General features: G+C 66.8%; 51 protein-coding genes and 1 riboswitch (1 of these 52 cut by a window edge). Of the genes, 24 read left to right on the top strand and 27 right to left on the bottom strand.

From position 1 onward, the window contains the following. Positions 1-1441: the 5' portion of a 6-hydroxynicotinate reductase gene (locus tag AC07VS_RS24090; protein WP_494655929.1), read on the bottom strand. 203 nt of this gene lie to the left of the window's left edge; only the first 1441 of its 1644 coding nucleotides appear in the window; its start codon is at positions 1439-1441; its stop codon lies off the left edge, out of view. Positions 1442-1847: 406 nt separating this feature from the next. Here AC07VS_RS24090 and AC07VS_RS24085 point away from each other — a divergent pair, with 406 nt between their 5' ends. The 4 genes from AC07VS_RS24085 to AC07VS_RS24070 all read left to right on the top strand — a co-directional run bounded on the left by AC07VS_RS24085 (position 1848) and on the right by AC07VS_RS24070 (position 5875). Beyond that, positions 1848-2621, top strand: coding sequence for a ferredoxin--NADP reductase (locus AC07VS_RS24085; protein ID WP_492349570.1), 774 nt, complete (start codon positions 1848-1850; stop codon positions 2619-2621). A 56-nt stretch (positions 2622-2677) separates the two neighbouring features. Next, a complete protein-coding gene (locus tag AC07VS_RS24080) occupies positions 2678-3388 on the top strand; it encodes a TetR/AcrR family transcriptional regulator (RefSeq protein ID WP_492349569.1) in 711 nt (236 codons plus the stop codon). Between the two features lie 76 nt (positions 3389-3464). Then, positions 3465-4664, top strand: a complete 1200-nt coding sequence (locus AC07VS_RS24075) for an amidohydrolase family protein (protein WP_492349568.1) — start codon at positions 3465-3467, stop codon at positions 4662-4664. Positions 4665-4750: 86 nt separating this feature from the next. Further along, positions 4751-5875 (top strand): serine hydrolase domain-containing protein, encoded by a 1125-nt coding sequence (locus AC07VS_RS24070; RefSeq protein WP_492349567.1) that lies wholly within the window; start codon positions 4751-4753, stop codon positions 5873-5875. Positions 5876-5899: 24 nt separating this feature from the next. Here AC07VS_RS24070 and AC07VS_RS24065 read toward each other — a convergent pair whose 3' ends face one another. Both AC07VS_RS24065 and metH read right to left on the bottom strand, forming a co-directional pair. After that, entirely contained in the window at positions 5900-6739 is an 840-nt protein-coding gene (locus AC07VS_RS24065) for a hypothetical protein (RefSeq protein WP_494752224.1), read from the bottom strand. A gap of 134 nt (positions 6740-6873) precedes the next feature. Further along, positions 6874-9636, bottom strand: a complete 2763-nt coding sequence (gene metH, locus AC07VS_RS24060) for a methionine synthase (protein WP_494752223.1) — start codon at positions 9634-9636, stop codon at positions 6874-6876. Between the two features lie 26 nt (positions 9637-9662). Beyond that, a riboswitch (S-adenosyl-L-homocysteine riboswitch) is annotated at positions 9663-9742 on the bottom strand. A gap of 86 nt (positions 9743-9828) precedes the next feature. On the opposite strand from metH, the gene AC07VS_RS24055 reads away from it, so the two are divergent. Further along, positions 9829-10401, top strand: coding sequence for a cyclic nucleotide-binding domain-containing protein (locus AC07VS_RS24055; RefSeq protein WP_494752222.1), 573 nt, complete (start codon positions 9829-9831; stop codon positions 10399-10401). Between the two features lie 27 nt (positions 10402-10428). On the opposite strand, the gene AC07VS_RS24050 is transcribed toward AC07VS_RS24055, so the two are convergent. Then, a complete protein-coding gene (locus AC07VS_RS24050; RefSeq protein WP_494752250.1) occupies positions 10429-10848 on the bottom strand; it encodes a PACE efflux transporter in 420 nt (139 codons plus the stop codon). A 149-nt stretch (positions 10849-10997) separates the two neighbouring features. Between AC07VS_RS24050 and AC07VS_RS24045 the strand changes: the two genes are divergently transcribed. Next, complete coding sequence (locus tag AC07VS_RS24045) at positions 10998-11909, top strand: LysR family transcriptional regulator (RefSeq protein WP_492349563.1); 912 nt, start codon at positions 10998-11000, stop codon at positions 11907-11909. Positions 11910-12173: 264 nt separating this feature from the next. After that, positions 12174-13268 carry a porin gene (locus AC07VS_RS24040; protein ID WP_492349562.1) on the top strand — a complete coding sequence of 365 codons (1095 nt, stop codon included), beginning with the start codon at positions 12174-12176 and terminating at the stop codon, positions 13266-13268. A gap of 13 nt (positions 13269-13281) precedes the next feature. Here the strand turns inward: AC07VS_RS24040 and AC07VS_RS24035 are convergent, their stop codons facing one another. The 10 genes from AC07VS_RS24035 to urtA form a co-directional block, all read right to left on the bottom strand. Further along, positions 13282-15009, bottom strand: coding sequence for a VWA domain-containing protein (locus AC07VS_RS24035; RefSeq protein ID WP_494752221.1), 1728 nt, complete (start codon positions 15007-15009; stop codon positions 13282-13284). Beyond that, on the bottom strand, positions 14993-15847 hold the full coding sequence (locus AC07VS_RS24030; RefSeq protein WP_492349560.1) for a CbbQ/NirQ/NorQ/GpvN family protein: 855 nt from the start codon (positions 15845-15847) through the stop codon (positions 14993-14995). Before AC07VS_RS24030 ends, AC07VS_RS24035 begins: the two co-directional genes overlap by 17 nt. After that, the gene (locus AC07VS_RS24025) at positions 15831-16871 is read right to left on the bottom strand and encodes an aliphatic amidase (RefSeq protein ID WP_019573618.1); all 1041 of its coding nucleotides are present in this window, start codon (positions 16869-16871) and stop codon (positions 15831-15833) included. Before AC07VS_RS24025 ends, AC07VS_RS24030 begins: the two co-directional genes overlap by 17 nt. A 31-nt stretch (positions 16872-16902) precedes the next feature. Beyond that, complete coding sequence (locus tag AC07VS_RS24020; protein ID WP_492349558.1) at positions 16903-17277, bottom strand: zinc ribbon domain-containing protein; 375 nt, start codon at positions 17275-17277, stop codon at positions 16903-16905. A gap of 23 nt (positions 17278-17300) precedes the next feature. Beyond that, complete coding sequence (gene fmdA, locus AC07VS_RS24015; RefSeq protein ID WP_492349557.1) at positions 17301-18530, bottom strand: formamidase; 1230 nt, start codon at positions 18528-18530, stop codon at positions 17301-17303. 57 nt (positions 18531-18587) lie between these two features. Next, on the bottom strand, positions 18588-19277 hold the full coding sequence (gene urtE / locus AC07VS_RS24010; protein WP_492349556.1) for an urea ABC transporter ATP-binding subunit UrtE: 690 nt from the start codon (positions 19275-19277) through the stop codon (positions 18588-18590). A 46-nt stretch (positions 19278-19323) separates the two neighbouring features. Then, a complete protein-coding gene (gene urtD / locus AC07VS_RS24005) occupies positions 19324-20067 on the bottom strand; it encodes an urea ABC transporter ATP-binding protein UrtD (RefSeq protein WP_494655922.1) in 744 nt (247 codons plus the stop codon). A 17-nt stretch (positions 20068-20084) separates the two neighbouring features. Continuing rightward, positions 20085-21293, bottom strand: a complete 1209-nt coding sequence (gene urtC / locus AC07VS_RS24000) for an urea ABC transporter permease subunit UrtC (protein ID WP_492349554.1) — start codon at positions 21291-21293, stop codon at positions 20085-20087. Between the two features lie 58 nt (positions 21294-21351). Next, positions 21352-22266 carry an urea ABC transporter permease subunit UrtB gene (gene urtB, locus AC07VS_RS23995; protein WP_492349553.1) on the bottom strand — a complete coding sequence of 305 codons (915 nt, stop codon included), beginning with the start codon at positions 22264-22266 and terminating at the stop codon, positions 21352-21354. A 195-nt stretch (positions 22267-22461) separates the two neighbouring features. Continuing rightward, positions 22462-23730 carry an urea ABC transporter substrate-binding protein gene (gene urtA, locus AC07VS_RS23990; RefSeq protein WP_494655921.1) on the bottom strand — a complete coding sequence of 423 codons (1269 nt, stop codon included), beginning with the start codon at positions 23728-23730 and terminating at the stop codon, positions 22462-22464. 190 nt (positions 23731-23920) lie between these two features. Between urtA and AC07VS_RS23985 the strand changes: the two genes are divergently transcribed. Together AC07VS_RS23985 and AC07VS_RS23980 are read left to right on the top strand one after the other, a co-directional pair. Further along, positions 23921-27361, top strand: coding sequence for a hybrid sensor histidine kinase/response regulator (locus tag AC07VS_RS23985; RefSeq protein ID WP_494752220.1), 3441 nt, complete (start codon positions 23921-23923; stop codon positions 27359-27361). Continuing rightward, a complete protein-coding gene (locus AC07VS_RS23980) occupies positions 27333-28295 on the top strand; it encodes a response regulator (protein ID WP_492349550.1) in 963 nt (320 codons plus the stop codon). Before AC07VS_RS23985 ends, AC07VS_RS23980 begins: the two co-directional genes overlap by 29 nt. 11 nt (positions 28296-28306) lie before the next feature. Here AC07VS_RS23980 and AC07VS_RS23975 read toward each other — a convergent pair whose 3' ends face one another. Together AC07VS_RS23975 and AC07VS_RS23970 are read right to left on the bottom strand one after the other, a co-directional pair. Further along, on the bottom strand, positions 28307-29029 hold the full coding sequence (locus AC07VS_RS23975) for an SDR family oxidoreductase (protein ID WP_494752219.1): 723 nt from the start codon (positions 29027-29029) through the stop codon (positions 28307-28309). A 207-nt stretch (positions 29030-29236) separates the two neighbouring features. Then, positions 29237-29548 (bottom strand): DUF2834 domain-containing protein, encoded by a 312-nt coding sequence (locus AC07VS_RS23970; RefSeq protein ID WP_492349548.1) that lies wholly within the window; start codon positions 29546-29548, stop codon positions 29237-29239. A 395-nt stretch (positions 29549-29943) separates the two neighbouring features. Between AC07VS_RS23970 and AC07VS_RS23965 the strand changes: the two genes are divergently transcribed. Further along, a complete protein-coding gene (locus AC07VS_RS23965) occupies positions 29944-30099 on the top strand; it encodes a hypothetical protein (protein WP_492349547.1) in 156 nt (51 codons plus the stop codon). A gap of 142 nt (positions 30100-30241) precedes the next feature. Here AC07VS_RS23965 and AC07VS_RS23960 read toward each other — a convergent pair whose 3' ends face one another. Further along, positions 30242-31117, bottom strand: coding sequence for an N-formylglutamate amidohydrolase (locus AC07VS_RS23960; protein WP_494655917.1), 876 nt, complete (start codon positions 31115-31117; stop codon positions 30242-30244). Then, positions 31114-32130 carry a Bug family tripartite tricarboxylate transporter substrate binding protein gene (locus AC07VS_RS23955; protein WP_492349545.1) on the bottom strand — a complete coding sequence of 339 codons (1017 nt, stop codon included), beginning with the start codon at positions 32128-32130 and terminating at the stop codon, positions 31114-31116. Before AC07VS_RS23955 ends, AC07VS_RS23960 begins: the two co-directional genes overlap by 4 nt. Before the next feature lie 152 nt (positions 32131-32282). Here AC07VS_RS23955 and AC07VS_RS23950 point away from each other — a divergent pair, with 152 nt between their 5' ends. Next, positions 32283-33212 (top strand): LysR substrate-binding domain-containing protein, encoded by a 930-nt coding sequence (locus AC07VS_RS23950; RefSeq protein WP_494752218.1) that lies wholly within the window; start codon positions 32283-32285, stop codon positions 33210-33212. 11 nt (positions 33213-33223) lie between these two features. On the opposite strand, the gene AC07VS_RS23945 is transcribed toward AC07VS_RS23950, so the two are convergent. After that, positions 33224-34309, bottom strand: coding sequence for a homocysteine S-methyltransferase family protein (locus AC07VS_RS23945; RefSeq protein ID WP_494752217.1), 1086 nt, complete (start codon positions 34307-34309; stop codon positions 33224-33226). Between the two features lie 216 nt (positions 34310-34525). On the opposite strand from AC07VS_RS23945, the gene AC07VS_RS23940 reads away from it, so the two are divergent. Both AC07VS_RS23940 and recQ read left to right on the top strand, forming a co-directional pair. Then, on the top strand, positions 34526-35968 hold the full coding sequence (locus AC07VS_RS23940) for a GGDEF domain-containing protein (RefSeq protein ID WP_494752216.1): 1443 nt from the start codon (positions 34526-34528) through the stop codon (positions 35966-35968). Positions 35969-36129: 161 nt separating this feature from the next. Continuing rightward, positions 36130-38007: a DNA helicase RecQ gene (gene recQ, locus AC07VS_RS23935; protein WP_492349541.1), complete on the top strand. Its 1878-nt coding sequence runs from the start codon at positions 36130-36132 to the stop codon at positions 38005-38007. Positions 38008-38038: 31 nt separating this feature from the next. On the opposite strand, the gene AC07VS_RS23930 is transcribed toward recQ, so the two are convergent. Continuing rightward, entirely contained in the window at positions 38039-39577 is a 1539-nt protein-coding gene (locus tag AC07VS_RS23930) for a methyl-accepting chemotaxis protein (protein WP_494752215.1), read from the bottom strand. 178 nt (positions 39578-39755) lie between these two features. Between AC07VS_RS23930 and AC07VS_RS23925 the strand changes: the two genes are divergently transcribed. The 3 genes from AC07VS_RS23925 to AC07VS_RS23915 all read left to right on the top strand — a co-directional run bounded on the left by AC07VS_RS23925 (position 39756) and on the right by AC07VS_RS23915 (position 43413). Further along, positions 39756-40964 (top strand): threonine ammonia-lyase, encoded by a 1209-nt coding sequence (locus tag AC07VS_RS23925; protein WP_492349539.1) that lies wholly within the window; start codon positions 39756-39758, stop codon positions 40962-40964. A gap of 61 nt (positions 40965-41025) precedes the next feature. Next, positions 41026-41169: a hypothetical protein gene (locus tag AC07VS_RS23920; RefSeq protein ID WP_492349538.1), complete on the top strand. Its 144-nt coding sequence runs from the start codon at positions 41026-41028 to the stop codon at positions 41167-41169. A gap of 375 nt (positions 41170-41544) precedes the next feature. Beyond that, positions 41545-43413: a phosphoenolpyruvate carboxykinase (GTP) gene (locus AC07VS_RS23915; RefSeq protein ID WP_492349537.1), complete on the top strand. Its 1869-nt coding sequence runs from the start codon at positions 41545-41547 to the stop codon at positions 43411-43413. Between the two features lie 179 nt (positions 43414-43592). On the opposite strand, the gene AC07VS_RS23910 is transcribed toward AC07VS_RS23915, so the two are convergent. Next, entirely contained in the window at positions 43593-44033 is a 441-nt protein-coding gene (locus AC07VS_RS23910; RefSeq protein WP_494655911.1) for a hypothetical protein, read from the bottom strand. Positions 44034-44162: 129 nt separating this feature from the next. Between AC07VS_RS23910 and AC07VS_RS23905 the strand changes: the two genes are divergently transcribed. Then, entirely contained in the window at positions 44163-45122 is a 960-nt protein-coding gene (locus AC07VS_RS23905; RefSeq protein WP_492349535.1) for a LysR family transcriptional regulator, read from the top strand. 80 nt (positions 45123-45202) lie between these two features. After that, entirely contained in the window at positions 45203-46207 is a 1005-nt protein-coding gene (locus tag AC07VS_RS23900) for a Bug family tripartite tricarboxylate transporter substrate binding protein (RefSeq protein ID WP_492349534.1), read from the top strand. 30 nt (positions 46208-46237) lie between these two features. Here the strand turns inward: AC07VS_RS23900 and AC07VS_RS23895 are convergent, their stop codons facing one another. Continuing rightward, positions 46238-46444 (bottom strand): hypothetical protein, encoded by a 207-nt coding sequence (locus AC07VS_RS23895; protein ID WP_492349533.1) that lies wholly within the window; start codon positions 46442-46444, stop codon positions 46238-46240. Between the two features lie 144 nt (positions 46445-46588). On the opposite strand from AC07VS_RS23895, the gene AC07VS_RS23890 reads away from it, so the two are divergent. After that, positions 46589-47431 (top strand): metallophosphoesterase, encoded by an 843-nt coding sequence (locus tag AC07VS_RS23890; protein WP_492349532.1) that lies wholly within the window; start codon positions 46589-46591, stop codon positions 47429-47431. 63 nt (positions 47432-47494) lie between these two features. Continuing rightward, on the top strand, positions 47495-47917 hold the full coding sequence (locus AC07VS_RS23885) for a universal stress protein (RefSeq protein ID WP_492349531.1): 423 nt from the start codon (positions 47495-47497) through the stop codon (positions 47915-47917). A gap of 58 nt (positions 47918-47975) precedes the next feature. Here AC07VS_RS23885 and AC07VS_RS23880 read toward each other — a convergent pair whose 3' ends face one another. Beyond that, positions 47976-48611 (bottom strand): TetR/AcrR family transcriptional regulator, encoded by a 636-nt coding sequence (locus AC07VS_RS23880; RefSeq protein ID WP_027474933.1) that lies wholly within the window; start codon positions 48609-48611, stop codon positions 47976-47978. A 108-nt stretch (positions 48612-48719) separates the two neighbouring features. Further along, on the bottom strand, positions 48720-49628 hold the full coding sequence (locus tag AC07VS_RS23875; RefSeq protein WP_494655909.1) for a LysR family transcriptional regulator ArgP: 909 nt from the start codon (positions 49626-49628) through the stop codon (positions 48720-48722). Between the two features lie 114 nt (positions 49629-49742). On the opposite strand from AC07VS_RS23875, the gene AC07VS_RS23870 reads away from it, so the two are divergent. Together AC07VS_RS23870 and AC07VS_RS23865 are read left to right on the top strand one after the other, a co-directional pair. Further along, a complete protein-coding gene (locus AC07VS_RS23870; protein WP_494752214.1) occupies positions 49743-51098 on the top strand; it encodes a D-amino acid dehydrogenase in 1356 nt (451 codons plus the stop codon). 59 nt (positions 51099-51157) lie between these two features. After that, positions 51158-51715 carry a flavodoxin family protein gene (locus AC07VS_RS23865; RefSeq protein WP_494752213.1) on the top strand — a complete coding sequence of 186 codons (558 nt, stop codon included), beginning with the start codon at positions 51158-51160 and terminating at the stop codon, positions 51713-51715. Positions 51716-51723: 8 nt separating this feature from the next. On the opposite strand, the gene AC07VS_RS23860 is transcribed toward AC07VS_RS23865, so the two are convergent. Beyond that, positions 51724-52488: a YdcF family protein gene (locus AC07VS_RS23860; RefSeq protein ID WP_494752212.1), complete on the bottom strand. Its 765-nt coding sequence runs from the start codon at positions 52486-52488 to the stop codon at positions 51724-51726. Between the two features lie 68 nt (positions 52489-52556). Here AC07VS_RS23860 and AC07VS_RS23855 point away from each other — a divergent pair, with 68 nt between their 5' ends. Continuing rightward, on the top strand, positions 52557-53360 hold the full coding sequence (locus AC07VS_RS23855) for a phosphatase PAP2 family protein (RefSeq protein WP_494655905.1): 804 nt from the start codon (positions 52557-52559) through the stop codon (positions 53358-53360). A 9-nt stretch (positions 53361-53369) separates the two neighbouring features. Here the strand turns inward: AC07VS_RS23855 and AC07VS_RS23850 are convergent, their stop codons facing one another. After that, positions 53370-54410 (bottom strand): M14 family zinc carboxypeptidase, encoded by a 1041-nt coding sequence (locus tag AC07VS_RS23850; RefSeq protein WP_494752211.1) that lies wholly within the window; start codon positions 54408-54410, stop codon positions 53370-53372. A 14-nt stretch (positions 54411-54424) separates the two neighbouring features. Beyond that, the gene (locus AC07VS_RS23845) at positions 54425-55201 is read right to left on the bottom strand and encodes an alpha/beta fold hydrolase (protein ID WP_492349524.1); all 777 of its coding nucleotides are present in this window, start codon (positions 55199-55201) and stop codon (positions 54425-54427) included. Between the two features lie 136 nt (positions 55202-55337). Here AC07VS_RS23845 and AC07VS_RS23840 point away from each other — a divergent pair, with 136 nt between their 5' ends. Continuing rightward, a complete protein-coding gene (locus tag AC07VS_RS23840) occupies positions 55338-55859 on the top strand; it encodes a flavin reductase family protein (protein WP_492349523.1) in 522 nt (173 codons plus the stop codon). The last annotated feature ends 44 nt before the right edge of the window (positions 55860-55903 follow it).

Here is a 55903-nt window from a genome sequence, read left to right as displayed (position 1 = left end):
GCGTGGGCACGGTGCCGAAGCTGTTGTCGGGCATGCGCAACACATCGGCCATCACGGTGATGCCGCCGCCGGGCCACACATAGGCCGGCGCGCCGCCGCAGGTGACATTCACCAGGGCCTGCTTGATGGAGCGGGTGAGCAACACCGGGTTCTCGGTGACGCCGGCGCGCAAGCTGCCCCCGGCCCCGGCCAGGAACAACACCGAGGCCAGCGAGGGCTCGCAGTTCTCGCCAATGCGATCGACGATGCGGCGCACGTCGGTGGGCATCTCGGCCTCGACCGGGCGCAGTTGCTCGTCGAGCACGTACCAGCTGGCGTGCTCACCGGTGGTGCTGGTCATGAGCAGGCGCAGGCCGGGCCAGGCCACCTCGGCGTTCCAGCCTTCGATGATGGCCAGCGGGTCGGCAATGTCGGTGCCACCCCAGCCAGTGCCCGGGTTGGCCACCTGGAAGTACCGCCCCGGGGTGGACTTGCGGCCCAGCATCTGGATGCCCGAGGGCCGCATGTCGAGGCAACGGCCGGCCTGGTGCTCGGTCAACACACCGGTGATGTGGTCGTCGACCACCACCACCTCGTCGGCCAGGCCGAACAACTGGCGCGCGAAGATGCCCACGGCCGCCGAGCCGCAGCCCACCCGCATGCGCTGTTCCTCGACCCCGTTGACGATGGGCGCACGCCCGGCCTGGATGAGGATCTGCGAGCCGCCGTCGATGGTGAACTCGACCGCCTGCTTGTTGCCCAGGGCCTGCATCATTTCGGCGGTGATGCGCCCTTCCTTCTTGCTACCCCCGGTGAGGTGGTGCACCCCCCCCAAAGACAGCATCTGCGACCCGTACTCGGCCGTGGTGACGTGCCCCACCACCTCGCCCTTGCAGCGCACATTGGCCTGTTCGGCGCCCAGGAAGCGGTCGGTGTCGATCTTCACCTTGAAGCTGCAGTAGCTGAAGATGCCCTCGGTGACCACGGTGACCATGTCCACCCCCTGCACCTGCGAGCCCACAATGAAAGGGGCCGGCTTGTAGTCGGGGTAGGTGGTGGACGAACCCACACCGGTGACGAACACCTGATCAGCCAGCAGCAGATCACCTGACCAGGCGGGTGCGGCTGCGGTGCCCTGGGTATCAGGGGTATCAGGGGCGTCAGGGCTTGGGGTGCTGTCGGTGCTGCGCCCGGCAAAAGGCACCAGCGGGGTTTCACCGGCCTCCAGCGTGCGGCGCAACAGCACCACCGGGTCAAGCCGCACCAGCGTGCCGCCCTGGTTGGCATAACGGTCGCAGGCACCGGCGCGGCCTTCGGAAATCTGGCACAGCACCGGGCAGGCGTTGCACTCGACCTTGGCGGTGTTCATGCGTTCGTTGCGCGGGCGGGCCCGCTCGGCCAGCGGTGGCAGGCCGGGCGATTCGAGGCCGGGCAGGCCGTCGGTCTTGGTGTGTTCAGTCATCGCAGGATCCGAATTTCCAGGCCCATGGGGGCACATCGAAGGCTCGAAAAGACAGCTTGTGAAGGCCATCCCATTTGTGTAGCATTCACCAAACAAAAATGTGGTGTTCACTACATTTCCGGCACAATGTAACGTATCGAAACCCTTGCCGCAACCGTATTTTCGCGTGCCCCGCAAGGGTGCCAAAGTGACCCGACCAGGAGCCCCGTTTTGATGCAGAACCTCCGCCATGCCCCGCTTCGGTGCCGTCCCCGACGGACTGGTGAAGCCCCGAAAACCAGGGCTTTCCCGACTTGCGGAACAATGGAGGGTTGCGAGTTCCCTGTTCGAGGTGTGCCAAAGGCCCGAAATCGGCCCCATCAGCACCTCGGCAGCCCCTGTTTATCCACCATTGCCATCTGAAACCATGAGTGCTTTTCACGAAGAACGCGTGCTGACGGTTCACCACTGGACCGATCGCCTTTTCTCCTTCACCACCACGCGCGACCCCGGCCTGCGTTTCTCCAATGGCCATTTCACGATGATCGGCCTGCGCGTGAACAACAAGCCGCTGCTGCGCGCCTACAGCATCGTCAGCCCGAACTACGAAGAGCATCTTGAGTTTCTGAGCATCAAGGTGCAGGACGGCCCGCTGACCTCGCGCCTGCAGCACATCCAGGTGGGCGACAGCATCATTGTCGGCAAGAAGCCCACCGGCACCCTGCTGATCGACTACCTGCTGCCCGCCAAGCGCCTGTACATGCTGTCCACCGGCACGGGCCTGGCCCCCTTCCTGAGCCTGATCCGCGACCCCGACACCTATGAGAAGTTCGAGGAAGTGGTGCTGGTGCACGGCGTGCGCCAGGTCGACGAACTGGCCTACCACGACTACATCACCGAAGAACTGCCCAAGCACGAGTTCCTTGGCGAGATGGTCAGCAAGCAGCTCAAGTACTACCCCACCGTGACCCGCGAGCCCTACAAGCACCAGGGCCGCGTGACCACCGTGATCGAGAACGGCCAGCTGGCCACCGACCTCGGCCTGCCCGCGCTGAACCCGGCCGAAGACCGCGTGATGATCTGCGGCAGCCCCGAGATGCTGCGTGACCTCAAGCACATGATGGAAGCCCGCGGTTTCAAGGAAGGCAACACCACCAAGCCCGGCGACTTCGTGATCGAACGCGCTTTCGCTGAACAGTGACCCCCTGACCAGGCCCGCCCGCCCGGGCTGGCCCGGCCCTTGCTCTGGACCCTTTCATGTCGGCCACCCCCAGAAAGACCCGGACTGCTGCGAAGAAAAGCCCCACCGGCCGCCGTGCGGTCGGCGTGCGCGAGCAGGCAGCCCAGACCACGCGGGACAACATCCTCAAGGCGGCCATCAAGGTGTTCGCCCGCTACGGCTATGACGGCGGCAGCGTCGAGAAGATCTCCAAGGCGGCGAAGTCTTTCGACCGCATGATCTACTACTACTTCGGCAGCAAGGAAGGCCTCTACATCGAGGTCATCGAAGAAATCTACCGCCGCATGAACGAGGCCGAGGAGCAGCTCAACCTGCGCCCCGATCAGCCCCTGGAGGCGCTGCAGGCGGTGATCCGCTTCGTGGTGGGCTATTACCGGCGCCACCCAGAGTTCGTCACCTTGCTCAACACCGAAAACCTGCACAAGGGGCGTCACATCGTGAAGTCGGTGCGGGCCCGCGAGTACTCCTCCCCCGCCATCGAGATCATCCGCCAGCTGCTGGCCAGCGGCCAGGCCCAGGGCCTGTTCCGGCCCGACATCTCGGCCCGCGATCTGTACCTGCTGATCGCCGCCAACGGCTATTTCTACATGTCCAACCGGCACACGCTGTCGGCCTTCCTGGGCGAAGACCTGGAGGCCCCCGAGGCCCTGGCGCACTGGGAAGAGTTCGTGGTCGACACGGTGCTTCGGGCGGTGGCGCCCGCATCCCCTCCCGCACAGCCAGGCTGACGGGCTGACCGATTTCCGGCCGGCAGCCCCTGGCGGCGGCTGGCGTTTTCACCCCACAGAAGCACAGGAGCACACCATGGCAGAAGCAGTCGCCGGCGAGAAGTCCGGCAAGGTCGTCATCCAGAACATCGGTCTTTTGCTGTCGGGCGATCTGGACCGCCCCATCCTCGACGCCGACACCGTGGTGGTGCACGACGGCCTGATCACAGCCGTGGGGCGTTTCAAGGACTGCGACACCGAGGGCGCACGCACCGTGATCGACGCGCGCGGCACCTGCCTGGCCCCCGGCCTGATCGACAGCCACGTGCACCCGGTGTTCGGCGACTGGACGCCGCGCCAGAACCAGCTGGGCTGGATCGAGTCGACCCTGAACGGCGGCGTGACCAGCATGATCTCGGCCGGCGAGGTGCACCTGCCCGGCCGCCCCAAGGACATCGTGGGCCTGAAGGCCCTGGCCATCACGGCGCAACGTGCCTTCGACAACTTCCGCCCCGGTGGGGTGAAGGTGATTGCCGGGGCCCCGGTGATCGAAAAAGGCATGACCGAGCACGACTTCAAGGAGTTGGCCGAAGCCGGCGTGACCCTGCTGGGCGAGGTGGGCCTGGGTTCGGTCAAGGCCGGCTACGAGGCCAAGGAGATGGTGGCCTGGGCCCGCAAACACGGCATCCAGAGCACCATCCACACGGGCGGCCCCTCGATCCCGGGTTCGGGCCTGATCGACAAGGACGTGGTGCTGGAGGCCGACGCCGACGTGATCGGCCACATCAACGGAGGCCACACCTCACTGCCCTGGAAGCATGTGTGCGAGCTGTGCGAGAAATCGTCGCGCGCAATCGAACTGGTGCACAACGGCAACGAGAAGATCGCCATCGAAGCGGCCCGCGCAGCCATCGAGCTCAAATGCCCCCACCGCGTGATTCTGGGCACCGACGGGCCCGCGGGCTCGGGCGTGCAACCGCTGGGCATGCTGCGCATGATTGCGCTGATCTCCAGCTTTGCCAACATCCCGGCCGAGCTGGTGTTCTGCTTTGCCACCGGCAACACGGCGCGCATCCGTCAGCTGAACTGCGGCCTGATCGAGGTCGGCCGGGCCGCCGACTTTGTCTTCATGGACCGGGCCCAGCACACCGCCGGCGCCACCCTGCTGGAAAGCGTGCAACTGGGCGACCTGCCCGGCATCGGCATGGTGATGATCGACGGCCTGGTGCGCTGCGGGCGCAGCCGCAACACGCCACCCGCCACCGAGATCCCGGTGGTGCTGCACGGCGGGCACTGAGGCCAGGCGTCACCAGGGCGACGCCCGGGGCGCGGGGCCTTCCTAGAATCGGCTCCACCGACCCATCGACTGATCTCGAGGCCCTGATGCATCCCCCTGCCCTGCTCCACCTGCAAGCCGCTCTGCAAGCCCCCATCGACCAGGGGCTGCTGCCCGGTGCGGTGGCCCTGATCGAGCACCGGGGCCAGCGGGTGCTGCACGCCGCCCTGGGGGCCCAGGGCCCGGCCACAGGCGCCCCGCCCATGGCCCGCGACACGGTGTTCCGCATCTATTCGATGACCAAACCCATCGTCTCGCTGGCGGTGCTGATGCTGATGGAGCAGGGCCGGCTGCAACTGGCCCACCCCGTGTCACGCTACCTGGGCAGCTTTGCCGGCCAGAGCGTGTACAGCCCCGAAGGCGGCCGCCCCGTGCGGCGCGAAGCCACCTTGCATGACCTGCTGCGCCACACCGCAGGCCTGAGCTACGCCTGGGACGAAACCCCGGTGGCCCAGGCCTACCGGGTGGCCCGCATCGGCTCGCGCCAACACAGCAACCAACAGCTGGCCCAGAACCTGGGCCCCTTGCCCTTGCTGCGCGACCCGGGCAGTGCCTGGGAATACAGCCGTGCCACCGATGTGCTGGGCGCGGTGCTGGAGGTCATCGAGGGCCAGCCGCTGGGCGCCGTGCTGCAGCGCCTGATCCTGGAGCCGCTGGGCATGGACGACACGGGCTTTTCCGTGCCCGAAGCGCAACAGCACCGACTGGCCGAGCCTTTGGCCAAAGATCCCGCCACAGGCACCGCCGTGAACCTGATCGATGTGAGCCGGCCACCGGTGTTTGAGTCGGGCGGCGGCGGTCTGGTGTCCACGGCCGGCGACTACGCCCGTTTTCTGCAGCTGATGCTGGGCGGCGGCGAACGCGAGGGCGTGCGCCTGGTCAGCCGAGCCACCCTGGCCTTCATGACGGCAGACCATCTGGGCAGCATCCCGGTGGCGGGCGACATCCTGCCGCCCGGCCACGGCTTTGGCCTGGGCGTGTCGGTGCGCCGTGAAACCGGGCTGGCCGCACGCCCGGGCTCGGCCGGCCAATACGGCTGGAGCGGCCTGGGGGGCACGGTCTTCTTTGTCGACCCGGCCGAAGAACTGTTCGCGTTGCTGCTGACCCAGGCGCCCGGCCTGCTCAACCACTGGATCGAGCTGTACCCGGCCCTGGTGTACGCGGCGCTCTGAACCCGACCAGGCCGGGCCTGGCGCTCAGCGGGAGGTGCCGTAAGCCTTGCCGGTGCCGGTGCCCGTGCCCACACCTGTGCCAGCGCTGGCGGCAGCGCCCCGGTCGGGCGCCAGACGCGGTACCCCGCCCTCCACCACCACGGCGGCCCCCAGGGGCAGGGGCTCAGGCAGTTCAAACACGCGCTGGCTGCCGTCTTCCATGCGGATGTTGACCTCGTAGGCCGCTTGCTGACGCGGCCCAGTGCGCGCACCCACGTTGGCCCCCAGAACGGCACCTGCGGCCGCCGCTGCAGCGCTGCCGCCATACGCACCTGATGTGCCGCCCCGGTTGGCCCCCGCCTGCGCCCCCAGGGCCGCGCCTGCCGCCACGGCAGCCCCGGGTGGCAAGCCGCCCGAGCCCACCGACAAGGACTGCACCGACTCGACCCAACCGCACTGGGCGCAGGCCTTCTGGGTGCCATACACCCCCTTGAGCGAGGCGGTGCCCGGCGATGGCGGCAGGGATGCGTGGTGCGATGGCCCCTGCCGCGGCAAGGCAAAGGAAAGCGGAGGCGGGCCGCCCGGGCGGGCCCCCGCCAAGGCCGGCATGCGGGGGGGCGTGGGGTGCAAGTCGGGCGGCGTGAAGGACGACGGACGACCCGGCGCCGGGGCCGTCGAGGTGGCGGCAGACACGCTGGAGGCGCTCGGAGCGACGGCGGTCTTGAACTCGGCCGGCCGTGTCTTGACCAGCACCAGGCTGGCCGCCACGGCCAGGGCCACCACCCCCAGCAGGCCGGCAAAAGACCTCAGCAGCGCGGGCGTCGCCGCGTCGCCCTGGGGTGGCAGGCCGGGGGGATGAGGGGGGAGATGGGCAGACATCGTCATGATCAGCCTCCTTCAGCAAGGCCCCACCAGGGGCATGGCGCACAGGCTGCCAATGTAGCGCGTCTGTGCTGCACTGCGTCTGCGCCCCGCCAAGCCCCTGTCATGCGCAGAGGCATGGCCGCCCTTCGCCCGGCTCAGAGCTGGGGCGCCAGCAGGCGACGCAGCGCATCCTCGGGCAGGCCGCGGCGCTGGGCCATGTCCTGCAACTGGTCTTCGGCGATCTTGCCCACATTGAAGTAGGTGCTGTCGGGGTGGCTCAGGTAGAAGCCACTGACGCTGGCCGCAGGGGTCATGGCCAGGCTTTCGGTCAGGCCCATGTCAATCTCGGCGCATTGCAGCAGCTCGAACATCTCGCGCTTGACGCTGTGGTCCGGGCAGGCCGGGTAGCCGGGCGCGGGTCGGATGCCCTGGTACTTCTCGTCAATCATGTCCTCGTTGCTGAGCGCCTCCTGGGCGGCGTAGCCCCACAGGTCGCTGCGCACCCGATGGTGCAGGCACTCGGCAAAGGCCTCGGCCAGGCGGTCGGCCAGGGCCTTGAGCATGATGGCGGAGTAATCGTCGTGCTGGTCCATGAAGGCCTGCTCACGCTTTTCAACCCCCAGGCCGGCGGTGACGGCAAACACCCCCACGTAGTCGGCACGCCCGCTGGCCTTGGGAGCCACGAAATCGGCCAAGCAGCGGCTGGGGCGCATCACCCCGTCAATGGCCTGCTTTTCGGTCTGCTGACGCAAACCGTACCAGGTGAGTGCCACCTGCTGGCGGGTGTCGTCGGTGTAGAGCTCGATGTCGTCGTCGTTCACGCTGTTGGCCGGGTAAATGCCCATCACTGCACTGGCACTGAGCCAGCGGCCGTCAATGATCTTCTGCAGCATGCGCTTGCCGTCTTCAAACACCTTGCGCGCCTCGATGCCCACGATCTCGTCGTCCAGGATGGCCGGGTAGGGGCCGGCCAGATCCCAGGTCTGGAAGAACGGGCCCCAATCGATGTAGCGGGCCAGCTCGGCCAGGTCGAAGTTCTTGAACACGCGGCGGCCGATGAACTTGGGCACCGGCGGGGAGTAGGTGACCCAGTCCAGCGGCGTCTTGTTGGCGCGGATCTTGGCCAGCGGCCACATCGGGGTCTGCTTCTTGCTGGCATGCTGGGCGCGCACCTTGTCGTAGTCGGCATTGAGCTCGTCCACATAGACCTGGACGTTGTCGGACAGCAGGCTCTGCGCCACGCTCACGCTGCGTGAGGCATCGGGCACATAGACCACGGGGCCCTCGTAGTGCGGCGCGATCTTGACCGCGGTGTGCACCCGGCTGGTGGTGGCGCCCCCGATCAGCAGCGGGATCTTCTTGACGCGGAAATGCGCGTCCTTCTGCATCTCGGCGGCCACGTACTGCATTTCTTCGAGGCTGGGGGTGATCAGGCCCGACAGGCCCACGATGTCAGCTCCCTCGACCTTGGCTCGGGCCAGGATCTCATGGCAGGGCACCATCACGCCCATGTTGACCACCTCGAAGTTGTTGCATTGCAGCACCACGGTGACGATGTTCTTGCCGATGTCGTGCACATCGCCCTTGACGGTGGCGATGATGATCTTGCCCTTGCTGCGCACATCGCGGCCGGCGGCTTCGTCCTGCCGCTTTTCTTCTTCGATGTAGGGGATCAGGTGGGCCACCGCCGACTTCATCACGCGGGCGCTCTTGACCACCTGGGGCAGGAACATCTTGCCCTGGCCGAACAGGTCGCCAACCACGTTCATGCCGTCCATGAGCGGACCTTCGATCACGTGCAACGGGCGCCCACCCTTGGCCAGGATGCCACGGTAGGCCTCTTCGGTGTCTTCGGTGATGAACTCGGTGATGCCGTGCACCAGCGCGTGCGACAGGCGCTGCTCGACCGTGCCGACACGCCATTCGTATTTCTTGCTGTCGTCCTTGGCCGCCCCCTTGGCGGTCTCGGCGATTTCGACCAGGCGCTCACCGGCATCGGGGCGGCGGTTCAGCACCACGTCTTCGACGCGCTCGCGCAGCACCGGTTCAAGCTGGTCGTACACGCCCACCATGCCGGCATTGACGATGCCCATGTCCATGCCCGCCTGGATGGCGTGGTACAGGAACACGGTGTGGATGGCCTCACGCACCGGGTCGTTGCCGCGGAAGCTGAAGCTCACATTGGACACGCCGCCCGACACCTTGGCACCGGGCAGGTTCTGCTTGATCCAGCGCGTGGCGTTGATGAAGTCGACCGCGTAGTTGTTGTGCTCTTCGATGCCGGTGGCAATCGCAAAGATGTTGGGGTCGAAGATGATGTCTTCGGCAGGGAAGTCGACCTGGTCGACCAGCAGGCGGTAGGCGCGTTCGCAGATCTCGATCTTGCGTTCGTAGGTGTCGGCCTGGCCTTTTTCATCGAAGGCCATCACCACGGCGGCAGCGCCGTAGCGTCGCAGCAGCTTCGCCTGCTGGATGAAGGCCGCCTCGCCTTCTTTCATGCTGATCGAGTTGACGATGCCCTTGCCCTGGATGCAGCGCAGGCCGGCCTCGATCACGCTCCACTTGGACGAGTCGATCATGATCGGCACGCGCGCAATGTCGGGCTCGGAGGCGATCAGGTTCAGAAAGCGCACCATGGCGGCCTGGCTGTCGAGCATGGCCTCGTCCATGTTGATGTCGATCACCTGGGCGCCGTTCTCAACCTGCTGGCGGGCCACCACCAAGGCTTCTTCGAACTGCCCGTTGAGGATCATGCGGGCGAAGGCCTTGGAGCCGGTGACATTGGTGCGCTCGCCGATGTTGACGAACAGGCTGCCCTCGCCAATGCGCACGGGCTCCAGGCCGGACAGCAGCATCGGAGGCACAGAATTTGCAGCGTGGTTATCGGCGTCGTTGTTTTCGAGGGCTTGATCAGACATGGGACTCACCTGGAGGGTCGTGCGGAATCAGGTGAGCGTCGTTGACATCGCGTAAACATCTCAAGCCTGACAAGCCCGCGGGCTTGCTGCAACGCTCCTTGAGATACCATTGATTTTACTGTGTGATCCCCTGGCTCACCCCCTGCCCACCACCCACTACCCCCTGCCGGCCTGTTGCGGTCCTCGCCCAAGATGCTCGAAGCCCTGCTGAAGTCACTCAAATCGCGCAAACGCCGTCGCCTGTCGGTGCAGGACTCACCCGCGGCCGAACTGGCAGCGCAGATGCTGCATGCCCCCAGCGCGCTGATCCAGCTTTCGGCCGATGACGCGCGCCGCATCGTCAGCTACATGGAGCCCGTGCGCCTGCTGTCCGGCCAATGCTTCATGCGCGAAGGTCAGACCGAAGACACCGATTACATGCTGCTGATCCTGGAAGGCGACGTGATGGTGGAGAACTTCATCGTCAGCCGCCGCACCCCCATCACCACGGCCGTGATCGGCGCCGGCGCTCTGGTCGGTGAACTGGGCCTGCTGGATGGCTCACCCCGGTCGGCCACCTGCACCACCTGTACCGAGGTGCTGGCGGCCAAGCTCGGTCGGGGCGCACTGGGCGAGTTGCTGGAAGAAGACCCCGCCCTGGGCGTGAAACTGCTGCTCGCCATTGGCGTGCACATGAGCAACCGGGTGCGCGAGCGCACCGAAAAACTGAAAAGCTACGCGGCCCTGATCCAGACCATGCAGCAGGAGATGGACCGGATGTCCTGAGCCGGGGTGCTGACCACCCGAGGCCGGTCAGGCCGCGCTGCCGGGAAGGCCGAAGACACGGTCGAAGCACCAGTTGAAGACAAAGGTGTAGATCAGGAAGAACACCAGCAGCCCCAGGTCCATGACGAAGGACTGCCAGAGGCTGACGTCGAACCACCACGCGAACAGCGGCACAAAGTAGAGCAGCAGGCCGCCCTCAAAGCCGATCGCGTGGGCGGCCCGGCGGGCAAAGCCACGGCCCCGCACGGACTGACGGGCTTCCCAGCGCTCGAACAAGGCATTGAACACCAGGTTCCACACAATGGCGATGGCCGAGGCCGCCAGCCCCATCACACCGGCATGCGCCAGCCCGTCGCCCGACATCTGGGCCAGGCCCCAGCTGGAAAACGCGATGGCGATGGCCTCATAGAGCGAGACAAACAGCACCCGGCGCCGCCAACCCTGCAGCGCGAACAGCCAGGGGCGCGGGCTGGGACGGGTGGCAGGCAAACTGGCAACGTTGGAAGACGAGGTGGGCGATGGGCAAGACATGCGCGTACTTTATGTGCACCGTTCTGACAGTTAAAGTCATCTCCTTTCAGATTTATTGATACATCATGGCTTTCAGCGCCGACAACGTGGATCTGTTTCTCAGCGTGCTGGACCGGGGCTCGTTTTCGGCCGCCGCCCGGGCGCTGGGGCGCGTGCCTTCGGCCGTGAGCATGGCTGTGGCCCAACTGGAGGCCGAGCTGGACCTGGTGCTGTTCGACCGCAGCGGCCGCGAGCCCCGCCCCACCGCCGCCGCCCGGGCGCTGGAGCCCCAGGCGCGTCTGCTGGCGGTGCAACTGCGCCAGCTCAACTCGCAGGCCCGCTCGCTCAACCAGGGGCTGGAGGAACGCCTCACGCTGGCCATCGCGCCCGAACTGCTGGCCGGCCCCTGGAGCGGCCCGCTGGCCGCACTGGCGGCCGAGCACCCGCTGCTGCAGCTGGAACTGCTGGCAGCCCCGCAGGCCGATGCGCTCAAGCTGCTGCACGAGGGTCGCGCCCAGCTGGCCCTGGTCTTCGAACGCCCGAGCCTGGACGGCCGTGAGGGCTTTCAGGAGGTGGGCAGCGAGACCCTGGTGGCCGTCATGGCCCCAGGCCATCCCATGCTGGCCCACCCACCAGCGCCCGGCGAGCCGGCCCAGACCTTTCGCGAAAACCTGCTGACCGAGGTGCGCCAGATCGTGGTGGCCGGTCGGGACCTGGGCCAGAGCGACCCCCGCTTCGTGTTTGCCCGCCACCACTGGCGCACCGACAACCAGGTGGCCGCCTTGCGCCTGATCGAGGCCGGCCTGGGCTGGGGCTGGCTGCCGCAGTCTTTTGTGCGCAGCCAGGTGGCTGCCGGCAGCCTGGTGGTGCTGCCGTTCGAAAACCTCACCAACGGCCTGGCGCTGTGGGTGGACGTGGTCTGGTCCAAGGAGCGCCCGCTGGGCCTGGGGGCCCGGCGCTTCATCGAGTTGATACAAGACGTCCGCGGCGAACGCTGAGGCCCGCCGCGCGACCCGGCTCGGAGCGATCGCCTGACCCGACCAAGGTCTGAATCTGTCGACCCAACGGTTGGGCGACCGCATCGAACGGCCTCTACGCTCTCTGGGCTCTGACCGCCGGCACCGCTGCCCAAGCACGCAGCGCCATTCGGCCCCCGCCTCACAACGGCGGCGCCCCACCTGGGCGCCTGCGTCGAATCCGGCGGCTCAACAACCACCTTGGCATCAACAAGGGCCCGCACGCGGGCTCCGGAGACTCTATTCATGAAATTTCACGCTCGTACTGCCTGCATGGCAGGCTGTCTGGGTTGGCTCGGCCTGATGGGGCCATTCGCCCAGGCCCAGACAGCCGGAAACGGCGTCACCGTGTATGGCATTGCCGACATGGGCTTTCGACAGGCCAGCGGCCTCACGCCGGGCAATGCCCCCAGCACGGGAGACAGCAGCCTGGTCGGCAGCGGCATCGACACCACCAGCCGGCTGGGCTTTCGCGGCCGCGAAGACCTTGGCGCCGGACTGGCTGCGCTCTTCAACCTGGAAACCGGCCTCAACCTGAACGACGGCACCAGCATCAACCGCAACAAATGGTTTGACCGGGCCGCCTTTCTCGGCCTGTCGGGTGAGGCGGGCACGCTGACACTGGGCCGTCAGACCACGCTGCTGGGAGACTCCCTCGGCAAGATCGACCCCCTGGGCTTTCGTTTTGCGCCCTTCAACCCCAATGTGGCACTGGCCGGCTTGAGTGCCCACGGCCTGGGCCAGGAGTACGGACCGGCAGGCTCCGCAACAGGCTCGTTCCGACTGGACAACACCCTCAAATACAGCCTCAAGACCGGGGCCTATGAATGGCGGGCCCTGCGCGCCCTGGGGCAGCGACAAAGCGACGCCCCTTCGCAGGCCGGCGCCACCGAGCTGGGCCTGTTCTACGACACGCCCGACCTGAACGGCAGCCTGTCCCTGAGCCAGTTCAAGACCGCTGAAGGCCTGAACCTGAAAGCCGTCAGCGCCGGCCTGGGCCTGGCCGCCTGGGGCGGGCGCTGGTCCGCCAGCTATGCACGCCACATCGCCCAGACCAGCACCACCCAGGAAACCCGGCGCGACATCCTGTCTTTCGGGGGCGTGCTGCCCTTGAGCGCCCAATTGGACCTGGTGATGGCGCTCTACCACGTGAAACGCCAGCAGACCGGCCTGGCCAACGATGGCTTCAACAGAGCAGTGGGCTTCCTCGAATACAAGCTCTCGCGGCGCAGCCTGGTGTACGCCGAACTGGACCAGACCCAGTGGCAAGGCGCGGCCCACCTGCCGGGCACACGCCGCACCGCCACCGGCGTTTCGCTGGGCATCAAGCACGTGTTTTGAGGCCGCCCAGGACTCACCAACCCGCGCCCAACAGGAATGGCAGGCGCCAAGCCAACTGGGTCGGTCCCCCGAGCTCGGCGCAGGCCCCGGCCCCCAGGCAGGGGTGCAGGGCCTGCGGCCGTCCTGGCGGCAGCACCAGCGCCCGCACGGCCACGCCCTGGCGTGCGGCCTCACGGCAGGCCCGGGCCAGGTCAGCCTGCAGGTAGCCCGCCTCGTGCACATCGATGTCGTGCAGTTCGCCATCGGTGAGCAACACCATCACCCGGCGCCAGCCCGGGTGCCGGGCGGCATCCGCCAGTTGGGCCTGCAAGGCCTGGCGCAGCACGGCGCCCAAGCGGGTTGAACCGCCGCTTTGCAGGCCCGCCAGCCGCGCCTGCACCTCGGGCGCCAGGGCCGATTCATTCCAATCCTTGAGGCCTTGCAGCGTCACCTGCAGGCGCCCGCGCGACGAAAATGCCCAGGCCGCCTGCCGGTGCCCCAGCGCCTGCAGGGCGGCCAGCGTGTGCGCCACCGAAGGTCGCAAGGCCGCCAGCAGGGGCAAGCCCCCGGGCCCGGGCTCGGCCGTGGAGGCCGACATGTCCAGCAACAGGCTGACCGCCAGCGGCGCCCCCTGCACCCGCTGACGCTGGTACAGCCTGGGGTCGGGGGGCTGGCCGCGGCGCAGGTCCAGCGCGGCTTCGACCAGGGCGGCAGGGTGCAGCACCTCGCCCTCGGCGGCGCAACCCGGGGCACGCTGGCGCGGCCCGGGCAGGCGGGCCAGCGCAGCGCGCAAGGCTGGCGGCGCCGGGGCCCCCGCCAGCGCCGGCCCGCGTGGCAATGCCGGCTCCACCCGCACGCAGCACCAGGCCGGCCGATAGCGGCCGATGCGCTGGTCCCACTCAGGGTGCCAGGCCCCGGCCCCTGTGGGCGGGCTGGCCGGTTCGACCGGCCGTGGCGCAGCCGCCTGCAGGCTGGGCGGCGCCTGCAAATCAAGCTGGGGATCGCGGCTTTGCGCGGCCTCTCCCCGCAGCGGCAGATCGGACGGCGGCAGCTCGGGGTCCCAGCACCACAGGTGCTGGTTGTCATCGCGGTACGCGGGATGGGGCCGGTAGGTGCGGGGGTTGAAGGGCAGGCGCATCTGACCGATGTCATGCCCCAGCACCGATGCGGCCTGGCGCAAAGAGGCGGGGGTGGCCAGCAGCAGGCCCCCGCCATCAGGCCCTTGCACGCCACGGCGCACCTTGTCGACCCAGGGGTGCGGGTCGCGCCAGGCGGGGTCGAGCAGCACCCGGGCCAGGCGGGCCAACAAGGCCTCGAAGCCCAGGCCCTGCAAGGCATCCGGCCCGCCATGAAAGGCTTGCCAGAGCCCACGCAGGCCCGGCAGTTCGGCACAGGCCAGCGCCTCGACACGGGCGTCCTCCAGCACCCCGTACAAGGCTTGCTGCACAGGCTTGAGTCCGGCCCGGGGTTGGGGTACCGCACCAAAACGCTGATGCGCCGCCGCGTGGCTGACCACCGCCTCAGCCCAGCGACGCGGCGGTGCCGGCGCAGCCCAGGGCAGGTGCAGGGTGGGCGTCGTGCCCGGCAAGCCTGCGGGGCCTCCGGTCAGGACCGGCGCCTGCCCAGCACGCGCGTCATGGGCGTCCCACAGCACCAGCCGCGCCGGCAAGCCCCACAAGGCTTGCTGGTAGGCGCCCAGCCCCGCCGCAAGCGAGGGCGCCAAAGGGGGCGGCACCCGACCCGGGTCAATCTGGTGGACCAAACACGGCCTCCACCAGCGCCCGCAAGGTGCGCTGCAGACCGGGCTCGTCGCTGAGCGGCGTGGCCACCGCTTGCAAGGCCGCCGCCGCTGGGGACAGGCCGGCGCGCACCAGGGCCGCGGCGTGCACCAGCATGCGCGTGGAGGCGCCCTCTTCCAGCCCATGGTCCTGCAGCCGCCGCGTGCGCTGGCCCAGGGCCACCAGTTGCTGTGCCAGCCCAGGGTCGGTACCCGCCTCGCGGGCCACCACGGCGGCCTCCTGGGCGGGCTCGGGGTAGTCAAATTGCAAGGCCGTGAAACGCTGCCTCATGGAAGGCTTGAGGGCCTTGTGCAAGCCTTGGTAGCCCGGGTTGTAGCTGACCACCAGCAGAAAGTCGGGATGGGCGTTCAGCAGCTCGCCGCGCCGCTCCAGCGGCAGCACCCGGCGGGTATCGGCCAAAGGGTGCAGCAGCACCGTGGCATCGGCGCGGGCTTCGACCAATTCGTCCAGGTAGCAGATGGCGCCGTGGCGTGCCGCCAGGGCCAAGGGACCGTCCTGCCAGTGGGTGCCTCGGGCATCGAGCAACCAGCGCCCAGCCAGGTCGCCGGCACTCAGGTCCTCATGGCAGGCGACGGTGACCAGGGGGCGTTGCAAGCGCCAGGCCATGTGTTCGACAAAGCGGGTCTTGCCACAGCCGGTGGGGCCCTTGAGCAACACCGGCAAGCGGCAGGCGGTGGCGGCCTCGAAGGCCTTCACCTCATCACCTACCGGCTGGTAGAATGGCTCGCTCTGCAAGCGCCAGGCAGCCAGGGCGTCCGCCCCCGTCGCACAGGGGGCGGACGCCTCAGCGGTGGCCCGCATCGCCCGGGTTGGGAATGCCCTCGATGGGGCATTCCTCGGTCCCCACCATGGGGCGGGTGAAGGCCTCGACCGCCTTTTGCGTGCCTTCGGGATCGTTCACCCAGCGGCTGTAGAAGTCGTAGGGGCAGGTGGCCACGCCCTTGTCGCCATCACGCGAGTTGATGGTGCCGGTGTAGCCGCGGTGCAGCAGCTTGAACAGGTGGTTCTCCGATTGGCCGTTCTTGCGGAAGTCGCGGATCAGGCTGGTCGACAGGGCCGCATACTGCACCCCGTACTCCTCTTCGCCGCATTCGCCGAGGGTGCGCCCATCGAAGCCGATCAGCGCGCTGTGGCCGAAGTAGCTGTACACCCCGTCCCAGCCGGCAGCATTGGCCACGGCTACATAGGTGTTGTTGGCAAAAGCCATGGCCTTGCTGATCAGGATCTGCTGCTCTTTGGCCGGGTACATGTAGCCCTGGCAGCGCACGATGAGTTCAGCGCCCTTCATGGCGCAGTCGCGCCAGATCTCGGGGTAGTTGCCATCGTCGCAGATGATGAGGCTGATCTTCAGGCCCTTGGGGCCTTCGCTCACATAGGTGCAGTTGCCGGGGTACCAGCCCTCGACCGGCACCCAGGGCATGATCTTGCGGTACTTCTGCACGATCTCGCCCTGGTCGTTCATGAGGATCAGGGTGTTGTACGGCGCCTTGTAAGGGTGCTCTTCGTGCTGTTCACCGGTGAGCGAGAACACGCCCCAGACCTTGGCCTTGCGGCAGGCCTCGGCAAAGATCTCGGTCTCGGCCCCGGGCACGGTGGCCGCCGTGTCGTACATCTCCTGGGCGTCGTACATGATGCCGTGGGTGCTGTACTCGGGAAAGATCACCAGGTCCATGCCCGGCAGGCCGGCCTTCATGCCGACCAGCATGTCGGCGATCTTGCGTGCGTTGTCCAGCACCTCGGCCTTGGTGTGCAGGCGTGGCATCTTGTAGTTGACCACCGCCACACCGACGGTGTCTTTGCTGCTGGATATGTCGCCGTGAATCATGGCTTGTGCTCCTTGCCGGCCTGGCCGGTCTTCAGTGACTGATCATCCAGGGCCGCTTGCTCGGGAAGGCCTTGGCCCCGCTGGGTGCGGTGTAGGTGGCGCTGCGTTTTCCGCTGTTGCCGCCGTTGCTGCTGCAGCAACCGCAGCCCGCCGGGTGGCGCATGCGCCCATAAGAGCCTTCAGTGCCGTCGCGTGAGCTGCTGCGGGGCTCATGACGCGCCCGCTCATTGGTGTCATGGGCACGGCGCTGCTCGGGACTGACGCAGGCCAGGTGCGGCGCGTGGGCAAACACCCGCGGCGAGGCCCCGCCGCACTGCGGGCAGGCGGCGGGCTCGTTGCGCTGCGCGAGGCTGCGCAGGGCGTCGAAGCCGCCGCAGGCCGCGCAGTCATAGTCGTAGGTAGGCATGGGCGGTCTCCTGCTGGGATGGCTTACTTGTCTTGCGCAATCGGCAGGTCGACCCCGCCGGTGATGATCTTCTGGGGCCCCGCGGCCGTGGGGTTGATGTCGAAGTCGAAGATCTCGGTGGGCAGCCACAGCGTGGCGCAGGCATTGGGCACGTCGACCACCCCGCTGATGTGGCCTTGCACCGGCGCCGTGCCCAGCAGGGAGTAGGCCTGGGCGCCGCTGTAGCCGAACTTCTTCAGGTACTCGATGGCGTTCAGGCAGGCCTGACGGTAGGCGATGGTGACGTCCAGGTAGTGCTGCTTGCCCGACTCGTCGACCGAGATGCCTTCGAAGATCAGGTAGTCCTTGTAGTTGGGCGTGATCGGGCTGGGCTTGAAGATCGGGTTCTTGATGCCGTACTTGGCCATGCCGCCCTTGATCAGGCTGACCTTCATGTGCACCCAGCCGGCCATCTCGATGGCGCCGCAGAAGGTGATCTCGCCGTCGCCCTGGCTGAAGTGCAGGTCGCCCACCGACAAGCCGGCGCCTTCGACGTAGACAGGGAAAAACACCTGCGAGCCACGCGACAGGTCCTTGATGTCGCAATTGCCGCCGTGCTCACGCGGGGGCACGGTGCGGGCGCCTTCGGCTGCGGCCTTGGCGGCGGCCTCACCCTGCAGCTTGCCCATGTGGGCGGTGCTGGCGAACGGCGGGTTGGCCAGGCCGGGCACGCGCGTCGGGTTGGTGGCAATCAGGTCGGCTTCACGGGTGTTCCAGGCATCGAGCATGGCGCGGTCGGGCAGGCAGCCGATCAGGCCCGGGTGGATCAGGCCGGCAAAGTTGACGCCAGGGATGTGGCGGCTCTTGGTGTAGAGGCCATGGAAGTCCCAGATCGACTTCTGCGCCAGCGGAAAGTGCTCGTCCAGAAAGCCACCACCGTTCTGCTTGGAGAAGAAGCCGTTGAAGCCCCACAGGCTGTCGTCACGTGCCCCGATGTCGAGCAGGTCGACCACCAGCAGGTCGCCGGGCTCGGCCCCCTTGACCCCCACCGGGCCCGACAGGAAGTGGACCGTGGACAGGTCCACGTCGCGCACGTCTTCCGCACTGTCGTCGTTCTTGATGGCACCGCCAGTCCAGTCGTAGGTCTCGAGCTTGAACTCAGCCCCGGGCTCGACCCACACGGCCATCGGGATGTCGGGGTGCCAGCGGTTGTGCACCAGCGGGTTGTCGTAGGGGGACTGGTTCAGGTCAACCTTGATCAGGGTCTCAGCCATGGTGTGCTCCTTGGGAATGAAAGTGGAGAGGTGAAAAAACGTGCGGCGCAGCCCGGTTCATACCGACAGGTAGGCCTTGATGTGCTGCTGGTCGGTGTCGGCGCGGGCGGTTTCATGCACCAGGCGGCCGCCCTCGATCACGAACAGGCGATCGGCCACGTCCATGGCAAAGGACAGCACCTGTTCACTCACGATGATGGTGATCTCGCGCAGCTTGCGGATCTCGTTCAGGGCTTTGGCGATGTCCTTGATGATCGAGGGCTGAATGCCTTCGGTGGGCTCGTCGAGCAACAACACCTTGGGGTCGGTGACCAGGGCGCGGGCAATGGCCAGTTGCTGCTGCTGGCCACCCGACAGGTTGCCGCCCTTGCGCCGGCGCATGTCCCACAGCACGGGGAACAGGGCGTAGATTTCTTCGGGGATCTGGCGCGTCTTCGAGTTCTCCAGACCGGTCTGGATGTTCTCCTCGACCGTCAGGGTCGGAAAGATCATGCGGCCTTGCGGCACATAGGCAATGCCCTTGGCGACGCGCCGAAAGCTCTCGTCGCGCGACACGTCCTGGCCGGCCACGCGGATGCTGCCGCTCTTGAGTGGCATCACGCCCATCAGGCTTTTGAACAGCGTGGTCTTGCCCATGCCGTTGCGGCCCATGATGGCCACGGTTTCATTGGCCCGGCCCTCGAACGAGATGCCATGCAGGGCCTCGCTCTGGCCGTAGGCGACAAACAGATCCTTGACTTCCAGCATGCTGCGCTCCTGTGGGTTCGTTTTTCAGTGGTGCTTCAGTGGTGCTTCAGTGGCCAAGGTAGACGTCGATCACCTTGGGGTCGGCCTGCACCTTGTCCATGGAGCCTTCGGCCAGGATCTTTCCCTGGTGCATGACGGTGACCTTGTGGGCGATGCGCTTGACGAACTCCATGTCGTGCTCGATCACGATCACGGCCCGGTTCTGGCAGATGCGTTGCAGCAGCTCGGCCGTCAGCTCGCGTTCGCGCGCGCTCATGCCGGCGATGGGCTCGTCGAGCATCAGCAGCTCGGGCTCTTGCATCAGCAGCATGCCGATCTCCAGCCACTGCTTCTGGCCGTGCGACAGCAGGCCGGCTTCGGTGTCGAGCTTGTCGCCCAGGCCGATGTCATCGGCCACCGCCTGCACACGCGCTCGCACGGTATCGGTGCACTTGAAGGCCAGGGCGCCGAACACCGAGCGGCCCGACGGAAAGGACACCTCGAGGTTCTGGAACACCGAGAGGTTCTCGTAGATCGAGGGGGTCTGGAACTTGCGGCCGATGCCCAGGCGCACGCGCTTGTGCTCGGCCATCTGGGTGAGTTCTTCGTTCTTGAACTTGATGCTGCCCTTGGTGGCGCGGGTCTTGCCGCAGATCAGGTCCAGCAGGGTGGTCTTGCCGGCGCCATTGGGGCCGATGATCACGCGCAGCTCGTTCTTGTCGACGTACAGGGTCAGGGCGTCGATGGCCTTGAAGCCGTCGAACGAGACGGTCAGGTCTTCCACGGCCAGGGCGAAGTCGGTGTTGCTCATGGGGGGCTCCGTGGGGGTCAGACGCTTTGGCTGCTCACGCCGTCAGGCAGCGTGGCCGGGAGAGGATCGGCGGCGACTGGGGCGGCGACCTGGGCAGCGTTGGCCGGGGTGCTGGCGGGGGCCTGGACGGCGGCCTCCTTCAGGGCCTGGCGGCGGCCCTTCCACCAGGGCACGATGTGCTCCTCCCAGACCCCGGCCAGGCCCATGGGGAAAGCCATGGTCACGCCGATGAACAGGCCGGCCATGAGGAACAGCCAGAGGTCGGGAAAGCTCTCGCTGAAATAGGTCTTGCCCGCATTCACCAGCAAGGTGCCGTACACGGCGCCCACCAGGCTCATGCGCCCGCCCACGGCGGCATAGATCACCATCTCGATCGAGGGCACGATGCCCACGAAGCTGGGCGACATGAAGCCCACCTGCAGCGAGAACAGCGCCCCGCCGATGCCCGACAGCGCAGCCGCCAGGCAGAAGGTGAAGATCTTGAAGTTGGCCACGTCGTAGCCCGAGAAACGCACCCGGTCTTCCTTGTCGCGCATGGCCAGCAGCAGGGTGCCGAGCTTGCTGGTCTGGATGAAGCGGCACAGCACGATGGCGCCGATCAGCAAGGCCACGCACAGGTAATAGAGGATGTATTTGGCGCTGTCGGTGCGGGTGTCCCAGCCGAGCACGGTCTTCAGGTCGGTCATGCCGTTGACGCCCCCGGTATAGCCCTGCTGGCCGATGATGAGCACGGTGAGGATCAGGGCCACCGCCTGGGTGATGATGGCAAAGTACACCCCGCCCACACGGCGCTTGAACATGGCAAAGCTCACCAGCCAGGCCAGCAGGGTGGGCACCGCGATCACGGCCGCCAGCGAGAAAGGCAGGCTCTTGAAGGGCACCCAGAGGGCCGGCAACTCAGTGATCTGATTCCAGTCCATGAAGTCGGGGATGCCCGGGGTGGACTGGATCTTGGTGCTGATCGGATCCGAGGCCTCGAGCTTGAGGAACATGGCCATGGCATAGCCGCCCAGGCCGAAGAACACGCCCTGGCCCAGGCTGAGCACGCCGCCGTAGCCCCAGACCATCACCAGGCCGATGGCCACGAAGGCATAGGTGAGGTATTTGCCCACCAGGTTGAGACGGAAGATGTCGAGCGTCAGGGGCAGCACCACGGCGAGCAAGACGGTCAGCAGCACCAGGCTGGCAAGCTGGTAGCGCTGGATCCAGGCTTTGAGGGCATTCATGGGGAGGACTCCGGTGAACTCAGGAACAGGGAAACACGCAGCGACTCAACGCAGCAACTCAGCGACGCACCTTGGAGGCGAACAAGCCTTGCGGGCGCACCATCAGGATCAGCACGATCAGCGACAGGGTGATCACCTTGGCCATCGAGCCGGCCAGGAAAAATTCGGTGATCGACTGCGTCTGCGCGATGCCGAAGGCCGACACCACGGTGCCCAGCAGACTGGCCGCACCACCGAAGGTGACCACCAGGAAGGCATCGACGATGTAGAGCGAGCCCGAGGTGGGCCCCGTGGAGCCGATGGTGGTGAAGGCGGCACCGGCCACACCGGCGATGCCGCAGCCGATGGCAAAGGTCAGACGGTCCGTCTTCTTGGTGTCGATGCCGATGGCGTTGGCCATCACGCGGTTGCTCACCGTGGCCCGCACCCGCAGCCCCCAGCGGCTCTTGTGCAGGGCCAGCAGCACGCCCAGCGTGACCACCACCGTCAGGCCCAGCACGAACAGGCCGTTGATGGGAATGTCCAGCCCCTCGGCCGGGGCCCACGAGCCCAGCAGCCAGTCGGGCAATGTGGGGCTGACCTCTTTCGGGCCGATGAAGGTGCGGAACATCTGCTGGATCGCCAGGCTCACGCCCCAGGTGGCCAGCAAGGTGTCCAGCGGGCGCTTGTACAGATGGCGGATCAGCCCCCACTCCACCAGCCAGCCCGCGGCAAACGAGAACCCGAAGGCCGCCAGGATGGCCAGCGGAAAGTAGTAGGGCACCATCTGCGGCGCATGCGTGGACGCCAGCGTCGAGCCCAGGTAGATGGTGTAGGCGCCAATGGTCATGAACTCGCCATGCGCCATGTTGATCACGCCCATCTGCCCGAAGATGATCGCCAGCCCCAACCCCATCAGCAGCAGCACCGCAAACAGGCTCAAGCCGGCAAAGCCCTGCATGAGGCCGATGTTGAGCATTTCAGAAAAAGTCATGGCACGAACTCCCGAAGGGGTGGGTCTGCAAAGTCGAAAGCACGCTCAGGGCGCAGTGCTTGTGTCGCCAAAAACGGAGCCCCGGCAAGCGAAGCGAAGCCCGTTGGGGGATGCGGCGGACCGGCTTTGCCGGTCGGCACGCATCGCCCCCTGGGGGGTATGCCGGCTACACGCAGTGAGCAAGCAACGGGGGGGTCACTGGTACCCTTTGGGGAACGGATCGGGCTTGATCAGGTCCGGCGACTCCGACACCACCTTGAAGGTGGCATCGGGCAGGCCCATGGCGATGCGCGACTTGCTCCACAGGTGGTGGTTCTTGTCGAGCTTCACGTAGCCCTCGGGTGCGGTCTTGAGTTCAATGCCGGTCTCTGAGGCGGCCACCACCTTGTCCACATCGAAGCTGCCGGCCTTCTCGACCGCGGCCTTCCACAGCCACGGGCCCAGGTAGCCGGCCTGGGTCACGTCGCCGATCACCGCGCTGGCGCCGTACTTGGCCTTGAAGGCGGCCACGAACTTCTTGTTGTTCTCGTTGTCCAGGCTCTGGAAGTACTTCATCGACGAGTAGAAGCCGGCGAAGTTCTCGCCGCCCACACCGGTCATTTCGTCCTCGGTCACGGCCAGGGTCACCAGCAGTTGCTTGTCGCCGGTGATGCCGGCGGCCTTGAGCGCCTTGTAGAAGGCCACGTTCGAGCCCCCCACCACGGCGGCAAAGATGCAGTCGGGCTTTTGCACCTTGATCTTGTTCATCAGCGAGCCGAAGTTGGTGCTGCCCAGCGGGTAGTACTCTTCGCCCACGACCTTGCCCTTCTGGAAGTTCTCGATGTGCTTGCGGGCGATCTTCATCGAGGTGCGCGGCCAGATGTAGTCCGAGCCGATCAGGAAGAAGGTCTTGGCCTTCTTCTCCTTCTGGGCCCAGTCCAGGCTGTACAGGATCTGCTGCGTGGCTTCCTGACCGGTGTAGATCACATTCTTGGACTGCTCCAGGCCTTCATAGAAGGTGGGGTAGTACAGCAGGCCGTTTTCTTTCTCGAACACCGGCAGCACGGCCTTGCGCGAGGCCGAAGTCCAGCAGCCGAAGACGGCGGCGCAACGGTCGTTGATGAGCAGCTTCTTCGATTTTTCAGCGAAGGTGGGCCAGTCGGAGGCACCGTCTTCCTTGATCACCTTGATCTTGCGGCCCAGGATGCCACCCATGGCGTTGATTTGGTCGATGGCCAGTTGCTCGGCCTGGATGGAGCCGGTCTCGGAGATGGCCATGGTGCCGGTGGCCGAGTGCAACTGGCCCACGGTGACTTCGGTGTCGGTCACGGCCAGCTTGGTGGTGTTGACCTTGTCGGTGGGCTGGGCAAAAGACCAGGCGGGCAGGCCGGCAGCAGAGGCCGTGGCCAAGGCCTGCAGCAGGCGGCGGCGGCTGATCTCAGCCTTGGTGGACCGGGGGTCTTGAACGTCGAAAACGTGCTTCATGAAACGCTCCTTGCAACAGGGTTTTGAAACCGGACGGCGGGAATCGCCGCGCTGGTGCAAAGATTAGGGAGAACCCTGGGAGCGGCCCATACGTCAATTAACGTAGGGGCCTGCGCAAACCCCATCGCCAGGGCATGGCCGGCCCACGCACCAGCACGGGGCGAGAACACTTCTTGCATGGCCCGGCGTCATGCCCAGCACGCCCCCCCGCCACAGCACCCCCCAGGCCGCCCCGCAGACGATCTTTCGTTTCCGGCGCGACTACAACTCCTGGGTGGCCGACGAGACCATGGAGGACTACGCGCTGCGCTACACGCCCAAGAGCTTTCGGCGCTGGAGCGAGTTCCGCGTGGCCAACACGGCCTTCGGTTCGCTGTCGTTTCTGGCGCTGGAGGCCATTGGCGGTGCCATCGCGCTGAACTACGGCTTCAGCAACGCGATGTGGGCCATCCTGGTGGTGGGGCTGGTGATCTTTCTGACGGGCCTGCCCATCGCGTACTACGCGGCACGCTACGGGCTGGACATGGACCTGCTGACGCGAGGTGCCGGCTTTGGCTACCTGGGCTCGACCCTCACCTCGCTGATCTACGCGGTGTTCACCTTCATCTTCTTCGCACTGGAGGCGGCCATCATGGCGCTGGCGATGCAGATGGTGGTCGATTGGCCGCTGAACTGGTGCTATGTGCTGTCTTCGGTGGTGGTGTTGCCGCTGGCCATGCGCGGCATCACCCTGATCTCGAAACTGCAGGCCTGGACCCAGCCGCTGTGGCTGTTCCTGCTGGTGCTGCCCTTTGTGTGGATCGCCCTGTCGCAACCCGAGCTGTACCGCGAGTTCACCGGCCTGTCGGGGCTCAAGAGCGGCAGCAGCGGGTTTGATCCGCTGATGTTCGGTGCGGCCACAGCCGTGATCTTCTCGCTGGTGGTGCAGATCGGCGAGCAGGTCGACTTTCTGCGCTTTCTGCCCGCGCGCACGCCGGCCAACAACGCCCGGTGGTGGGGCGCGGTGCTGCTGGCCGGGCCAGGCTGGATCCTGATGGGCATGCTCAAGATGGCCGGGGGCGCCTTTCTGGCCTTTGCCGCACTGCAGTTCGAGGTGGGGGCGCAACGTGCGGCCGAGCCCACCCAGATGTTTCTGGCCGGCTTCACCCAGGCCCTGGGCATGCCCACGCTGGCCGTGGTGATCACCGTGGTGTTCGTGGTGGTCTCGCAGATGAAGATCAACCTCACCAACGCCTATGCGGGTTCGCTGGCCTGGTCCAACTTCTTTGCCCGGGTGACGCGCAGCCACCCGGGGCGCGTGGTCTGGCTGGTGTTCAACGTGGGCATTGCCACCCTGCTGATGACACTGGGCGTGTTCGGCGCCCTGGAGAAGGTGCTGGCCCTGTACAGCAATGTGGCGATTGCCTGGGTCGGCGCCTTGGTGGCCGATCTGGTCATCAACAAGCCGCTGGGCCTGAGCCCGCCGGGCATCGAGTTCCGGCGCGCCCACCTGTACGACTTCAACCCGGTGGGCCTGGGTGCGATGGTGCTGGGAGCCACCGTGGCCGGCTGTGCCTACGCGGGCTGGCTGGGCGAGCTGGCGGCCGCGTTCTCGCCGCTGATCGCACTGGCCTTGTCGATGCTGCTGTCGCCCCTGCTGGCCTGGGCCACCGGGGGGCGCTACTACCTGGCGCGCCAACCCGACACGCAATGGCAGCGCGGCGAGATCGTGCGCTGCGCCGTCTGCGAAAACGCCTTCGAGGCCGAGGACATGGCCCGCTGCCCGGCCTATGCCGCACCGATCTGCTCGCTGTGCTGCTCGCTCGAATCGCGCTGCCACGACCGCTGCAAGACGGGCTCGCGCGCCTCCGATCAGCTGCGTGCGCTGGCCGCCCGACTGCTGCCGGCGCGCTGGGCGCTGAAGGTCAACTTCCGCCTGGGCCAGTACCTGATGGTGACGCTGTCGCTGTGCGCACTGATCAGCTTCGTGCTGGCCGTGGTGTATGTGCAGGAGAGCCTGAACATGCCCTCGGAAGCGCTGCGCGTGCCCTTTCTCAAGGTGTTTGCCCTGCTGGCCCTGCTGGCCGCGGTGTGCGCGTGGTGGGTGGTGCTGAGCACCGACAGCCGCCGCATGGCGCAGGACGAATCCGAGCGTCAGACCCAGTTGCTGCTGCAGGAAATCGATGCCCACCAGCGCACCGATGCCGCGCTGCAGTCGGCCAAAGACCTGGCCGAATCCGCCAGCCTGGCCAAGACACGCTACGTGGCCGGCATGACGCACGAGCTACGCTCGCCACTCAACAGCATCCTGGGCTACACCCAGATCCTGCTCAAGAGCTCGCGGCTGGACAGCGCCACCCGCGAAACCCTGCAGACCATGCAGCACAGCGGCGAGCACATGCACGCGCTGATCGACGGCTCGCTTGAACTGGCCCGCATCGAGGCCGGCCGCCTGCGCCTGGACCCGGCCCCTTTGCCGCTGGCCGAATTGGTGGCCCAGCTCGAAGGCATGATGCGGCCGCAGGCCGAGGCACGGGGCCTGCGCTTCGCGGTCGAGACGGTGGGCATGATGCCGGGCTGGGTGCGGGTGGATGCGAAACGCCTGCGCCAGATCCTGATCAACCTGCTGTCCAACGCAGTGCGCTTCACCGAGCACGGAGAGGTGCGCCTGCGCATGGATTTCCGGCAACACGTGACGCGCTTCGAGGTCAGCGACACCGGCATCGGCATCGAGCCGCAGGACCAGGAACGCATCTTCCACCCCTTCGAACGCGGCAGCGCCGGGCGCCGCGTGAGCGAGGCGGGCACCGGCCTGGGCCTGACCATCACCCACCTGCTGACCCAGCTCATGGGTGGCGAACTGGTGCTGGCCAGCACGCCGGGCCAGGGCAGCACCTTCAGCGTGCGCCTTTACCTGCCGGGCGTGCCGCCCGACCCGAACTGGCGGCGCCAGCACGGCGAATCGCTGCACCCCGTGATCGGCTACCTGGCTCCCCGACGCACCCTGCTGGTGGTGGACGATCAGCCCCTGCAGCGCCAGTTGCTGGCCGCCCTGCTGGTGCCGCTGGGCTTCGAGTTGCGCGAAGCCGCCAGCGGACGCGAATGTCTGGACATTGTTCAGGCCCAGAAGCCAGACCTGGTGCTGCTCGACATCACCATGGACGATCTGGATGGCTGGCAGACCGCCACCCGGCTGCGCGAGCGCTGGAGCGCGGCCGAGCTGCCCATCGTGTTCGTCTCGGCCAACCTGTTCGACCACCAGCCCGAGCGCCTGCAAGCCCTGCAATGCCAGGGCTTCGTCGGCAAGCCGGTGATCGAGTCCGAACTGCTGGAGGCGCTGGCACAGGCCCTGCAGCTGGAATGGATCCGCGACAACACCCCCCTGAAGCGCCCGGCCCCGATGCCGGAGCCCGCACTTCAGACACCGCTGCCGGCGCCCTGGCGCGAGCAACTGGCCCGCCTGGCCCGTCAAGGGCAGGCCAGCGCGCTCAAACAGGCCCTGCAGCAGGCGCGCGAGCAACTGCCGGCGGCGCACCACCCCTGCCTGGCACGCCTGCAGGCCCGGGCCGAACGTTTTGACTTTGCCGCCATCACCCAGGAACTGCGCGACCCCGAGCCCGAAGATGAACATGACCCTGAACCCCACCGCTGAACGCCAGGCTGAAGGCCCAGCCCAGCGCTTGCCTGCCGCGACCCCCGCCCGAGTGATCCTGGTGGTGGACGATGCCCTGGACACCTTGCGCATGTTGTGCGAAGCCCTGGCCGGCGAGGGCTATACCGTGCTGGTGGCGCGCGACGCCGAAGAGGCGCTGCAGCGCTTTGAACTCACCGTGCCCGACGGCGTGCTGCTGGATGCAGTGATGCCCGGGCAGGACGGCTTTGCCTTGTGCCGCCAGCTCAAGGCTACCCCGCCCTGGTCCCACGTGCCGGTGATCTTCATGACTGGCCTGTCGGACACCGAACAGATCCTGCAGGGCTTTGCCAGTGGCGGCGTGGACTACGTGGTCAAGCCGCTGCGCATTCCCGAGGTGCTGGCCCGCCTGGCCACCCATGTGCGCAACGCCCAAGCCGCACGTCTGGCCCGCGAGGCCGTCGATGTGGCCGGCATGGGGGTGTTGATGCTCGACGCCCAAGGCCGGGCCGCCTGGCGCTCACCCCAGGCCACGCAATGGCTGGAACAGGCTTTCGCCCCTGAGGGCCTGGCCGGCGAGGCGGCCCGCCAATGGCTGCGCAGCGCCGCCCTGGGCACACCGACCCGCCTGCCCCTGCCCCAACACCCGCCCGGAACCCAGGTCCTGAGGGCACGCCACCTGGGCGAAAGCGGCCTGGCCGAATCCATGCTGCTGCTCACCCTGGGCCCGGCCGACACCCCGCCCCCGCGCGCACAACCCGACGTGGCCCTGACCCCACGCGAGACCGAGGTGTTGTCGTGGCTGGCCAAGGGCAAGACCAACCGCGACATCGCCGACATCCTGGGCATGAGCCCGCGCACGGTGAACAAACACCTGGAGCACATCTTTGAAAAGCTGGGGGTCGAGACCCGCACCGCGGCAGCGGCGGTGGCGGCCCGGCTGCTGCCGGGCTGAAGCGCTGCGGTTCAGGCCCAGCGGGCACCGCCATCGAGGTGCAGCACCGCCCCGTTGAGTTGGCGATTGCCCATGGCAAACAGCGCCGTCTGGGCAAAGTCTTCCGCCTGGCCCAGGCGCTTGAGCGGCTGCAGATCGGCCAGGCCTTGCAGGGCCTGGGCCTGGCCACCCAGCGCCCGCTCCAGCAACGGCGTCTGCATGGGGCCCGGGTTGATCACATTGATGCGCCGCGGCGCCAGCTCGCTGACCAGGGAGCGCGCCAGCGACTCCACCGCGCTGGCCGCCGCGGCCACTATGGCCATGCCCGGGCGCGGACGCTGGCTGACCATGCCCGAGGTGAGCAGCACCGACCCCTGAGGCGCCAGGCACGGGGCCACGGCGCGCAGAGCGTGCACCGCGCCCCAGAAGCGCGAGTCAAGGCTGGTGCGCAAGGCCGCCAGATCGCCATCGATCAAGCGCGCAGGCTGGTTGTTGGCCGCGCAGACCACCAGGTGATCGACCCGGGCAAATGGGGTGAAGAAAGCCTGCACCGAGCCCTCATCCGCCAGATCCACACACGCCCCGCCGGCCTTCGGCCCCAACTGGGCCAACGCCTCGGCCAGGCGCTGCGGATCACGCCCGCCGACATGCACCTGCGCGCCAGCCCGCAAGGCCCCTGCCGCCGTGGCCAGGCCCAGGCCTGAGGTGCCGCCCAAAACCAGCACCTGCTGACCTTGCAAAAATGAATCGAACATGACTGATGATCTCCAATCGGGAATGCAGGACGATGGCATTGCGCCCCTGCTTGACCCCGCTGGGGACAGGGGGCGGGAAATGCCCCGCTCAGTCTGCCAACCAGAAGCCAGGGACCTTGGCTCACCCCGTCCCATCGGGACCGAAGGGCGCCCATCGGTTATCAAGATCAGATGAAAGGTAGTTCATGGCCCCTTGCCTCCGTCCAGTCAATGGGATTCCACGGGCTCGCGAAGCAACAGATACAGCGGCAAAGCCAAGGATGGGCCGATGAAGAACAAGGCTGCGATAACCCACCCTCGGTGCCTGACAGGGCGACGCTTGTTTTCATGCGCCATGAAAGCAAGTAAGGCCAAAGCCGACACCCCTACATCGGCCCAGGCAAATGCCGCCACCGGGGAGGCCCACACCTGTTGAATCAACAAAGGAAGATTCAGCCCATGCTGCCCCAGCCAAGGCAAGAAGAGCCCCAGAGGCACTGAAGCCCCCAACAAGCACAGGATGAGATAAAGCGTCTTCATGTCGCGGGCTCCAATCGACGTTTCAAAAGAGGGAAGGGCTACGGGTGCGTTCAGCCTGCGCCGGCCCAACCCCGCGCCACGTGAATGGCAGAAGGCCTGGCCGTCACGGACGGCCCTGAACGCCCCATTCTCGCCCTGACCGGCATTCCGGGCGGCAGCCCTCAATCGCCTCGGGTGAAAAGTCGCCGAGTGGTCAGATGGCCGCCTCGATGGGCCCATCGCGCAGGACAAGCTGCCGTGACTTGAGCAACCCGCACAAGACACCTTTTGGATGCCTACATGCAGGAGACTGCCTTGCCCACACGTTCCCCCGCCCAGCAAATTGCCTTTCGCTACCGTGCCACGGACAGCGCCTGGCGGACCATCTGGGGGTCGACGAAACCACGGCCATCCACATGGCGCTGCACGAGCTGGCCATCAAGCTGCTGCCGCCATACGAAGCGGACGACGGAGCGCTCACGGCCGCCCAACTGGATCAGATCAAGAAGGCCGTACCGCGAGGCCGCAAGCGCTCGGTGCGTTCGAGCCTGATGGAGACCGAGTCGACATGACCCCGGTCTGGTGGCCGGAGCCCGCGGCAGGCGAGCGGGCCTGGTGCCATTTTCCCGACAACCTTCATCCGCGCCCGAAACCTCGGCCCGCCCTGGTTCTGGCCATCCCAGGAATGAAACCCCTCTTCAGGCATGAGGGCGCTCAGTCGCCAGCAAGCCGCAGCGACGGATGCGCCTTCAGGTAAGCGCCCATGACCTGCAGCAGCTCGGTGATGTCGCGCTGCACGGTGCCGAAGTCGGCGCTGCGCTCGCGGGTCTGCTCGTCCATGTAGATCGGGCGGCGGATCTCGATCTGCAGGCTGTGGCGGTTCAGGGCGGGCTGACCGATGCGGGCGATCAGGGCCACGCCCTTGTAGGGGTCGTTGCGGGCCACGGTGTAGCCCTTGGCGCGCAGATGCGCTTCAACCAGCGCCACAAAGCCGGGCTCGCAGGTGCTGCCGTCGCGGTCACCCAGCACAAAGTCGGCCAGCGGGCGGGGGCTTTTGATCTGCAGGCGCTCGTAGGCGTTGTTGGGCATGGAGTGCAGGTTCAGGTGCCAGAGGGCACCAAAGCGGGCCTGGTTCTGGGCCACCGCGTCCGACAGGGCGGCGTGGTAAGGCCGGTAGCAGCGGTCGATGCGTTGCTGCACCTCGGCCACCGACAGCGGGCCGTCGTAGAGGGGCTGGCCTTTCACGCTGCGCCAGATCAGACCCGAGCCCAGGCGGGTTTTCTCGCCCGGCGACAGGGGGGTGGGCCAGGGGCCGTCGAGCAGGGCCGGGTCGATGTCGTCCAGGCTGCGGTTCAGGTCCAGATAGCTGCGCGGAAAGTGGGCTTCAAGCAAGGTGGCGCCCAAGGCGGGCGCCGCGCTCCAAAGGGCTTCGACATGGGTGTCCTCGGCGGCGCGCAATTCGAGCCGCGGCAGCACCGTCTTGAAATCAAGCGGGTAGTTGGTGCCGCTGTGGGGCGAGTCGCACACCAGGGGGATGCGCGGCGCGGTAGGCTCGTGCACGGTGAACAAGGGGGGCGTGTGCGGGCTCATTCGGCCTCCACTTTGGCCACCTTGGCCACTTCGAGGTAGCGCGCCACGGCCTGCTGGATCTGGCTCTGGAACTGCGCCGGGGTGGTGGGGATCAGGGTGGCGCCGGCCTCGTTCATCTTCTTGATGAAGTCGGGCTGCTGCATGGCCTGGTGGATGGCCTGGTTGAGCTTTTGCACCACCGGGGCCGGGGTGCCGGCAGGCGCCACCACCCCGAACCAACCACCGTTGCCCATCTGGGGAAAACCCAGCTCGCCATAGGTGGGCACGCCAGGCAGGGCCGGTGAGCGTTTGTCGGACAACACGACCAGCGCCCGCAAGCGCCCCGACTGGATGTGCGGCAAGGCGGAGGGCAGGTTGTCGGTGATGGCCTCGACCTGGCCCGCCACCGCATCGTTCAGCGCCATGCCCGAGCCTTTGTAGGGCACGTGCAGCAACTCGATCTTGGCCAGGCTGGAGAAGTACTCGACATTGGCGTGCCCCAGCGAGCCGGTGCCGGGCGAGGCGAAGGTGATCTTGCCGGGCGCCGTGCGGGCTGCGGCGATGAGATCCGCCAGGCTCTTGTAGGGGGTGCGGACATTCACGGCCAGCACGCTGGGCACCGTGGCCACATTGCTGATCGGCGCAAAGTCTTTCAGCGGGTCGTATTTGAGGCGGCTGCCATAGGCGGCCACGTTGGAGCCATGGGTGCTCATGGTGGCCATGCCCAGGGTGTAGCCGTCGGGGCGGGCCTTGGCCACCTGCTCCATGCCGAGCGAGCCACCGGCACCGGCGCGGTTGTCCACCACAATCGCCTGCCCCAGGGCCCGGCCCGCGAACTCGGCGATCAGGCGGGCCGCCAGATCGGTGGAGCCGCTGGGGGCAAAGGGCACGATCAGGCGGATCGGCTTGTCGGGGTAGTCGGCCCGGGCCAGGGCGGGGGCCAGCGTGGCCGAGCCGGCGAGGCCGAGCACGATGAGGCGGCGGGTGATGGATGCGACGTTCGGTACGACGGGGAAAGGTGCGACGGATTTCATGGCATTCGGGCTCAACTCGGCATTGGATGGGAGGTGACCAGTGTCCGGACAGACGCCCGCCGGCACCAACGACAATCCGGTCAGCGGTCATGCGCAACAGTCATACCCATCCCTTTCGCCCCGTGCTCACCATGCGACTGCATTCACCTTCGATGTCCGAACTCCACGCCTTCGCGGCCGCCGTGCGGCTGGGCAGCTTCTCCAAGGCTGCGGTCGAACTGTGTGTGACACAAAGCGCCATCAGCCGGGCGGTGGCGCGGCTGGAGTTTCACTACGGCAAGCCCCTGCTGCTGCGGCGTGCCAATGCGATTTCGCTGACCGCGGCCGGGCAGCAGTTGCTGGACGCGATCCGCGAACCGTTGGCCGCGATCGAGGCCGCCAGCGCCCGCTTGCGTGAAAGCCCCGCCGACCAGGCCCTGCATCTGTCGGTGGTGCCGACCCTGGCCAGCGTGTGGTTGATCCCGCGCCTGAAAACGTTTCAACAGCGACACCCCGAGGTGCACATCAACTTTGTGCCGTACCGCAAGGACGAGGACTTTTCAGGTGCCACACCGGATGCCGCCGTGCTGACCGGGCTGGGCCCCGGGCAATGGCCGCACTGGGATTGCGATTACCTGATCGGGCGCGAGGTGGTGCCGATCTGCCACCCAGCCCGCCTGGGACAACGGCAGGCTGCGGGCGCCTGGCTCACGCCGGGCGATCTGGCCGATGAACCCCTGCTCTACCACACGACCGCACCCGGCAATTGGGCGCAATGGCTACAGGCCGCCGGGGCGGCGGACCGCCCGCCACGGCTGAGCACGGCCTTCGACCAGGTGGCCATGCTGATCCAGGCCGTGATCGCGGACATGGGGGTGGCGCTGGTGCAGCGCTGTCTGGTCCAGAAGGAATTGGCCGCGGGGGCCGTGGCCGTGCCATTTGACCTGCCGATCACCCTGGCGCGGGGCTACTTTCTGTGTGCCCCCTCAGGGCAGCGCCGCAAGCCGGCGTTGGCCGCCTTTCGGCGCTGGCTGCTGCAGACGGCCCAGGCCGACGTGGCCGCCCTGAACGCGGCCCACGGCGCGCGGCGACCGGAGGCCTGAAGCGTGCGGCCTCAGGCCGCCTCGCGGTAAGCCGCAAAACGGCCGGCGATCGGCAGTTCACGGGCGGCCAGGGGCTGCACCGCCTGGGCAATGGCACCGATGTGGTCCGGGGTGGTGCCGCAGCAGCCGCCCACGATGTTGACCAGGCCTTCGGCCGCAAACTCGTGGATCAGGCGGCTGGTGACGTCAGGGGTCTCGTCAAAGCCGGTGTCGCTCATGGGGTTGGGCAGGCCGGCGTTGGGATAGCAGCTGATGAAGGTGTCGGGGGCGACGCGGTTGAGCTCCTGGATGTAGGGGCGCATCAGCGTGGCGCCCAGCGCGCAGTTGAGGCCGATGGCCAGGGGCTGTGCATGACGCACGCTGTGCCAGAAAGCGGTCACGGTCTGGCCCGACAGGATGCGGCCCGAGGCGTCGGTGACCGTGCCACTGATCAGGATGGGCAGGCGCTGGCCACTGGCCTCGAAGTACTCGTCGACGGCGAACAGGGCGGCTTTGGCGTTCAGGGTGTCAAAGATGGTCTCGACCAGCAACACGTCGGCACCACCTTCGACCAGGGCCTGGGTCTGTTCGTAGTAGGCCGCGCGCAACTCCTCGAAATTGACGTTGCGGGCGCCGGGGTCGTTCACATCGGGGCTGATGCTGGCGGTTTTGGGCGTCGGGCCCAGGGCGCCGGCCACGAAGCGTGGCTTGTCGGGCGTGCTGTACTTGTCGCAGGCAGCGCGGGCCAGGCGGGCCGACACCAGATTCATCTCACGGGCCAGTGGCGCCATGTCGTAATCGGCCTGGGCGATGGTGGTGGCGCCGAAGGTGTTGGTCTCGATCAGGTCGGCCCCGGCGGCCAGGTAGCTTTCGTGGATGCTGCTGATGACGTCTGGCCGGGTCAGGCTGAGCAGCTCGTTGTTGCCCTTGACGTCCTTGTGGAAGGCACTGAAGCGGTCCCCCTGGTGCCCTGCACCGGTGTAACCGGCGCCGCGGTATTGCTCTTCGGTGAGCTTGAAGCGCTGGATCATGGTGCCCATGGCGCCATCGAGGATGACGATGCGTCGGGACAGGATTTCGGGCAGCGCCTGCGCGCGCGTGTAGACAACGGGTTTCATGCCGCCATTGTAGAAACTCGCTCGCTGCACGGTTTCGAGCCTGAGAACTACCCCCAAATGGGCTATCTATTTCTCTGTTACAAGACAGCACATTTTGCTAGACTGATTGGTTACTCGGTGCAGGATTGATGCGTTGAAACTCAAGTCTGCCCACGCCCCTGCAGACCAGCCTGCGCCCATCTCGGGCCTGCAGCTGCCTTCGACCCAAGGAATCGCATGGCCATCTGGCACAAGCAAGTCTGGAGCCCCATCGAAAGCGCGGTTGACAATGCCGACGTGGTTGCCTTGCATCGTCTGTGGCTGGGCCTGAGCGCCGCCCCCGGGCAACTTCCGACCTTGGCCGATCTGGCCCTGGACGGCCCCCTGTCCGCCTTTGCGGCACGCATGACCGTGTACCGCCCCCTGCCCGACGGCGACTACCTGGGCCATTTCTGCGGAGAGGAGTTCCGCCACGACTCGCTGAGCGACCCCACCGGCCTGCGGCTGAGTCAGCAGGCGCCCGAGCTGGCCGACTTCCAGCGCTGCCATTTCGACGAGGTGGCGGCGCGTGGCCTGCCGCTGTACGTGGTTCATTTCGCTCACAGCAACCCCTGGGTGCTGACCTGGGAGCGCCTGGTGATGCCGGCGCAAGGCGACGACGGCCGGCCCTGGATCCTGGTCTTCAACCAGCCCATGGAGGCCCGCGCCAAGCTGCTGGAGACCGTGCTGAACTGTGCCAGCGAAGGCGTGGTGGCCTTGCGCCGCGTGCGCGGCGCTGGGCACGAAGGCACACCTTGGCTGGTGACGGTGGCCAACCTGCCGTTTGCAACGCTGGCGGGCAATGCCGAAGAGCCGCCTCAGGGGCGGCTGGCCCATGAGGTGTTTCCAAACTGGCACCGGCTGGACCTGGACGCCGATTGCCTGGCCGTGGTGCAGGCGCGCACCCCGCGCGAACGCGAGCTGGAACTCACCCAGGATGGCGCCAGTCGCTGGTTCAAGGTGTTCATCGGCCCACTGCTGGACGGCTGTGTGGTGCGCCTGACCGACGTCACCGCCATCAAGGACAAAGAACAGGTACTGCACGACAACGCCCGTCGCCTGCAGGCCGACAACGAACAGCTGCGCCAATTGGCCTGGCGCGATGGCCTGACCGGCCTGCTGAACCGGCGCGCACTGGATGTGATCCTGGAGCGCGAGGTGGCGCGCAGCCTGCGCCTGAGCGAACCCCTGGCCCTGGTGATGTGCGACATCGACCACTTCAAGGCGTTCAACGACTTCTATGGGCACCTGATCGGCGACGATTGCCTGCGCGAGGTGGGCCAGGTCCTCAGTGGGGTGATCCAGCGCGCCACCGACATGGTGGCCCGCTACGGCGGCGAGGAATTCACCCTGGTGCTGCCCAACACCGTGCTCAACGGCGGGCTGGATCTGGTGCAGCGCATCCAGCATGCGCTGCACGAGCGCGGGCTGCCCGACGCCACCTCGCCCGAAGGCAAGTTGCTCACACTGAGCTTTGGCGTGGCCGAATTCGACCCGCGCCGCGATGCCACGGCCCATGCTTTTCTGGAGCGGGCCGACAGTGCGCTGTACCGTGCCAAGCACCAGGGGCGCAACCGGGTGGGCCTGGCCTACCCGCAGGGCATCCAGGTGCTGGAGAGCCAGCTCTCCCCCGCGGGCTGAGATAATCCCCGGCCACGGCCCTTGTCCGCCCTGATCGGCGACGCGGCTGCGCGCTGTCGTGCCGGCTCGTCCAGTCAGCCTTTGGCGGACGCAGGCACGCGCTGCCCGACGCTGAATCGCTGTTGAATACCGCTTTGCCTCCCACCCCACCCGAGTCCGCCTTGCCACACATTCCCGAGTCCTCTGCCCAGTCCGTGTTGCGTGAGGTGTTCGGCTACGAGCAGTTTCGCGGCCCCCAGAAGGCCATCATTGACCATGTGGTGGCCGGGGGCGATGCCCTGGTGCTGATGCCCACGGGCGGCGGCAAGTCGCTGTGCTACCAGGTGCCGGCCATCGTGCGCCAACGCGCGGGCCTGGGCATCACGGTGGTGGTGTCGCCGCTGATTGCCTTGATGCACGATCAGGTCGGGGCCTTGCATGAATCGGGGGTCGATGCGGCCTTCCTCAATTCGACCCTGTCGTACGACGAGGCCAGCGAGGTGGAGCGCCGGCTGCTGCGCGGCGAGATCACGCTGCTGTATGCGGCGCCCGAACGCATCACCACGCCGCGCTTCCTCTCCCAGCTCGACTCGCTGCACGAACGCGGCATGCTGAGCCTGTTTGCCATCGACGAAGCGCACTGCGTGAGCCAATGGGGCCATGACTTCAGGCCCGAGTACCGGGCCCTGACGGTGCTGCACGAACGCTATGCCGGCGTGCCGCGCATGGCCCTGACCGCCACGGCCGACGCCACCACCCGCGCCGACATCGTGGAACGCCTGCAACTGCAGGAGGCAGGCCAGTTCGTCAGCAGCTTCGACCGGCCCAACATCCGCTACACCATCGTCGAGAAAAAAGACGTGACGCAGCAGCTGCTGCGCTTCATCGAAAGCGAGCACACCACCCCCCAGGGCCATGATGCGGGCGTGGTGTACTGCCAGTCGCGCAAACGCGTCGAGGAGCTGGCCCAGACCCTGTGCGAGAACGGGCTCAACGCCCTGCCCTACCACGCCGGCCTGGACGCCGGCGTGCGCCAGCACCACCAGGACCGTTTCCTGCGCGAGGACGGCATCATCATGTGCGCCACCATCGCCTTCGGCATGGGCATCGACAAGCCCGACGTGCGATTTGTGGCCCACGTCGACATGCCCAAGAACATCGAGGGCTACTACCAGGAAACCGGCCGCGCCGGCCGCGATGGTGGGGCGGCCAACGCCTGGATGGCCTACGGTCTGCAGGACGTGGTGAACCAGCGCCGCATGATCGACGAAAGCCCGGCCAGCGAAGAATTCAAACAGGTGATGGTGGGCAAGCTCGATGCCCTGCTCGGCCTGGCCGAGGCCATCGACTGCCGGCGCGTGCGCCTGCTGAGCTACTTTGGCCAGCACAGCGAGGCCTGCGGCAACTGCGACAACTGCCTGACCCCGCCCGCCGTGTGGGATGGCACCGACGCGGCTCGCAAGTTGCTGTCCACCATCTACCGGGTGCAACAGGCCAGCGGCATCAGCTTTGGTGCCGGCCACATCATGGACATCCTGCGCGGCAAGAAGACCGAGAAAGTGACGCAGTACGGCCACGAGCAGATCAGCACCTTCGGCATCGGGGCTGAATTCTCAGAACAGCAACTGCGTGGCGTGCTGCGCCAGTTGATCGCCATTGGTGCCCTGGCCGTGGATGCGCAGGCCTTCAACACCTTGCAGCTCACCGACTCAGCGCGGGCCGTGCTGCGTGGCGAGGTGCCGATCCGGCTGCGCGAAAGCACGGCGGCTGCGCCGCGCAGCCGGCGCACGCGCAACAGCACCGGCAGTGGCAGCGCGGCCAAGACAGCGATCGCCCTGGAAGGCGGCGCGCTGCGCCGCTTCGAGGCCCTGAAGGCCTGGCGCACCGAGGTGGCCCGCGAACACAATCTACCGGCCTACGTGATCTTTCACGACGCCACCCTGGCGGCCATTGCCGAGCGTTTTCCGGCCACGCCCGAAGACCTGCAGGGCATCAGCGGCATCGGAGCGCGCAAGCTCGAAGCCTACGGCGCCGAAGTGCTGCGCGTGTGCCAGTTGTGAGGCTGGGGGCAGGTGAGAGGGTCAGGCCAAATCAGGTATTGACCCGGAAGATGCGCACGGCCCGCTGAAGCGTGTCGGCGCGGCGCTCCAGGGTCTCGCTCGACACCGCCGAGGCACTGGCCAGCTCGGCATTGCGATGGGTCACGTCGTCGATCAGCTGCATGGCCTGGTCGATCTGCGTCACGCCGTGCAACTGCTCGCGCGCCGCCGTCTCAATGGACTGCAGCATGCCGCTGACACGCTGAACCGAACCCACCACGCCTTGGATGGTGCGGGCAGCCTCCTCGACCCGGAGCCCGCCGGTATCCACATCCGACACCGAGGCATCGATCAGACTGCGGATCTGGGTCGCTGCGTCGGTGCTGCGGCGAGCCAGCGCCCGCACCTCGGCCGCCACCACCGCAAAGCCCCGCCCCTGGTCACCGGCATGGGCCGCCTCGACCGCCGCATTGAGGGCCAGCAAATTGGTCTGAAAGGCCAATTGCTCCATCAACTCGATGATGTCGGTGATGCGCTTGGACGAGCCACGGATGCGTTCCATCGAACTCGACACCTCACCCGTCGCATGGCTGCCGGCATCGGCGTGCCGATGGGCATCGGCACTGAGCTGGGCCAGCTCGCTCACGGTGGAGGAGGTCTCGCTCAGCGAGGCGGTCATCTCGGTGACCGAGGCCACCGTTTCGGCCACGGCCTGGGCTTGCTGCTCGCTGCGGGCCGACAGATCCAGCGTGCCGTCGCGGATGGTGCGCGCCTCGGACACCATCTCGTCCACCTCGGCGCGCACATCGGTCACGATGGCGCGCATGTTCAGGTTCACCAGCCACAACTGGCGCTTGATCTGGCCAATCGGATTGGTCGGGTCGTAATCAAGCATGCCGTCCAGGTTGCAGGCCGCCAGATTGCCGGCCACATCCGCAGCCTCGGCCAGCGGCTTGGCCGTGCTGTGCAGGAACCAGGCCTGAAAGCCCCCCCAACCCAGTGCCGCGCCAAGGCCTTGCCAGAACAGCAGCGGCAACCCAAGGCCCGCGAGGCCATCGGCCACGGCCGAGCCACCCCACACAGCCAGGGCCAGGGCCGCTGCGGCAGCCAGGCCGGTGCGCTGCGACAGGGTCAGTCGGTAACGGCGCTTGGGCCAGTCGCGCCACCCCACGCCACGGATACCGCCGGCATGCAGGCGGAACGAGCGCCGCCCGCTGGCCTTTTCCTCGGCCATGGCCCGGTACAGTTGCTCGGCCTCGCGCACCTGTTCACGCGTGGGCTTGAGCCGCACCGACATGTAGCCGGCCGGCTTTCCGCCCTCCATCACCGGCGAGACATTGGCCTGCACCCAATAGAAATCACCGTTTTTGCAGCGGTTCTTGACGATGCCCGACCAGGGACGCCCCCGACCGATCGTGGACCACATGTCGGCATACGCCTCGGGCGGCATGTCCGGGTGCCGCACCAGGTTGTGCGGCTGCCCCAGCAGCTCGTCGTAGGAAAAGCCGCTGATCTGCACAAAGGCCCGGTTGCAATGGGTGATGCGCCCCTGGGTATCCGTGGTGGACACCAGTACCGCGCCGTCAGACATGACAACTTCGTTTGGGGTGATCGGTAAGTTGATCTTCATGAAATAGTCGGAAGCCCGACGAACGAAACATGCTAGCGTCTGATTGGATCGTGAACCTCGCCCAAAAAGCTTGACAAAAGTCATGATCGCCTCATCAGATCTCACAAGTGATTCAGATTTATCATTTCAGGACACCCCCATGTTGACACTGCAGGACATCCAACAAGCCGCCGCCCGGGTGAGCCCCCACGTTCTGGACACCCCTTTCGTCGAGTCGCGCACCCTGTCACAACTGACCGGAGCCCAGATCTTCCTGAAGTTCGAGAACCTGCAGTTCACGGCCTCTTTCAAGGAACGCGGCGCCTGCAACAAACTGGCCCAGCTCAGCGATGAGCAGCGCCAGCGGGGTGTGATCGCCATGAGCGCCGGCAACCACGCCCAGGGCGTGGCCTACCATGCGCAGCGCCTGGGGCTGCGCGCCGTGATCGTGATGCCGCGCTTCACCCCGGGGGTGAAGGTGGAACGCACACGGGGCTTCGGCGCCGAGGTGGTGCTGCACGGGGACACTCTGGACGAGGCCCGCCAGCATGCCCAGGCCCTGGCCGAGGCGCAGCAGCTCACTTTTGTGCATCCCTATGACGATGAAGCCATCATGGCCGGCCAGGGCACCGTGGCACTCGAAATGCTGCGCGTGGTGCCCGACCTGGACGCTCTGGTGATCGCCGTGGGCGGGGGTGGGCTGATGGCCGGCGTGGCCACGGTGGCGCGCGCGCTGCGCCCCCAGATCGAGCTGGTCGGGGTGCAGACCTCACGCTTTCCAGCCATGGTGAATGCCCTGCGCGGCACCCACCATCCGCAGGGCAGCAGCACGATTGCCGAGGGCATCGCCGTGGGCACCCCCGGCCTGCTCACCCGCGCCGTGCTGGCCGAGCGCATCGACGACCTGGTGCTGGTGGACGAGGGCGACATCGAGCAGGCGCTGGTCATGCTGCTGGAAATCGAGAAGACGCTGGTCGAAGGTGCCGGTGCCGCCAGCCTGGCGGCCATCCTGAAACAACCTGAACGCTACCGCGGCCGCAAGGTGGGCCTGGTGCTGTGCGGCGGCAACATCGACCCGTTGCTGCTGGCCGCCATCATTGAACGCGGACTGGTGCGCTCGGGTCGCCTGGCCCGCATCCGCGTGAGCGCGCGCGATGTGCCCGGCATGCTGGCACGCATCACGGCCATCGTGGCCGAATTGGGGGCCAACATCGAAGAGGTTCACCACCAGCGCGCCTTCACCAGCCTGGCGGCACAGAACGTCGAGATCGAACTGGTGGTGCAGACCCGCGGCCCGGACCACATCGATGCCCTGCTGGACCATTTGCACGACGCCGGACTGGAAGCCGTCCTGCAGGGTCATCACTGACAAGACGCCCCATCCCGGCCTGGGTAGAATGCAAGGCACAAACCCACCCACGAGGAGACACATGTCCAACCACCACGCCGCAGCCTCCACCGACGCGCCCCAGGATCCGGTCGAAGCGATTGTTCCCCTGATCCCCTTCGTGCTGCCCATTGTGGGCGGTCTGCTGATTTTCCTGCTGGCTTTCATTGCGGTGACCATGGCTTGAAGCCCCTCCCGCGCTGCATAAAAAACCGCCCATCGAGGCGGTTTTTTGTGGCCTGAACCACCACCCGGCCTCAAAAAACCACACATAACCTCATGCAATTTTTGCATGAACTTTCAAAGTAACTGCGAGACTTTCCGCGGCTGGCTTCATAAAATCGTCATCCCAGCCGACCCGCGGTGCCCGGAAGTCCTGTCCGTTCACCCCGAGACCCGCCCGCCGACTGAGCAGTCAAGCCGTTTTCTCAAAAGGTTCCGTGGCGCCCAGGGGGTCCATCGGCAGATCAGGCTCCCGCGAATGCTCATCGCCCTACGCGGAAAGCCCATCAGGCCCATCGAGCTCTTTTGAAAAGACGACTTTTCAACTTAGGAGCCTCCGATGAACTCACCCGTGATGCAGGGCCTGACCCTCAACACCCCTTCGTACGTCAAAAACGCCAAGCTGATCGCCTGGGTGGCTGACATGGTGGCCCTGTGCAAGCCTGCCAGCGTGGTGTGGTGCGACGGAAGTGACGAAGAGTACCAACGCCTGTGCCAGCAACTGGTGGATGCCGGCACCTTCAAGAAGCTCAACGCCGCCAAGCGCCCCAACAGCTTCCTGGCCTGCTCCGATCCGAGCGACGTGGCCCGCGTGGAAGACCGCACGTTCATCTGCTCCGACAAGAAGGAAGACGCCGGCCCGACCAACAATTGGAAGGCCCCGGCCGAAATGCGCGCCCTGCTGCAGCCGCTGTTTGACGGGTGCATGGCTGGCCGCACCATGTATGTGGTGCCCTTCAGCATGGGCCCGCTGGGCTCCAACATCGCCCACATCGGTGTTGAACTGACCGACAGCGCCTACGTGGCCGTGAACCAGAAGCTGATGACCCGCATGGGCAAGGCCGTGTACGACGTGCTGGGTGTGGATGGCGAGTTCGTGCCCTGCCTGCACACCGTGGGCGCCCCCCTGGCCGCCGGCGAGACCGACAAGACCAGCTGGCCTTGCAACCCCACCGTCAAGTACATCGTCCACTACCCGGAAACCCGCGAAATCTGGTCCTACGGTTCGGGCTACGGCGGCAACGCGCTGCTGGGCAAGAAGTGCCTGGCCCTGCGCATCGCCTCCAACATGGGCCGCGAGCAAGGCTGGCTGGCCGAGCACATGCTGATCCTGGGCGTGACCAACCCGCAAGGCAAAAAGTACCACGTGGCAGCCGCTTTCCCCAGCGCCTGCGGCAAGACCAACTTCTCGATGCTGGTGCCCCCGGCAGCGTTCGTCGGCTGGAAAGTCACCACCATCGGTGACGACATCGCCTGGATCAAGCCGCAGGCCGATGGCTCGCTGCGCGCCATCAACCCCGAAGCCGGTTACTTCGGCGTGGCCCCCGGCACCAACACGCTGACCAACCCCAATTGCATGGCCAGCCTGGACAAGGACGTGATCTTCACCAACGTGGCCCTGACCGATGACGGCGATGTGTGGTGGGAAGGCATGGAAAAGGACAGCGGCAGCACCCCGGCCCACCTGATCGACTGGCAAGGCAAGGACTGGACGCCCGCCATCGCCAAGGAAACCGGCGCCAAGGCCGCTCACCCGAACGCCCGTTTCACCGTGGCTGCCACCAACAACCCGGCGCTGGACAGCGCCTGGGATGATCCGGCCGGCGTGACCATCGATGCCTTCATCTTTGGTGGCCGCCGCTCGACCACCGTGCCGCTGGTGACCGAAGCCCGCAACTGGACCGAGGGCGTGTACATGGCCTCGACCATGGGCTCGGAAACCACCGCTGCGGCCTTCGGCCAGCAAGGCGTGGTGCGCCGCGACCCCTTCGCCATGCTGCCCTTCTGCGGCTACAACATGAGCGACTACTTCCAGCACTGGCTCAACACCGGTGACAAGATCACCGCCGCCGGTGGCAAGCAGCCCAAGATCTTCACCACCAACTGGTTCCGCAAGGGCGAAGACGGCAAATTCGTCTGGCCCGGCTATGGCGAGAACATGCGCGTGCTGAAGTGGATGATCGACCGCATCGAAGGCCAGGCCCAGGGCACCGACACCATGTTCGGCGTGGCCCCGACCTATGCTGAAATCAACTGGAACGGCCTGGACTTCTCCGAAGCCCAGTTCAACACTGTGACCAGCATCGACCGCGCCGCCTGGACTGACGAACTCAAGCTGCACGCCACCCACTTCGAGCAGTTGGCCTACCACCTGCCCCAAGCCCTGGTGGACACCAAGGCCGAACTCGAAAAGCGCCTGGCCGCCTGATTCAGGCCCACCGCGCACCGACCCTGAGTGGGTTGGACACCGCCGCCGCCCCGCCAGGGCCGGCGGCTTTTTTTTGTTCAGCCGGTGGGCCAGACAAGAAAAAAGCCGTGGCCCTTGCGGGACACGGCTTGAAGCCTGTTCTATCTCAGCGGTTCACCGGGCGCAGGCCCGGCCCAGCCTCAGAAGTAGCCGCGCACGTCGCGGGCTGCGTCACGGCTCATGGCACGGCTGATGTCGGCCATCACGCGAGCATCCGTCAGGGCCAGGCTCCACAGCTTGCGGTCTTCCGCAGCTTCGCGACGGGCACGGCTCCACGAGGCCAGACCGGCGCGCAGACCCACCGAGGCGCGGCGGATCGGGGTGGCCAGCAAGGCCAGGGCGGCAAAAGCCACGGTCCACAGACCGATCCAGGCGGCCAGCAGGTGGCCGTCCGACCAGGTGTCGATCACCTGATTGGCAGCGACCACCAGAGCGGCCACCACGGCGGCCAGCAGCAGCGTCGCCGTGCCACGTGGGCCGTCGAACTGGCGCGATGCATCACGCAGGGTTTCGGCGGCCTTCTCGGCACGGGCCACACCGGCGTGGTGGAAAGAATGGGGGGCGTGAACAAAGCTGGTCATGGTGTATTCCTTTCGCTGTCGGGACAGTTGCCCGAGTTATGGGCTCAATACTAGGGTTAACCCTAAACTTGTTCAAATTTATATTACTGATGATGATCATTCACATTGATGATGTTTCAAGGAAACCCCATGCACCAGGGCCGATTCAGAAACCTTGACCTCAATCTGCTGCGCGTCTTTGACGAGGTGATGGCCGAGCGCAGCCTGACCCGCGCCGCCCACAAGCTGGCCCTGACCCAGCCGGCCGTCAGCAACGCGCTGCGGCGCCTGCGGGACAGCCTGGGCGACGAACTGGTGCGGCGCCACGGGGCCGGTGTCGAGCCCACCCCGATGGCGCTGGCCTTGTGGCCCACCGTGCGCGAGGCGCTGCAGCGCCTGCAATCGGCCCTGGTGCCCGAAAACTTTGACCCGGCCGAGGCCAACACCACCTTTGTGCTGACCATGGCCGACGCCACGGCAGCCTCGCTGATCCCGGGCCTGGTGGACATCATCGAAGAAGAGGCGCCAGGGGTGTCGATCCGGGTCGTCCCCTTGTCCACCCGTGACCCGCGCCGGCTGCTGGACGAGGAGTCGGTGGACATGGCCATTGGCTACTTCCCGGCCGTGCTCGCCGACCTCACGGCGCGCAGCCAGGCGGGCGAAGCGGTGGCCTATGCCAACCAGCGCCTGTACGACGGCGAATACGTGTGCGTGATGCGGCGCGATCATCCCCTGGCCAGCGGCCCGCTCACCCTCAACCGCTACTGCGCCGCACGTCACCTGCTGGTCAGTTTTTCGGGTCGACCTTATGGCTTCATCGACGAAGCCCTCACCGCTGTGGGGCGCGAACGTCGCATCGTGCTCACGGTCAACCAGTTCTTCACGGCAGGGCGGGTGGTGGCCAACTCCAACTTGCTGACGGTGCTGCCGAGGCACTTCATCAACGTCACCGGCATTGCTGACCGCCTGGTCTGGCGCGAACTGCCCTTGAAAGTGCCCACGGTGCACGTGGATGCGCTATGGCACAAACGGCTGCACAACGGCCCCGGACACGACTGGCTGCGGCAAGCCATTGCGCGTGCGGCCCAGCGCAACCCCGGGGCCGCCTGAGGCACGGCACAGGCCCGCAGATGGGCAGGGTGAGGCATCGAACTTGCTTGGGGCTTGGCCAGGCCCTGACAGGAGACGCCATGACGGATACCCGCACCCAGCCCACCCCCCGCACGCACCAGTACGCGGTGACTCGCCGCCGCTTTGCCACCGCACTCGGGGCCAGCGCCTTGAGCCTGCCCGCCTGGGCCTCCTGGCCTGACAAGCCGATCCGCATCGTGGTGACGTTTCCGGCCGGCGGGGCCAGCGACATCGTGGCCCGTGTGGTGGCCGAGCAGTTGGCCCGCAAGCTGGGCCAGGCGGTGGTGGTGGACAACCGCCCAGGCGCTGGCGGCAGCGTGGGCGGGCAGGTGGTGCAACAGGCCGCCCCCGATGGCTACACGCTGATGCTGTCGAACTCGACCCCCATCTCGATCGGGCCTTTCGCCCTGGACAAGCAGCCCTATGACCCCGTGCAGGGCTTCACCCACATCGCCATGATCGGTACGGCACCGTGCGTGCTGATGGCCAACACGGCGGCCCCGATCCGCACCATCGCCGATCTGGAATCGGTGGCCCGCAAGAGCGGGCGACTGGATTTTGGCTCGGGTGGGCCGGCGTCGATCGGCCACATCTACGGCGAGTTGATGCGCAAGGCCATGGGCGTGAACCTGGTGCACGTGCCCTACCGCGGCGGGGCCCCCATGACCACCGACCTGATCTCGGGCGTGATCCCGATCGGCATCGACGTGCTGACCGCTTATGTGCCCTATTTCAAGAGTGGGCAACTGGTGCCCCTGGCGGTGACTTCAGCCAACCGCTCGCCCCTGGTCCCGGAAGTCCCCAGCGTGGTCGAGTTCGGCTATCGCAAGCTGGTGCTGGACAATTTCTTCGGCCTGAGCGGGCCGGCCAACCTGCCAGCCGAGGTGGTGACACGGCTCAACAGCGCATGCAACGAGGTGCTGATGCTGCCCGAGGTGAAACGCAAGATGCTGGAATTGGGCGTGACGGTGAACCCCGGGACACCCGCCACGTTTGCCGCCTACGTGAAAGACCAGGTCGGGGTACTGGCCCCGGTGGTGAAGGCCGCCGGTGCGCGCCTTTGAAGCCCGGAAAGAACGCCTGGGCGGCGTCGATCAGCGCAGCACGCGCAGGTAGGCGTGGGCGGCCTCGCGCAGTTCATGGGCCTGGCGCGGGTCGTGGCCGGCACGGGCGTCTGCGGATTCGAGCAGCGTGTTGGCAATGGCGGCACTGCCACGGTCGGCACGGCGGGCGGGCACCAGGGGATCCACCCGGGTGGCCAGGGTCAGGCTGCGGGCGATCAGGGCAAGAAACGGAGACATGAAAGAGGCGCCTTGTGAGCGCGTGATGAACAGGTCTCTAGAGTAAGGGTTAACCCGTATTTTTAACAGCCCCAGTCCATGCAGCTTTGGCATGAGGCCTGAGCGCACCCGGCATGGCTGCGCTGCCGCGACAATGCAGGCACCATGAAAGTACAGCTGTTGTCCGATCTGCACCTGGAAGTGCACCCCCAATTCACTCCTCTGCCCCATCCCGAGGCCGATGTGCTGGTGCTGGCGGGCGACATCGGCTCCTACCAGAGCGGCAGCCTGCTCAGCGACGACGACTTCGGTCTGGCACGGTTTGCGCCACGCAGCGCGGGCGGCCATTGGCCGGTGCCGGTGATCTTTGTGCCCGGCAACCACGAATACGACCAGCAGGACTTCGACCAGGCCCACGCCCGTCTGCGCGAATGCTGCGAGCGCCTGGGTCTGCACTGGCTGGAGCGCGAAAGCCTGGTGCTGCAAGGCGTGCGTTTTGTTGGCACCACCTTGTGGAGCGACTTTGACGCGCTGGCGATTCAGGCACAGGCCCCCACGACCCGGGCGCTGCAGATGCGCGACAAGGCGTTCCGGGCAGCCAATTTCTACCTGCGCAAAACCGGCGGCACCCGCTTGGGGGCCCCCTGGCTGGCTGAAGGCGTGCGCGAACAGGCGCTGCTTTGCCAGCAGTGGCTGCGCGACGCCCTGCACACCCCGCATGAGGGCCCCACGGTGGTGGTCACCCATTTCGCCCCCAGTCTGTTGAGCGCCGATCCGCGCTATGGGCTCACCCCAGGCACGGCGGGCTTCTGCAACGCGCTGGACGAGCTGCTGCCGCACGCCAACCTGTGGTTGCACGGTCACCTGCATGCCCCCAGCGACTATGTCAGCCAGGGTTGCCGGGTGGTGGCCAACCCGCTGGGCTATGCTCGCAAGAACGAGCAACTCCACTTTCAGCATCAGCATTGTGTGGAAGTACCGCGGCCGGCGCATTCACGGCCGGCTTGATGTCGATCAATTTCGGGCCATCGCCGAGCGCTATGCTGGAAACATCAACAAGGAGCACATTGCATGAAGATTCTTCTCGCCGTTGACGGCAGCGCCTATACCAAGAAGATGCTGGCCTACCTGAGCACCCATGAGGCCTTGATCTCGGGTTCGGTGGAATACACCGCCCTGACCGTGCAAGCGGCCCTGCCGCCGCGCGCTCGCGCCGCGCTGGGCAAGCCGATTGTCGACGAGTACTACGCCGATGAAGCGGCCAAGGTGCTGAACCCGGTGAGCAAGTTTCTGGGTCGCCACGGGATCGTGCCTCAGCAGATCAGCAAGGTGGGCGTGGCCGGCGAGGTGATTGCCAAGGTGGCCGAAACGGGCAAGTTCGATCTGGTGGTGATGGGCTCACATGGTCACAGTTCGCTGGGCAACCTGGTGATGGGCTCGGTCTCGACCCAGGTGCTGGCGCATTGCAAGGTGCCGGTGCTGCTGGTGCGTTGATGCAGTTTGTGGCAGGCCAATGCAGGCCTGCCACCTTGACGCGGAGGTGGCCCGAGCCTCACGCCGTGCGGATCTCGGGTGGCGTGGCCAGCCCTTCGAAACAGGTGCGCAACACCAGATCGACGATCTGGGCATTGCTGTACTGCGAACCCTGGCGCAAGAAGCTGACCACCGGGTCGCAGGCGCGGGCGTACAGGGTGTAAAGCACCACCAGGGGCGGCAAGGTGGGGTTGATCAGGCTCTGGGCCTGGGCTTCGGTGATCCAGGCACCCAGCTGGTCGCTGAGGGTGATCAGCCCGTTCATGTATTCAGCATTGCCCATCAAGACCTGACGCAACGTGGAGTTGCGGCTGGGCAGCGAGGGCATTTCATCGGCCAGTTGCAAGGACATGGCCCAACCCACCACCGACTTGAGCTTGTCGACCGGGGAAATCTCCGGCGGCACGATCTGCAAAAAATCCTGCGCCCGCTTGATCACATGCACCATGGCGGCAGCCGCCAGTTGCTCTTTGCCAGGAAAATGCTTGTACAGGCTGGCCTTGGCAATGCCCACCGCGGCGGCGACTTCGTCGACCGTCATGGCGTCATAACCCTTTTCGCCCAACAGGCGAATGACGGTCTGCACAATGGCCTCTTCGCGCACCTGGTGCATCTGGGCTTTGAAGGAAACGCGGGCGGGGGTGGTGGTGTTCACGGTTCGATTTTAAACAAAGCCGGCTGAATCACGACTGGACGGCCTAAAAAGCCTGTGTCGACGGCAGGTACAAACAGGGTCGCACGCCTCAACGAGCGGCCACCCAACTCACACCAAGGCCTGTGCAGCGGCCGACGTGAGGGCCGAGCTGAGCGCGTCCAGCACCTCGGATTCGAGGTTCCAGCAATGCCAGTACAGCTGGATGCTCAGGCTGTGCGCCGGCACCAGATTGACCAGCCGCCCCTGCGCCAGGGGCTCACGCGCCAGCAACTCGGGCACCACGCTGGCCCCCCAGCCCGCCAGCACGGCCCGCAACTGGCCCTCAGAGCTGGGCACGAAGAGTTGGCTCAAGGTGACGCGCTTGAGCCCGAAACACTGGCTGACGAACTCGGTCTGCATGTCGTCCTTGCGGTTGAAGGCCACAAAGGGAATGTCCCGGAAATTGTGCGGCGACAAGCCCTCGGGCAGCCGCTGTTGCGCCAGTTCGGGCGCCGCCACGGCCACATAGCGCATGGCGCCAAGGGGCACCACCTTGCAACCGCGCAAGGCCTGCTTGAGGGTGGTGACACAGCCCAGCACCTGGCCCGAACGCAGCCACTCATCGGTGAAATCCTGGTCGTCGGTGATGATTTCAAGCGGCAGGCCTTGGCACACCAGGCCATCGAGTGCCGGCAAAGCCCAGCTGGCGATGCTGTCGGCATTGATGGCGATCGAAATGCGCTCGTCTTCCCGGGCGCGCTTGCTGCCGCCCGGGGTCAGCTCACGCAGGTCGCGGTCCAGGTCGACGCGCAGCAGGCGCATCTGCTTGGTGTGCTTGAGCAGCAGTTGCCCGGCGGGCGTGGCCTTGAGCGGACGGCTGCGCACGATCAGCACCGTGCCGGCCTGGGCCTCCAGGGCGCGCAGGCGCTGCGATACCGCCGATTGGGTGATGCTCAGGCGCTGGGCGGCGCGCTCGAAACCGCCCTCTTCGACGATGGCCGCCAGGCATTCAAGGGCGTGGGGATCAAAGGTGTTCATGGGTCCGGGGCAAGGTGATGTCAGGGCAGGACTGAATATTAGCAAGACTGATGAAACTGCCAAGAGTTTAATTTTGCTTTTCAAGCAGCTACCGCCTGTCGCACACTGCAACGCATGAAAATCATCGTCCTCGGCGCCGGCATCATCGGCATCAGCACCGCCTGGCATTTGCGAGAGCGGGGTCACGAAGTCACGGTCATCGAGCGCCAGCCGGCGGCGTCGCTGGAGACCACATTCGCCAACGCGGGCCAGATCTCGGTCAGCTACTGCGAGCCCTGGGCCAACGCCGAGGCACCGCTGAAGGTGCTGAAGTGGATGACCAAGCCCGATGCACCGCTGCTGTTCCGCCCGCAGTGGCCGGTGGGCGAAGGCCTGCAACAGTGGCTGTGGGGTCTGCGCTTCCTGAGCCAGTGCAACGACGCCGCCTTCGAGCGCAACGTCAGCCAGTTGGTGGCCCTGGGTGCCTACAGCCACGCCGCGCTGAAGGACATCGTGAACGCCACCGGCATCGAATACCACCGGCTGGAGCGCGGCATCGCGCATTACTACACCGACACAGCCTCGTTCGACACCGCTGGGGCGGCCGCCGAACTGATGCGCCGCCATGGCGTGTCGCGCCGTGTGGTCAGCCGCGACGAACTGCTCAAGATCGAGCCCGCCTTCAAGCCCTTTGCCCACCGCATCGTGGGCGGCACCTTCACCGACACCGACGAGAGCGGGGACGCGCGCCTGTTCACCCAGGGCCTGGCCCGCCTGTGCGAACAGCGTGGCGTGGAATTCATGTACGGCCACGCCGTGCAACAGCTGGACGTGGCGAACAACCGGGCCCGCGCCGTGCGCGTGACCCCGGTGGACGAACAGGCTCGTGCCAGTGGCCCGGCCCGCGAGCTGAAGGCCGACGCCATCGTGGTGGCGACCGGCTCGTACACGGCACCGATGCTGCGCCAGGTCGGCGTGCGCCTGCCCATCTACCCGGGCAAGGGCTACAGCGCCACCTTCAAGATCCTCAAGCCCGAGGCAGCCCCTTGGGTCTCGGCCATCGATGACGAACTCAAGGTGGCCATGAGCCGCCTGGGCGACGAACTGCGCGTGGCCGGCACCATTGAGGTGGGCGGCTACGACCTGGACTTGAACGGTCCGATCGCCCGCGCCCGCTGCGAGATGTTGGCGCGCCGCATCGAAATGGTGATGCCCGGCGTGTGCGACACCCGCCTGGAGCACGAAGGCGGTCAGCCCAATTTCTGGTGCGGCCTGCGCCCCGCCACGCCGACCAACATCCCCTTCATTGGCCAGACCCGGATCCCGGGCCTGTGGGTGAATGCCGGCCACGGCACCCTGGGCTGGACCCATGGCGCCGGCTCGGGCAAGGCCCTGGCCGAGCTGATCAACGGCGAGGTGCCCCGCATTGCCGACCGCTTCGGCTTTCTGGGTTCGGCCACGCCGCGTGCACCCAAGCCCGCCCTGGCCTGAGCTAGGCGCAGGCCACAGGGATCAGGCATGGGCCCGGTGACGCTCTATCATCCGGGCCCATGAGCACCTCGCAACGCCACACCCTGTTCCTCACCACCTCCAGCCGCGAGCCCGGCCACCCGGGCAACAGCGAATGGCTGGCCCGGCAGGCCGCCGCCGCCCTGCCGCCCGACACCGCCCAGACCTGGCTGTCCCTGGCTCACCTGGATCTGCCCCCATTTGTGGACCTGCGCCACACCGTGGGTCAGTACCCGGCCCCCGCCGGGGACCTGAAAACCCTGTTGGACGCCACGCTGGCCGCCACCGACATCGTGTTTGTCAGCCCGGTGTACTGGTTCAGCATTCCGGCCCCGCTGAAAATCTACCTGGACCATTGGAGCGGCTGGCTGCGCGTGCCGGGCCTGGGCTTCAAGGAGCAGATGGCGGGCAAAACCCTGCGCGTGATCAGCACCAGCGGCGACCGGGCCAAGGCCCAGCCCATGTTCGACTCGCTGCGCCTGTGCGCGCAGTTCCTGGCCATGAACTGGGGCGGCGAACTGTGGGGCAAAGGGGGCGCACCGGGCGCTGTGCAGGCCGATACAGCCGCCGTGGCCCAGGCGGCCACCTTTCTCCTCTGAGGCGGGCCTCAGGCGCGGGCAGGCGCCAACACCAGCCGCCCCAGCCACTCGTGCAGGGCGATCTGGCTGGCCAGCAAGGCCTCGGCGCTGGGCAAATACCATTTCCAAGCGCTGCCAGGCCGGGTGCGAAAGCCGGTGGGCGCCGGCAGCACGGTGAAGCCCTGCGCCTCGAACAAGGCCACGGCGCGCGACAGATGCCAGGCCTGGCTGACCAAGGCCACGCGCTGCACCCCGGCGGCACGCAGCAAGGGGGCGGACAGGGCGGCGTTGCCCGCCGTGTCCAGCGAGGCTGATTCAACCCAACGCACCGGCACCCCAAACTGCTGCGCCAGCACCTGCTGCATCACCTCTCCTTCGGGCCGCCCCCCTTCAGGCGCGCCCCCCGTCACCAGAACGGGCAATTGGCTTCGCCGCTGCAAGGCGGCGGCGTACTGAAGGCGCTGCAAGGTAGGGCGGGCCACGCTGTCCTCGCCACCGTATTCCGGCGCCTGAGGGTAGATGCCGCCGCCCAGAACCACAATGGCCTGGGCCTGCTTCAGCGCCTGCGCCGACAGGGGTGGGTGGCTTTCAAGACTGCCCACCAAGGCATCGGCCACCGGCGGCCACGACAGGGCACTGAGGACCAGCAGAGCCAGTCCGGTGACCCAGCGCCCCAGGCGCGGCCGGCGCCGCCCCAAGACCAGGCCCAGTGCGGCCAACAACACCAGGCAGATGGGCGGCATCAGCAGGGCCGTCAGGCCTTTCTTGAGGAACAGAAACAACAAAGAGTCCACGATCAGGGCGACAGCTAAAAAGGGTATTGTTCCGGGTTTTCATGCGGGCTCGCTGCAGCCCAGGATCCATGCTTGCTTCACCGACGTTCTCCAGCCCTGAAGCCTTCGCCTTGTGGCTGGCCCCTCACCTGCTCACGCTGTGGGCCTTGCTGCTGCTGACCTTGAGCGCTGCCGTGTGCCTGCGGATGCACTCGCTGACCCAGGCGGCCACCCCGGCCACCCCGGCCCATGCGCGCCCGTCGCCCTGGCGGCGCCTGATCTGGGCGCTGCCCGCCCTGGCGGTCTTCGCCGGCTTGGCCAGCCAGATCGGCCCGGGTCAGCCCCTGACCCGCTTTGACAGTGCGCTGGCGCAGGCCCTGGGTCAGCAGATGGACCGGTTCACCTTGCAGGCCTTTGCCCTGCCCACCTGGCTGGGCAACCCGGCACCCGTGACCGTGCTGACGATCGCGGTGACGCTGTTCCTGTGGCGGCGGCGCGAGCGGCTTCAGGCCGGCATCTGGCTGCTGGGGGTGCTGGGCAACACCTTGCTGAACTGGAGCCTTAAGCAGGGCTTTGCCAGGGTTCGCCCACCCCATCTGCACAGCGTGGTGGTGGAGACCGGGTACAGCTTTCCCAGCGGCCATGCCTCCGGCGTGCTCGTCACCTACGGCCTGCTGGCCTGGCTGCTGCTGCAGCACAGCCCCAGGCGCTGGCACCTGCCCGTTCTGTTGGGCTGTGGGGCGCTGGTGCTGACGGCGCCGGTCAGCCGCGTGCTGTTGCAAGTGCATTACGCCAGCGATGTGATGGCCGGACTGGCCAGTGGTTCTGTGGGGCTGTTGCTGTGCCTGAGCCTGGCGGACTGGCTGCGCCGACGGCAGTCCCTGGACCGCTGAGGCCACGGCTCAAGGAGCGCGCAAGGGCTGCGCCGCGCTGGCCGTCCTGGCAGGCAGGTGTTCGCCCATCCAGCGTTGCAGGTCCAGCCACATCTGGCGGGTTTCGGCCTGCAAGGGGGCCCGTTGCGCATTGGGCAACTCGATGGTGACCACCGGCACCCCCTTGTGCATGCCGCCGTAATAGCCCAGCGAGCCCGGGAACACGCCCACCGGGTCGAGCATCAGGCGGCCCAGTCGGCGTGGCGGATCGGTGGGGCCATCAAAGTCGAGCACGCCGTAAGGCGCGTGGATGCTGACGATCAGATCGGGCGTGAAGGCGCTCATCTGCTCGTGCACAAAACGGCTCTCCGGTTCGGACAGCGGCTTGTTGCCGGGCCAGCGGCGTGGGTCTTTGCGGGTGCGCTGGGCCCAATAGCGGGGAGCCTCCTGCGCCCAGCCGGGGGTCGGAAAGTTGCGGTTCAGGTCGACGCCGTGGGCGTTGACACGCCGGGCCGGTTGCACCATCACCCCATCGGGGTTGAGCATGGGCACAAAGCGCCATAGGGCTTCAGCCCCGTTGTCCTGGGCCAGGCCCATCCACTGCAGGGCCACCGTGCTGGCAGAAAGCTCGTCGCCGTGGATGGCCCCGAGCACCAGCACCTTGACGCGCGAGTTGTGCGCCCCGACGTCGCCCATCCACAGCTCACGCCCCTGCACCGAACGGGTGCCCGAAGGCTGCAGCTTGAGCGCCGAACACTGGGCCGCCGTGAGCCCGGGCAGACGGGGCACCCATTGCTTGCAGGGCTCGGCCAGGTTGGCAGCCGGCGCGGCCTTGCCCGCTGGGGCATGGGGGGGCTGAGGCTTGGCATGGGCCGAAACATGCCCCCCCGCCTGAGGTGCCGCCAGAGCCTGCGTGAGCAGGCCGGGCCAGGCCCCCATCAGCAAGCTGGCCCCCAACAGCCCCCAGCACAGCCGCGCCACAGCCGCCTGGCCAGCCCGAGGACGAACACGGCGCCCCCCCGGCCCTGCGGCACCTGCGCCTGGCAACTCGCGCTCACTCACCTCGAACATCCGATCCGCTCAACTCAATGCAACAGACGCGGCAAGGCCAAAAAGCCCAGCAAGGTGGTGTCGAAGTCTTCAGGGGCCTCCAGCTGCGGCATGTGGCCGGCCCCGCGCAGCACGGCCAGGGTGCAACTGCGGCCGATGCGGTCGGCCATCGGCTTCATGAGCTCAGGCGGCGCCACGCGATCGAACTCGCCCGCCACCAGCAAGGTGGGCACATGGATGCGCTCCAGATCCTCCTGGCGATTGAAATACGTGGCTTCTGCGCTGATGCGGCGGTAGGCCGAGGGGTTGATCTGGGCCATGGCATGGCTGGCCAGCAGCACGCCTTCCGGGAGGGCACCGGGCCCGACCAGCCGGGGAAGGTTGAACTCGGCCCATTGAGCCAGGTTGTGACTGACCTCCAACTCGGGCAGCGGCTCGCCCTCGGTGCCGCCGGAGGCATCAAACCCCCGGGCCAGCGAGGCGCACAGAATCAGACGGTTGACCAGTTCGGGGCGGCGCGCCACCACTTCCTGGGCCACCATGGCGCCCACCCCTTGACCGATCAGCACCACGCTGCCCGCCTTGAGGGCCTCGATCAGGTCGATGCAGCTTTGGGCCAGCCCCTTGAAGGAACAAGGATCGATGGGGGTGCTGCGGCCATAGCCCGGCATGTCCCAGGCCACGGCGCGGTAGCCGGCAGCGGCCAGGCTTTCCACCTGCGGCGCAAAGGTGAGGTGCCCGCCCAGCACATCGTGCAGCATGAGAACGGTCGGGCCGGCGCCCAAGGTGGTGAAGGCGGGGAGAGCGTTCATGTTGGATCGGGCAGGACGGAGGTGGGACGCGGAACACAGAAGCCCGGGCTGACTGCCAGCACGGTCATCGGACCAGGCGGCGGCAGGCAAAAGGCTGACGGCCCATAATAGCCCATCCATACCCCATTGATCGCCTGTGACCGCCCTCACATCTGCCCCAGCGCAAGCCCGTGCGCCCAGTTTCTCAACCCGCGAGTTCCGCAACTCGCTGGGCATGTTCGCCACCGGCGTGACCATCGTGACCGCACGCGCCGCCGACGGGGTGCTGGTGGGCCTGACAGCCAATTCGTTCAACTCGGTTTCCCTGGATCCGCCGCTGGTGCTGTGGAGTCTGGCGCGCGCGGCGGCCTCGATGGGCGTGTTTGCCACCGGGTCACACTATGCGATCAATGTGCTGGCCGCCGACCAGAAGGATCTGGCCGAGCGCTTCGCCTCGAAGACGGTCGATCGGTGGGCCGGCGTGGCCTATTCAGAGGGCGTGGGGGGTGCGCCGCTGCTGGCCGGGGCCGCTGCCACCTTTGAATGCTTCAACCGCAGCCGCTACGAAGAGGGCGACCACGTGATCTTTGTGGGCGAGGTCGAGCAGTGCGCCCACCGCGATGGCGCGTCACCGTTGCTCTACCACGGTGGGAAGTTCTACACAGAACATCCTCTGTGAATGTGGCCCCCACGGTCGCGCACTTCGTGTCGCTCCCTGCCCCC

The organism is Curvibacter sp. GW821-FHT01G03 (assembly GCF_059422285.1).
Note: the sequence above shows the minus strand (reverse complement) of the source record. Positions and strands in the feature narration are given on the sequence as shown.

Excerpts from the sequence above, each read along its gene's own strand:
- AC07VS_RS24065 (WP_494752224.1), bottom strand. The coding sequence starts at position 6,739 with ATGACGATGTCTGCCCATCTCCCCCCTCATCCCCCCGGCCTGCCACCC.
- AC07VS_RS23985 (WP_494752220.1), top strand. The coding sequence starts at position 23,921 with ATGCCCAGCACGCCCCCCCGCCACAGCACCCCCCAGGCCGCCCCGCAG.
- AC07VS_RS23910 (WP_494655911.1), bottom strand. The coding sequence starts at position 44,033 with ATGACCAGCTTTGTTCACGCCCCCCATTCTTTCCACCACGCCGGTGTG.
- urtD (WP_494655922.1), bottom strand. The coding sequence starts at position 20,067 with ATGAGCAACACCGACTTCGCCCTGGCCGTGGAAGACCTGACCGTCTCG.
- AC07VS_RS23955 (WP_492349545.1), bottom strand. The coding sequence starts at position 32,130 with ATGAAATCCGTCGCACCTTTCCCCGTCGTACCGAACGTCGCATCCATC.
- AC07VS_RS23960 (WP_494655917.1), bottom strand. The coding sequence starts at position 31,117 with ATGAGCCCGCACACGCCCCCCTTGTTCACCGTGCACGAGCCTACCGCG.
- AC07VS_RS23900 (WP_492349534.1), top strand. The coding sequence starts at position 45,203 with ATGACGGATACCCGCACCCAGCCCACCCCCCGCACGCACCAGTACGCG.
- AC07VS_RS23890 (WP_492349532.1), top strand. The coding sequence starts at position 46,589 with ATGAAAGTACAGCTGTTGTCCGATCTGCACCTGGAAGTGCACCCCCAA.
- AC07VS_RS24085 (WP_492349570.1), top strand. The coding sequence starts at position 1,848 with ATGAGTGCTTTTCACGAAGAACGCGTGCTGACGGTTCACCACTGGACC.
- AC07VS_RS23980 (WP_492349550.1), top strand. The coding sequence starts at position 27,333 with ATGAACATGACCCTGAACCCCACCGCTGAACGCCAGGCTGAAGGCCCA.
- AC07VS_RS24075 (WP_492349568.1), top strand. The coding sequence starts at position 3,465 with ATGGCAGAAGCAGTCGCCGGCGAGAAGTCCGGCAAGGTCGTCATCCAG.
- AC07VS_RS23885 (WP_492349531.1), top strand. The coding sequence starts at position 47,495 with ATGAAGATTCTTCTCGCCGTTGACGGCAGCGCCTATACCAAGAAGATG.
- urtB (WP_492349553.1), bottom strand. The coding sequence starts at position 22,266 with ATGACTTTTTCTGAAATGCTCAACATCGGCCTCATGCAGGGCTTTGCC.
- AC07VS_RS23950 (WP_494752218.1), top strand. The coding sequence starts at position 32,283 with ATGTCCGAACTCCACGCCTTCGCGGCCGCCGTGCGGCTGGGCAGCTTC.
- AC07VS_RS24030 (WP_492349560.1), bottom strand. The coding sequence starts at position 15,847 with ATGCGGGCCACCGCTGAGGCGTCCGCCCCCTGTGCGACGGGGGCGGAC.
- AC07VS_RS23965 (WP_492349547.1), top strand. The coding sequence starts at position 29,944 with ATGGCGCTGCACGAGCTGGCCATCAAGCTGCTGCCGCCATACGAAGCG.
- urtA (WP_494655921.1), bottom strand. The coding sequence starts at position 23,730 with ATGAAGCACGTTTTCGACGTTCAAGACCCCCGGTCCACCAAGGCTGAG.
- AC07VS_RS23870 (WP_494752214.1), top strand. The coding sequence starts at position 49,743 with ATGAAAATCATCGTCCTCGGCGCCGGCATCATCGGCATCAGCACCGCC.
- AC07VS_RS24025 (WP_019573618.1), bottom strand. The coding sequence starts at position 16,871 with ATGATTCACGGCGACATATCCAGCAGCAAAGACACCGTCGGTGTGGCG.
- fmdA (WP_492349557.1), bottom strand. The coding sequence starts at position 18,530 with ATGGCTGAGACCCTGATCAAGGTTGACCTGAACCAGTCCCCCTACGAC.
- AC07VS_RS24020 (WP_492349558.1), bottom strand. The coding sequence starts at position 17,277 with ATGCCTACCTACGACTATGACTGCGCGGCCTGCGGCGGCTTCGACGCC.
- AC07VS_RS23895 (WP_492349533.1), bottom strand. The coding sequence starts at position 46,444 with ATGTCTCCGTTTCTTGCCCTGATCGCCCGCAGCCTGACCCTGGCCACC.
- AC07VS_RS23945 (WP_494752217.1), bottom strand. The coding sequence starts at position 34,309 with ATGAAACCCGTTGTCTACACGCGCGCGCAGGCGCTGCCCGAAATCCTG.
- urtC (WP_492349554.1), bottom strand. The coding sequence starts at position 21,293 with ATGAATGCCCTCAAAGCCTGGATCCAGCGCTACCAGCTTGCCAGCCTG.
- AC07VS_RS23925 (WP_492349539.1), top strand. The coding sequence starts at position 39,756 with ATGTTGACACTGCAGGACATCCAACAAGCCGCCGCCCGGGTGAGCCCC.
- AC07VS_RS24070 (WP_492349567.1), top strand. The coding sequence starts at position 4,751 with ATGCATCCCCCTGCCCTGCTCCACCTGCAAGCCGCTCTGCAAGCCCCC.
- AC07VS_RS23970 (WP_492349548.1), bottom strand. The coding sequence starts at position 29,548 with ATGAAGACGCTTTATCTCATCCTGTGCTTGTTGGGGGCTTCAGTGCCT.
- AC07VS_RS23930 (WP_494752215.1), bottom strand. The coding sequence starts at position 39,577 with ATGTCTGACGGCGCGGTACTGGTGTCCACCACGGATACCCAGGGGCGC.
- AC07VS_RS23905 (WP_492349535.1), top strand. The coding sequence starts at position 44,163 with ATGCACCAGGGCCGATTCAGAAACCTTGACCTCAATCTGCTGCGCGTC.
- AC07VS_RS24080 (WP_492349569.1), top strand. The coding sequence starts at position 2,678 with ATGTCGGCCACCCCCAGAAAGACCCGGACTGCTGCGAAGAAAAGCCCC.
- AC07VS_RS23865 (WP_494752213.1), top strand. The coding sequence starts at position 51,158 with ATGAGCACCTCGCAACGCCACACCCTGTTCCTCACCACCTCCAGCCGC.
- AC07VS_RS24040 (WP_492349562.1), top strand. The coding sequence starts at position 12,174 with ATGAAATTTCACGCTCGTACTGCCTGCATGGCAGGCTGTCTGGGTTGG.
- AC07VS_RS24045 (WP_492349563.1), top strand. The coding sequence starts at position 10,998 with ATGGCTTTCAGCGCCGACAACGTGGATCTGTTTCTCAGCGTGCTGGAC.
- urtE (WP_492349556.1), bottom strand. The coding sequence starts at position 19,277 with ATGCTGGAAGTCAAGGATCTGTTTGTCGCCTACGGCCAGAGCGAGGCC.
- metH (WP_494752223.1), bottom strand. The coding sequence starts at position 9,636 with ATGTCTGATCAAGCCCTCGAAAACAACGACGCCGATAACCACGCTGCA.
- AC07VS_RS23855 (WP_494655905.1), top strand. The coding sequence starts at position 52,557 with ATGCTTGCTTCACCGACGTTCTCCAGCCCTGAAGCCTTCGCCTTGTGG.
- AC07VS_RS23850 (WP_494752211.1), bottom strand. The coding sequence starts at position 54,410 with ATGTTCGAGGTGAGTGAGCGCGAGTTGCCAGGCGCAGGTGCCGCAGGG.
- AC07VS_RS23920 (WP_492349538.1), top strand. The coding sequence starts at position 41,026 with ATGTCCAACCACCACGCCGCAGCCTCCACCGACGCGCCCCAGGATCCG.
- AC07VS_RS23940 (WP_494752216.1), top strand. The coding sequence starts at position 34,526 with ATGGCCATCTGGCACAAGCAAGTCTGGAGCCCCATCGAAAGCGCGGTT.
- AC07VS_RS23975 (WP_494752219.1), bottom strand. The coding sequence starts at position 29,029 with ATGTTCGATTCATTTTTGCAAGGTCAGCAGGTGCTGGTTTTGGGCGGC.
- AC07VS_RS23845 (WP_492349524.1), bottom strand. The coding sequence starts at position 55,201 with ATGAACGCTCTCCCCGCCTTCACCACCTTGGGCGCCGGCCCGACCGTT.
- AC07VS_RS24055 (WP_494752222.1), top strand. The coding sequence starts at position 9,829 with ATGCTCGAAGCCCTGCTGAAGTCACTCAAATCGCGCAAACGCCGTCGC.
- AC07VS_RS23875 (WP_494655909.1), bottom strand. The coding sequence starts at position 49,628 with ATGAACACCTTTGATCCCCACGCCCTTGAATGCCTGGCGGCCATCGTC.
- AC07VS_RS23915 (WP_492349537.1), top strand. The coding sequence starts at position 41,545 with ATGAACTCACCCGTGATGCAGGGCCTGACCCTCAACACCCCTTCGTAC.